51 protein-coding genes, 1 rRNA gene and 1 other RNA gene (1 of these 53 running past the window's edge) are annotated in these 57671 nt (G+C 57.0%); 40 read left to right on the forward strand and 13 right to left on the reverse strand.

Annotated features, from left to right (window positions below; genetic code table 11):
* Nucleotides 1-22 precede the first annotated feature (22 nt).
* Nucleotides 23-135: ribosomal RNA gene (gene rrf / locus VGE55_RS03925) — 5S ribosomal RNA — on the forward strand.
* Nucleotides 136-344: 209 nt separating this feature from the next.
* Nucleotides 345-1370 carry a transglutaminase domain-containing protein gene (locus VGE55_RS03930; protein ID WP_331130863.1) on the forward strand — a complete coding sequence of 342 codons (1026 nt, stop codon included), beginning with the start codon at nt 345-347 and terminating at the stop codon, nt 1368-1370.
* 29 nt (nt 1371-1399) lie between these two features.
* On the opposite strand, the gene VGE55_RS03935 is transcribed toward VGE55_RS03930, so the two are convergent.
* Nucleotides 1400-2590 carry a M20 aminoacylase family protein gene (locus tag VGE55_RS03935; RefSeq protein WP_331130415.1) on the reverse strand — a complete coding sequence of 397 codons (1191 nt, stop codon included), beginning with the start codon at nt 2588-2590 and terminating at the stop codon, nt 1400-1402.
* A 156-nt stretch (nt 2591-2746) separates the two neighbouring features.
* Here VGE55_RS03935 and VGE55_RS03940 point away from each other — a divergent pair, with 156 nt between their 5' ends.
* Nucleotides 2747-3814, forward strand: a complete 1068-nt coding sequence (locus VGE55_RS03940) for an aminopeptidase (protein ID WP_331130416.1) — start codon at nt 2747-2749, stop codon at nt 3812-3814.
* Here VGE55_RS03940 and VGE55_RS03945 read toward each other — a convergent pair.
* Nucleotides 3766-4569: a class II glutamine amidotransferase gene (locus VGE55_RS03945; protein ID WP_331130417.1), complete on the reverse strand. Its 804-nt coding sequence runs from the start codon at nt 4567-4569 to the stop codon at nt 3766-3768. The genes VGE55_RS03940 and VGE55_RS03945 overlap by 49 nt on opposite strands.
* A gap of 55 nt (nt 4570-4624) precedes the next feature.
* On the opposite strand from VGE55_RS03945, the gene VGE55_RS03950 reads away from it, so the two are divergent.
* The 21 genes from VGE55_RS03950 to lpxC all read left to right on the forward strand — a co-directional run bounded on the left by VGE55_RS03950 (nt 4625) and on the right by lpxC (nt 27250).
* Nucleotides 4625-5971, forward strand: coding sequence for a glycerate kinase (locus VGE55_RS03950; protein WP_331130418.1), 1347 nt, complete (start codon nt 4625-4627; stop codon nt 5969-5971).
* 68 nt (nt 5972-6039) lie between these two features.
* Nucleotides 6040-7176, forward strand: a complete 1137-nt coding sequence (gene pyrC, locus VGE55_RS03955) for a dihydroorotase (RefSeq protein ID WP_331130419.1) — start codon at nt 6040-6042, stop codon at nt 7174-7176.
* Nucleotides 7177-7186: 10 nt separating this feature from the next.
* A complete protein-coding gene (locus tag VGE55_RS03960; RefSeq protein ID WP_331130420.1) occupies nt 7187-7984 on the forward strand; it encodes a DUF3025 domain-containing protein in 798 nt (265 codons plus the stop codon).
* An RNA gene (gene rnpB, locus VGE55_RS03965) (RNase P RNA component class A) lies at nt 7984-8382 on the forward strand. The genes VGE55_RS03960 and rnpB overlap by 1 nt, the downstream gene beginning before the upstream one ends.
* Nucleotides 8383-8618: 236 nt before the next feature.
* Nucleotides 8619-9047 (forward strand): division/cell wall cluster transcriptional repressor MraZ, encoded by a 429-nt coding sequence (mraZ, locus tag VGE55_RS03970; RefSeq protein ID WP_256764867.1) that lies wholly within the window; start codon nt 8619-8621, stop codon nt 9045-9047.
* A gap of 2 nt (nt 9048-9049) precedes the next feature.
* Nucleotides 9050-9991, forward strand: a complete 942-nt coding sequence (rsmH, locus tag VGE55_RS03975; RefSeq protein WP_331130421.1) for a 16S rRNA (cytosine(1402)-N(4))-methyltransferase RsmH — start codon at nt 9050-9052, stop codon at nt 9989-9991.
* Complete coding sequence (gene ftsL / locus VGE55_RS03980) at nt 9984-10265, forward strand: cell division protein FtsL (protein WP_331130422.1); 282 nt, start codon at nt 9984-9986, stop codon at nt 10263-10265. The genes rsmH and ftsL overlap by 8 nt, the downstream gene beginning before the upstream one ends.
* Nucleotides 10258-12015: a penicillin-binding protein 2 gene (locus VGE55_RS03985; RefSeq protein ID WP_331130423.1), complete on the forward strand. Its 1758-nt coding sequence runs from the start codon at nt 10258-10260 to the stop codon at nt 12013-12015. Before ftsL ends, VGE55_RS03985 begins: the two co-directional genes overlap by 8 nt.
* Nucleotides 12012-13508, forward strand: coding sequence for a UDP-N-acetylmuramoyl-L-alanyl-D-glutamate--2,6-diaminopimelate ligase (locus VGE55_RS03990; RefSeq protein WP_331130424.1), 1497 nt, complete (start codon nt 12012-12014; stop codon nt 13506-13508). The genes VGE55_RS03985 and VGE55_RS03990 overlap by 4 nt, the downstream gene beginning before the upstream one ends.
* Entirely contained in the window at nt 13501-14895 is a 1395-nt protein-coding gene (locus tag VGE55_RS03995; protein WP_331130425.1) for a UDP-N-acetylmuramoyl-tripeptide--D-alanyl-D-alanine ligase, read from the forward strand. Before VGE55_RS03990 ends, VGE55_RS03995 begins: the two co-directional genes overlap by 8 nt.
* On the forward strand, nt 14885-16039 hold the full coding sequence (gene mraY / locus VGE55_RS04000) for a phospho-N-acetylmuramoyl-pentapeptide-transferase (RefSeq protein WP_331130426.1): 1155 nt from the start codon (nt 14885-14887) through the stop codon (nt 16037-16039). Before VGE55_RS03995 ends, mraY begins: the two co-directional genes overlap by 11 nt.
* Before the next feature lie 30 nt (nt 16040-16069).
* On the forward strand, nt 16070-17533 hold the full coding sequence (murD, locus tag VGE55_RS04005; protein WP_331130864.1) for a UDP-N-acetylmuramoyl-L-alanine--D-glutamate ligase: 1464 nt from the start codon (nt 16070-16072) through the stop codon (nt 17531-17533).
* Nucleotides 17527-18786 carry a putative lipid II flippase FtsW gene (gene ftsW, locus VGE55_RS04010; RefSeq protein ID WP_331130427.1) on the forward strand — a complete coding sequence of 420 codons (1260 nt, stop codon included), beginning with the start codon at nt 17527-17529 and terminating at the stop codon, nt 18784-18786. Before murD ends, ftsW begins: the two co-directional genes overlap by 7 nt.
* Complete coding sequence (gene murG, locus VGE55_RS04015; protein WP_331130428.1) at nt 18783-19853, forward strand: undecaprenyldiphospho-muramoylpentapeptide beta-N-acetylglucosaminyltransferase; 1071 nt, start codon at nt 18783-18785, stop codon at nt 19851-19853. The genes ftsW and murG overlap by 4 nt, the downstream gene beginning before the upstream one ends.
* Nucleotides 19850-21253, forward strand: a complete 1404-nt coding sequence (gene murC, locus VGE55_RS04020) for a UDP-N-acetylmuramate--L-alanine ligase (RefSeq protein ID WP_331130429.1) — start codon at nt 19850-19852, stop codon at nt 21251-21253. The genes murG and murC overlap by 4 nt, the downstream gene beginning before the upstream one ends.
* Nucleotides 21250-22221 carry a D-alanine--D-alanine ligase gene (locus tag VGE55_RS04025; RefSeq protein WP_331130430.1) on the forward strand — a complete coding sequence of 324 codons (972 nt, stop codon included), beginning with the start codon at nt 21250-21252 and terminating at the stop codon, nt 22219-22221. The genes murC and VGE55_RS04025 overlap by 4 nt, the downstream gene beginning before the upstream one ends.
* Entirely contained in the window at nt 22221-23000 is a 780-nt protein-coding gene (locus tag VGE55_RS04030) for a cell division protein FtsQ/DivIB (RefSeq protein WP_331130431.1), read from the forward strand. The genes VGE55_RS04025 and VGE55_RS04030 overlap by 1 nt, the downstream gene beginning before the upstream one ends.
* 24 nt (nt 23001-23024) lie before the next feature.
* The gene (gene ftsA / locus VGE55_RS04035) at nt 23025-24257 is read left to right on the forward strand and encodes a cell division protein FtsA (protein WP_331130432.1); all 1233 of its coding nucleotides are present in this window, start codon (nt 23025-23027) and stop codon (nt 24255-24257) included.
* 55 nt (nt 24258-24312) lie between these two features.
* Nucleotides 24313-25479 (forward strand): cell division protein FtsZ, encoded by a 1167-nt coding sequence (gene ftsZ / locus VGE55_RS04040; protein ID WP_331130433.1) that lies wholly within the window; start codon nt 24313-24315, stop codon nt 25477-25479.
* Between the two features lie 203 nt (nt 25480-25682).
* Nucleotides 25683-26186 (forward strand): peroxiredoxin, encoded by a 504-nt coding sequence (locus VGE55_RS04045; RefSeq protein ID WP_331130434.1) that lies wholly within the window; start codon nt 25683-25685, stop codon nt 26184-26186.
* A 143-nt stretch (nt 26187-26329) separates the two neighbouring features.
* Nucleotides 26330-27250, forward strand: coding sequence for a UDP-3-O-acyl-N-acetylglucosamine deacetylase (gene lpxC / locus VGE55_RS04050; protein ID WP_331130435.1), 921 nt, complete (start codon nt 26330-26332; stop codon nt 27248-27250).
* Between the two features lie 62 nt (nt 27251-27312).
* Here lpxC and VGE55_RS04055 read toward each other — a convergent pair whose 3' ends face one another.
* Nucleotides 27313-27762, reverse strand: a complete 450-nt coding sequence (locus tag VGE55_RS04055) for a hypothetical protein (RefSeq protein ID WP_331130436.1) — start codon at nt 27760-27762, stop codon at nt 27313-27315.
* Nucleotides 27763-27837: 75 nt separating this feature from the next.
* On the opposite strand from VGE55_RS04055, the gene VGE55_RS04060 reads away from it, so the two are divergent.
* The 5 genes from VGE55_RS04060 (at nt 27838) to VGE55_RS04080 (ending at nt 34809) form a co-directional block, all read left to right on the forward strand.
* The gene (locus VGE55_RS04060) at nt 27838-28815 is read left to right on the forward strand and encodes a M23 family metallopeptidase (RefSeq protein WP_331130437.1); all 978 of its coding nucleotides are present in this window, start codon (nt 27838-27840) and stop codon (nt 28813-28815) included.
* A gap of 110 nt (nt 28816-28925) precedes the next feature.
* Complete coding sequence (secA, locus tag VGE55_RS04065) at nt 28926-31676, forward strand: preprotein translocase subunit SecA (protein ID WP_331130438.1); 2751 nt, start codon at nt 28926-28928, stop codon at nt 31674-31676.
* A gap of 19 nt (nt 31677-31695) precedes the next feature.
* Nucleotides 31696-32925, forward strand: coding sequence for a bifunctional glutamate N-acetyltransferase/amino-acid acetyltransferase ArgJ (gene argJ / locus VGE55_RS04070; protein WP_331130439.1), 1230 nt, complete (start codon nt 31696-31698; stop codon nt 32923-32925).
* Between the two features lie 14 nt (nt 32926-32939).
* Nucleotides 32940-33803: an ATP-binding protein gene (locus tag VGE55_RS04075; protein WP_331130440.1), complete on the forward strand. Its 864-nt coding sequence runs from the start codon at nt 32940-32942 to the stop codon at nt 33801-33803.
* Nucleotides 33804-33810: 7 nt separating this feature from the next.
* Nucleotides 33811-34809 carry a Nudix family hydrolase gene (locus VGE55_RS04080; RefSeq protein WP_331130441.1) on the forward strand — a complete coding sequence of 333 codons (999 nt, stop codon included), beginning with the start codon at nt 33811-33813 and terminating at the stop codon, nt 34807-34809.
* On the opposite strand, the gene zapD is transcribed toward VGE55_RS04080, so the two are convergent.
* The 7 genes from zapD to VGE55_RS04115 form a co-directional block, all read right to left on the reverse strand.
* A complete protein-coding gene (gene zapD, locus VGE55_RS04085) occupies nt 34806-35567 on the reverse strand; it encodes a cell division protein ZapD (RefSeq protein WP_331130865.1) in 762 nt (253 codons plus the stop codon). The genes VGE55_RS04080 and zapD overlap by 4 nt on opposite strands.
* A gap of 123 nt (nt 35568-35690) precedes the next feature.
* Nucleotides 35691-36314, reverse strand: coding sequence for a dephospho-CoA kinase (gene coaE, locus VGE55_RS04090; RefSeq protein WP_331130442.1), 624 nt, complete (start codon nt 36312-36314; stop codon nt 35691-35693).
* An 11-nt stretch (nt 36315-36325) separates the two neighbouring features.
* A complete protein-coding gene (locus VGE55_RS04095) occupies nt 36326-37165 on the reverse strand; it encodes an A24 family peptidase (protein ID WP_331130443.1) in 840 nt (279 codons plus the stop codon).
* Complete coding sequence (locus tag VGE55_RS04100) at nt 37162-38403, reverse strand: type II secretion system F family protein (RefSeq protein ID WP_331130444.1); 1242 nt, start codon at nt 38401-38403, stop codon at nt 37162-37164. The genes VGE55_RS04095 and VGE55_RS04100 overlap by 4 nt, the downstream gene beginning before the upstream one ends.
* Before the next feature lie 29 nt (nt 38404-38432).
* Nucleotides 38433-40127 carry a type IV-A pilus assembly ATPase PilB gene (pilB, locus tag VGE55_RS04105; RefSeq protein ID WP_331130445.1) on the reverse strand — a complete coding sequence of 565 codons (1695 nt, stop codon included), beginning with the start codon at nt 40125-40127 and terminating at the stop codon, nt 38433-38435.
* Between the two features lie 95 nt (nt 40128-40222).
* Nucleotides 40223-41506, reverse strand: a complete 1284-nt coding sequence (locus VGE55_RS04110; protein WP_331130446.1) for an HlyC/CorC family transporter — start codon at nt 41504-41506, stop codon at nt 40223-40225.
* Nucleotides 41507-41589: 83 nt separating this feature from the next.
* Nucleotides 41590-42582, reverse strand: coding sequence for a polyprenyl synthetase family protein (locus VGE55_RS04115; protein ID WP_331130447.1), 993 nt, complete (start codon nt 42580-42582; stop codon nt 41590-41592).
* Between the two features lie 299 nt (nt 42583-42881).
* On the opposite strand from VGE55_RS04115, the gene rplU reads away from it, so the two are divergent.
* The 5 genes from rplU (at nt 42882) to VGE55_RS04140 (ending at nt 46792) form a co-directional block, all read left to right on the forward strand.
* On the forward strand, nt 42882-43193 hold the full coding sequence (rplU, locus tag VGE55_RS04120) for a 50S ribosomal protein L21 (RefSeq protein ID WP_256764839.1): 312 nt from the start codon (nt 42882-42884) through the stop codon (nt 43191-43193).
* An 18-nt stretch (nt 43194-43211) separates the two neighbouring features.
* Entirely contained in the window at nt 43212-43475 is a 264-nt protein-coding gene (rpmA, locus tag VGE55_RS04125; protein ID WP_256764838.1) for a 50S ribosomal protein L27, read from the forward strand.
* A 122-nt stretch (nt 43476-43597) separates the two neighbouring features.
* Nucleotides 43598-44719: an Obg family GTPase CgtA gene (cgtA, locus tag VGE55_RS04130; protein ID WP_331130448.1), complete on the forward strand. Its 1122-nt coding sequence runs from the start codon at nt 43598-43600 to the stop codon at nt 44717-44719.
* 7 nt (nt 44720-44726) lie between these two features.
* Complete coding sequence (proB, locus tag VGE55_RS04135) at nt 44727-45869, forward strand: glutamate 5-kinase (RefSeq protein ID WP_331130866.1); 1143 nt, start codon at nt 44727-44729, stop codon at nt 45867-45869.
* A gap of 53 nt (nt 45870-45922) precedes the next feature.
* Nucleotides 45923-46792, forward strand: coding sequence for an alpha/beta hydrolase (locus tag VGE55_RS04140; RefSeq protein ID WP_331130449.1), 870 nt, complete (start codon nt 45923-45925; stop codon nt 46790-46792).
* Between the two features lie 309 nt (nt 46793-47101).
* Here VGE55_RS04140 and VGE55_RS04145 read toward each other — a convergent pair whose 3' ends face one another.
* Both VGE55_RS04145 and VGE55_RS04150 read right to left on the reverse strand, forming a co-directional pair.
* Nucleotides 47102-48013: a metal-dependent hydrolase gene (locus VGE55_RS04145; protein ID WP_331130450.1), complete on the reverse strand. Its 912-nt coding sequence runs from the start codon at nt 48011-48013 to the stop codon at nt 47102-47104.
* Between the two features lie 194 nt (nt 48014-48207).
* Nucleotides 48208-48777, reverse strand: coding sequence for an RNA pyrophosphohydrolase (locus tag VGE55_RS04150; protein WP_414674953.1), 570 nt, complete (start codon nt 48775-48777; stop codon nt 48208-48210).
* A gap of 132 nt (nt 48778-48909) precedes the next feature.
* On the opposite strand from VGE55_RS04150, the gene VGE55_RS04155 reads away from it, so the two are divergent.
* Together VGE55_RS04155 and VGE55_RS04160 are read left to right on the forward strand one after the other, a co-directional pair.
* A complete protein-coding gene (locus VGE55_RS04155; protein ID WP_331130451.1) occupies nt 48910-50652 on the forward strand; it encodes a proline--tRNA ligase in 1743 nt (580 codons plus the stop codon).
* Nucleotides 50633-51289, forward strand: a complete 657-nt coding sequence (locus VGE55_RS04160; protein ID WP_331130452.1) for a lytic transglycosylase domain-containing protein — start codon at nt 50633-50635, stop codon at nt 51287-51289. The genes VGE55_RS04155 and VGE55_RS04160 overlap by 20 nt, the downstream gene beginning before the upstream one ends.
* Before the next feature lie 298 nt (nt 51290-51587).
* Here the strand turns inward: VGE55_RS04160 and ffh are convergent, their stop codons facing one another.
* Complete coding sequence (gene ffh, locus VGE55_RS04165; RefSeq protein WP_331130453.1) at nt 51588-52979, reverse strand: signal recognition particle protein; 1392 nt, start codon at nt 52977-52979, stop codon at nt 51588-51590.
* 34 nt (nt 52980-53013) lie between these two features.
* Here ffh and VGE55_RS04170 point away from each other — a divergent pair, with 34 nt between their 5' ends.
* The 4 genes from VGE55_RS04170 to VGE55_RS04185 form a co-directional block, all read left to right on the forward strand.
* On the forward strand, nt 53014-53853 hold the full coding sequence (locus VGE55_RS04170) for a cytochrome C assembly family protein (RefSeq protein ID WP_331130454.1): 840 nt from the start codon (nt 53014-53016) through the stop codon (nt 53851-53853).
* The gene (locus VGE55_RS04175) at nt 53853-54110 is read left to right on the forward strand and encodes a PP0621 family protein (protein ID WP_331130455.1); all 258 of its coding nucleotides are present in this window, start codon (nt 53853-53855) and stop codon (nt 54108-54110) included. The genes VGE55_RS04170 and VGE55_RS04175 overlap by 1 nt, the downstream gene beginning before the upstream one ends.
* 22 nt (nt 54111-54132) lie before the next feature.
* Nucleotides 54133-54690 (forward strand): 1,6-anhydro-N-acetylmuramyl-L-alanine amidase AmpD, encoded by a 558-nt coding sequence (gene ampD / locus VGE55_RS04180; RefSeq protein ID WP_331130456.1) that lies wholly within the window; start codon nt 54133-54135, stop codon nt 54688-54690.
* A 342-nt stretch (nt 54691-55032) separates the two neighbouring features.
* Nucleotides 55033-57671, forward strand: partial view of a ribonucleoside-diphosphate reductase subunit alpha gene (locus VGE55_RS04185; RefSeq protein ID WP_331130867.1) — the 5' portion only. Its footprint extends 244 nt past the window's final position; the window shows 2639 of its 2883 coding nt (coding positions 1-2639); its start codon is at nt 55033-55035; its stop codon lies beyond the right edge, outside the window.

Here is a 57671-nt window from a genome sequence, read left to right on the forward strand (position 1 = left end):
CTCTTGCAGCCAACCCTCTTTGCCTGACGACCATAGCAAGGTGGAACCACCCCTTCCCATCCCGAACAGGACCGTGAAACGCCTTAGCGCCGATGATAGTGTGCATTCGCATGTGAAAGTAGGACATCGTCAGGCTCTCCATTCCAAAAAACCCCCACATCCACTCGGTGTGGGGGTTTTTTACTTCTCGGTTCAAACACCACAACGGAAGTCCTTGTATAGGGAAAGTCACCTTGCATGGCTATGCGTCCGTTATTCTTCGGCGCCTTATAAAATCCCTGTGTTCAATCCCTCTCTTTTTTGCTGTCGCTGTGCCTCATTTTCAGAAACGATTTTTCGCCTTGATGTTGGTTTTGATCATGGTCCATGCGCCTTCGTACGCAGGGGGCGATCTATCGGCAACGCTGTCAGCGTCTCCAATGGGGCGTTTAGCGTCCATGTCGGATGTGGGCAACACAGGGATACAACAGCCTGACCGCGCTCTGCAACTTGTTACAGCGCTGGTGCGTGGGGCCAACACGGACAGCGAAAAGGCGTACCGGATATATCGATGGATTACCCAACACATGCGGCACGATGAACGCGCTGCAGCGCGTATTGGTGACCCATCGACCAAAGCACTGTCCGATCTGTTGGCCAACGGACGAGGCAGTTGTGCCGTGTTTGCGGATGTCACATTGCGGATGATGGCCTTGGCTGGTTTGAAGGTGCGGACGGTGGAAGGGGTTGCGCGCGCAGGGGATGTGCGCCGACAGCAAGCCAATCACCGGTGGAATGAGGTGTGGCTCAATGGTGAATGGCGTATTGTCGACACCACTTGGGGTGCCGGATATGTCGATGGTGGACGTTTCGTTCGAGAAGATACTGATCTTTTTTTCGCAATGCCCCAGGCTCTGGCAAGGCTGAGTCATTTCTCTCTTCGGCGCTGGGAAAGTTATCCGAGTGGGCTTCAGTCGGCCACGGATGAGTCGTTCCACAATTCAACGACATTTCAAACATTTTCAAAGCTGTCAGAGCAGGCCGTGTTCATGGCTGCTGCCGGGTTTCCTCCAGACGACTTGCTACAGGTCGCAGAGCGCGGCGCTGCACAGCCGGATTGGTATGAGCCAACGAATTCCCCGGTCAAGGTGCTTCGAGCGCCCTCGTCAAAATTGATTTCGCCCGACCGCCTCGCTCGGTTTGTATTTGAAAGTGGCGTGTACGAGGAGATGGCTGTTGTACAGGGGCGGAAATGGCAGCGTCAAACCAAACAGGGCCGCGTGTTTGACATAGCACTGAACCCTGTCCCCGGCGAATTGTTGGTCATGGGGCGCCGAAAAGGACAGGACGAATTTGAGGCTGTTTTGGGTTACCAAGTGAGCCGTCGTTGAGCGCAGTTGTCCAGCGCAATTCCGAAAGGCTAGCGTGCAGGGCTTAAGAAGCGTTCAACAATCGCGACCCATGCGCGCACGCCCAGGGGCAAAATACTGTCATTGAAATCGTAGCTCGGGTTATGCAAGGTGCAGGGGCCCAGGCCGTGCCCCGCTGTTCGGTGGTCGCCCGTCCCGTTGCCAATCCACAAATAAGCCCCCGGTTTTTGCATCAACATGAATGCAAAGTCTTCTGCACCCATGGTGGGTGGGAGCTGTGTATGAACCTTTGAAACACCATCCAGTTCGACCAAGGTGCTGCGCGCCAAATCGGCCATGTCAGGGTCATTGATGGTGGCAGGGTAGTTTCGGTTAAATTCAACTTCTGCCCGCGCACCCATGGCGCTGCACAAGTCATGGCTGATTTTTCTCAGTTGTGATTCGATCAGGTCGAGCACATCGTGACTGAAAGTGCGAACTGTGCCTTTCAGCACGGCGCGATCGGGAATCACATTGATGGCTTCACCAGCGTTGACCTGGGTGACAGACACCACGGCAGGGTCCACTGGCCGGCAGGTGCGGCTGACGATGGTCTGCAGTGCCAATATGAGTTGAGCTGCAATCACCACTGGATCCACGCCGAGGTCGGGCATGGCGGCATGGGCGCCTTTGGCGTGAATGGTGATGGAAAACTCGTTGCTGGATGCCATGACAGGGCCAGGGTGCGCGGCAAATTCGCCGGCTGCCAAGCCCGGCCAGTTGTGCATCGCAAACACAGCATCGCAGGGGTAACGCTCGAAAAGCCCGTCTTCAATCATGCGCTGGGCACCTGCACCGCCCTCTTCGGCAGGTTGAAAAATCAATGCGACCTTGCCTGCAAATTGTCGATTCTCTGACAACTCTTGGGCAGCACCCAGCAACATGGCCACGTGGCCGTCGTGGCCGCATGCATGCATTTTTCCGGGGTACAGCGATGCATGTCCAAATGAGTTGCGTTCCTGAATGGGTAGCGCGTCCATGTCGGCGCGCAAGCCTATCATGCGTGGCGAGTCATGCTGTATGCGCCCTTCAATCACGCCAACTACGCCAGTGGTTCCGATGCCGGTCTCCACGGTGTAGCCCAACTCTTCCAGGCGTTTTGCAATCAGTTGCGCGGTTCGATTCTCTTCAAACCGCAGTTCGGGATGGGCATGGATGTCACGCCGGGTTTGTATCCAGGCGTCGATCTTGGTTGGGTTCACAGCACAGTTCATGGGAATTCGAGTTAACCTCAAGAATCGCAGGTTTTGCAGGTGCTGGCAACCGCAGAGGCCAGTGCGTGGGTTGTTTAAGGAGTGAGCTGGGTGATGGCGTGTGTGGGTTTGAATGGGTCAACAGCAATGGGTCGAGCCAGAACCATGGGCCGATTGACTGCGATGCTGCTGGTTTGTGTGGGCTTGCTGGGTGGGTGTTCTACCACGCAATACCTGTGGCAGGCCACGACAGGGCACATCAAGGTACTGGTGGCATCGCGCGATGTAGCCGATGTGTTGAAGGACCCACACACGCCGGAACAGGTTCGGCGGCAGCTGATCTACGCGCAGGAGATTCGGCAGTATTCAGTGGATGTGCTGCATTTGCCGGACAACCGGAGTTACCGGCGGTATGCAGACATTGGTCGCCCCTATGTGGTCTGGAATGTGGTGATTGCCCCAGCCGATTCGCTGGAGTTGAAGAAGTCTTGTTTCCCGGTGACAGGTTGCATTTCATACCGTGGCTTTTATGCGGAAGCCGATGCACAGGCTTACGCAAAACCATTCAGGGCAGAGGGCATGGATGTGGCTGTCATTGGTGTGCCAGCCTATTCCACACTGGGTTACACGCCCGACCCGCTCTTGAACACGTTCATTCGATTCCCCGCAGGCGAGTTGGCGCGCATGGTGTTTCACGAGTTGGCCCACCAGGTGTTGTATGTGGCCGATGACACGGTGTTCAACGAGAGCTTTGCAAGCGCTGTGGAGGAATTGGGTGTGAATGCATGGCTCGCCGACCCGGCGCGGCAACCTTTAAAAGAGCGGTATGCGGGTTTTGACCGCAAACGGGTTGCATTTCGGCAGTTGATGGCGAATGCCCGGGCAGATTTGAAAGCGGTGTATGACGATGATGGGTTGTCAGCCGAGGAGAAGGCGCGGCGCAAGACAGTCCGGTTTGCGAAGCTTCGTGAGGACTATGCGCTCTTGAAGCAGAGCTGGGGCGGTTGGCCTGGGTTTGACCCCTACATGTCGGTCGATTTGAACAATGCGAAATTGGCAGTGGCTGGTTTGTATGACGACGATGTGCCGGGTTTCAAGCGACTTTTTGAGGTGTGTGGCCGAGACTTTTCGCGGCTGTATTCAGCTGCGCAGTGGCTGGGAAAACAGGATGCAAATGTTCGCCGTCAGTGGGGCACGGGTGACCCATCCTTGATCACAGCCTGTCCATCCTGAAAAACCAGAAGTGACCCCGCGTCAAAGGAGGTCCACACTTCGTCATCAGTGAGTGCGGTGGTCGCAATCACCGCCACCCGGTCCTGGGGGGTGGTCACTTGGCCAAAGTCCACTTTCAGGTCGCAGTCGATGAGGTGGGCTTGTTTGAAAGGGTATTCACGGACGATGTATTGCAGTTTGGTGGAGCAGTGTGCAAAAAGGGCCTGCCCGTTGGACAGCAGCATGTTGAAGGTGCCGTGCTGTGCAATTCGAGTACATGTCTCACGCACCACCCGTTCGACGTCGGCCAGTGCAGGGCGGTTTTGTGGAGTGCGCTTGCCAAAGGCCTGCTTTAAAGCCTGCAGAATTTCACAAAAGGCTTGTTCGCTGTCGGTGTCGCCGATGGGGAGGAAGTCGCCGTGCAATGAGGGGCTGTAGTTTTTCAGGTCGCCATTGTGTGCAAACACCCAGGCCTGGCCCCACAGTTCCCGAATGAAGGGGTGACAGTTGGCCAGTTTGACTTCGCCCACCGTGGCTTTGCGAATGTGTGATATGACGTGCGTGGATCGAATGGGGTATGCGCGGATAAGTTCTGCAACCGGGGAACTGGCCGCCGGTTTGTGGTCGATAAAACACCGGGCTGCATTGCCTTCAAAAAATGCAATGCCCCACCCGTCACCGTGCTCGTCGGTGAGGCCGCCGCGTTTGGCAAACCCCTCGAACGAAAACTGGATGTCCGTTGGGGTGTTGCAATTCATGCCCAGAAGTTGACACATAACCGTTGGATGAGAACACTCGTGTTGTCCATTATTTCATTTTCAGGAAGCTCGCATGTCTGCCGCCAATGCATTTTTTGAGTCTGTGTTGCGTGAATCGTTCAACGTCGCGGTGGCATCTGCTCAACCCGTTCTGGAAATGCCAGGTGTATGGGCTGAAAAAATTGCGCCTTGGCTGGCCAGCATGGCTCCTGAACGCCAGCGCATCTGGGTTGTTGGGGCAGGCAAAGCCGCCGCATCCATGGTTCAGGCTGTTGAGGCTTGTGCAGGAAAGGATGAGGTGCTCAGTGGCATGGTGATTACTCGCCGTGGGCACGGCGGGCCAACGCAGCATGTGGAGGTGCTGGAAGCGGCGCACCCTGTGCCGGACGAGGAAGGGCAGCGTGCTTCGCGGCGCTTGCTGCAGTTGTTGCAATCCATTGAGCCCACCGACCCGGTGATTGCGCTGATTTCGGGCGGCGGTTCGAGTTTGCTGAGTGTGCCTGTGAAGGACATTCCGTTTGTGGACCTTCAACAGCTCAACCGTGCATTGCTGACCTGTGGTGCGCCGATTGATGAAATGAACACCGTGCGAAAGCATGTGACCCAAACCCTTGGCGGGCAATTGGCGCAGGCTTGTCGCGCACCGGTGTTTCAGTTGATCGTGTCGGACGTGCCGGGTGATGATCCTGCGGTGGTCGCATCCGGGCCATTTTGTCCCGACGACACCACCTATCAGGATGCGCTCAATGTCATTCGACGGTGGAATGTGCAGGCGCCCCATTCTGTGATGAGGCACCTGGAGAAGGGCTGCAAAGGTCAGGTTCAGGAGACGCCCAAATCCAGTTCACTGGTGTTCCGGAAAATTCGCTCGCACATCATGGCCAGCAACGGAAAGATGTTGGACGCGGTGGGACTGTATTTGCAGCAGAAGGGCTACCAGGTGCTGAGTTTTGGTGACACAGTGGAGGGCGAGTCCAGCCATGTGGCCAAGGTGCATGCGGCACTGGTGAAGCAGGTGATGCTCAAGCAGGGCGGTTGGCCTGCAACGCCGTTGGCCGTATTGAGCGGCGGTGAATGCTCGGTCACATTGAGCGACACGCAAATGAAGCAGGCCAAGGGTGGTCGAAATTCAGAGTTTTTGCTGTCTTTGGTGCATGAGTTGAGGGCGCAGCCGGAAGTGTTTCCGTTGGCGGCATTGGCGGCAGACACAGACGGCATTGATGGTGTGGGTGGCCATGCCGGTGCGCTGCTGTTGCCAGGCGATTTGAAGGCCATTCAGCAACAGCGTTTGTCGGCCCGCTTTCACTTGGAACAGCACACCAGTTATGACTTTTTCGATGGGTTGGGCCGATTGCTGATCACCGGCCCGACGCAAACCAATGTGAATGATTTGCGGTTGATTTTGATTGGGCAGCCCTGATCGCCTTGTGAGCAGCCAGTGCCCGGTGGCAGGTTAAAATACGGGGCTTGAACATCACAGGATTTGTCATGGCTTTGTCGACTGAACTCACCACTTTGACCATTGCACCGCCCGATGACTGGCACTTGCACCTTCGAGACGGTGAGGCCTTGGAATATGTGGTGGCCGCCACAGCGCTGAATTTTCGGCGTGCCATTGTTATGCCAAATTTAAAGCCACCGGTGACCACCACCGAGCAGGCCATGGCGTACCGTGAGCGTATTTTGGCGGCGGTGCAAAAGGCGTGCGATAGCGGCCAGTACTCTGCAGCCGATTGCGCGCAAATGCAGCAGTTTCAACCGCTGATGGTGTTGTACCTGACAGGGGCCACCCCTGCCGATGAAATAGACCGTGCCATGGCCAGTGGCGTGGTTCATGCGGTGAAGCTTTACCCGGCGGGCGCGACCACCAATTCGGATGCGGGGGTGTCTGACCTCTTGGGGCAATGTTCGGCTGTGTTGGAGCGGATGCAGGCCTTGGGCATGCCACTGCTGGTGCATGGTGAAGTGACCGATGCCCATGTGGATGTGTTCGACCGGGAGGCAGCATTCATTGAGTCGGTCATGAAGCCATTGCGGGCAGGGTTTCCCAAATTGCGCGTGGTGTTTGAGCACATCACCACACGACAGGCTGCAGAGTATGTGACTGAGCAGGCCACGCGCGATGAGCATGGCCGTTTGCTATTGGCTGCAACCATTACCCCACAGCATTTGCTGTACAACCGCAACGCCATCTTCAAGGGCGGCTTGCAACCTCACTGGTATTGCCTGCCGATTTTGAAGCGTGAAGAGCACCGCTTGGCTTTGTTGAAAGCAGCCACCTCGGGTTTGCCACAGTTTTTCTTGGGGACCGACAGTGCACCCCATGCCCGGCATTTGAAAGAGGCCAGTTGCGGTTGTGCTGGTTGTTATTCAGCGCCCTATGCCTTGGGCCTGTATGCCGAGGCTTTTGAGTCCGCTGGTGCGTTGCAGTCTGTGGAAAAGTTTGAAGCATTCACCAGCCGCAATGGCCCCGCCTTTTACGGTTTGCCCGTGAATGCGGGCAAGTTCACGCTGCAGCGCACGCCCGAAACGGTGCCCGAGACCTTGCCTTTTGTAACCGACAGCGGGATTGTGCCGTTGCGGGCTGGCGAGACATTGCCCTGGTCGGTCACTGCACGGGCTTGATGTAAAACCCATGGCCGTGAAACCCTGGTTGCAACCCTATGGTGGCCCAACAGCTGCATGGGTCGGCGACGAAGCGGGCTCCGTTGCAGCGCGTTTGAATCGCCGGGCTCAAGCAATGAGCCTGGAGGGCGATGTTCAATTTGAATCTTCCAACCAGAGTCTCGGTGCGTTGGCCTATGAGGCCCAATGCCAACAGGGCCGTATACCCACCCGGGACTTGGCCCATGACTGGTACAACGGTGTGGTGTGGCAGACCTTCCCAAGGTTCAAGCGGGCTTTGAACCAGGCCCATGTACAGGAGGCCATTCGTCAGGACCTGCCCTTGCCGGGCAATGGCCGTAACACCAAGCGCGATGCCCTGACACTGCTGGATGAGAGCGGGGGTGTTTTGTTGTGTCGTGACCCAGCCGTGGTTCAAGCCCTTGTCCAGCATGATTGGTCAACCCTGTTTGGTCGACAGCGCATGGCCTGGGGGACTGATATTCAGTTGCTGGTGTTTGGTCATGGTTTGCTCGATGCGCTGGACCATGCGCACAAGGGTTTGTGTGCCAAGGTGCTGCCGGTGGTGATGGAATGTGGTGAACTCCCCTCGATAGACCATTTGTTGACTGAGGTCTTACGCCGGGTCAGTGCGCCTGCACAGTTGAGCCCTTTGCCCGTGCTGGGCGTGCCCGGTTGGTGGGCTGAAAACCAGGATCCGGGCTTTTACGCCGACCCGCGGGTTTTTCGCCCAAAGCCAACACTTTCCGCCAATAAACCCGATCAAAGATTGGCATTGCGCTGGGATGGCTCTACACTTTCAAGTTGAGAGTGCGCCGGGCAGTCGCTGCTTCGCAAGAAGGAGAGGAAAGTCCGGACTCCAGTGAGCAAGGTGCTGGTTAACGGCCAGGCGCCGCTGCTGCGGGCAACCGCAACCGTGGTGACGGACAGTGCAACAGAAAACACACCGCCGATGGGAGGGCAACCTTCACAGGCAAGGGCGAACCGGAGGTGTAAGAGACCCCCGCGATTCTGGTGACAGAATCGGCTAGGTAAACCCCACTTGGAGCAACACCAAATAGGCGCGCACAGGCCTCACGGTCTGGACGGTGCTCCCCGAGCGCGCGGGTAGGTGGCTTGAGCCTGCAAGCAATTGCAGGCCTAGAGGAATGATTGTCGGGCCTGGCGACAGGTCAACAGAATCCGGCTTACAGGCGCACTTTCTCACCCATCTTTGTTATCCCCCCAGTTTTCTGACAAATATTTTCATTTGAGACATTACTTTCAGTTGTCTCGATAGGGCTTTATTTTTTCTCGGTATTTTCCCTAAAAAAATTCAAGATAACCCATCTAAGTCATTGGTTGTAAAGGCGTTTTTGCCTTGGGCGCCTTTACAACGCTCATGGGAATGCGTAAAGTGGTGATTCGTGGGTTTTTGTGTATTTTTGTGGGGTTTTTAACGCGTGTTTCAAGGCAGCTCTTCCCTGTCGATGGATGCCAAAGGGCGCATGAATGTGCCTCAAAAGCATCGCGACGCACTGATGGATCAGTGCGCGGGGGCCTTGACGCTCACCAAACACCCCAACGGCTGTCTGTTGATGTTTCCTCGGCCGGTCTGGGAGCAGCATCGCGAAAAGATCGCTGCCTGGCCCATGTCCGCTCGGCCTTGGCAGCGTATTTTCCTGGGCTTTGCGACCGACGTGGAGATTGATTCCGCGGGGCGTATTCTCGTTTCGCCCGAACTGCGCGACGCGGCATCGCTGTCGAAAGACGTGATGCTCCTGGGCATGGGCAGCCATTTTGAAATCTGGGATTCCACGCTGCTCAAGGTGGAAGAAGACAAGGCCATTGCCGCTGGCATGCCTGATTCACTGAACGACTTTAGCTTCTGAAGGTGAGTACCCATGACCACATACCCGTGCTACTTGGGCCCACGGTGGATGCCCTGTTGCACAACCCCGATGGTGTTTACCTGGATTGCACCTTTGGTCGGGGAGGCCACTCTCGGGCCATTCTGGCGCGTTTGTCGCCGCGCGGGCGCTTGCTGGCGCTGGATCGCGATCCCCAGGCGGTGCAAGCCATGAGCGACATTCTGGATACCCGTTTTCAAGGGCACCGGAGTGCCTTTGCTGATTTGGAGCAGGCCTTGGATACCCTGGGTGTGCCACAGGTCGACGGCGTGTTGATGGACATTGGGGTGTCGTCGCCACAAATTGACCAGGCCGAACGGGGTTTCAGTTTCAGAAAAGACGGTCCTTTGGACATGCGCATGGATCCGCAGGCGGGAGAGTCCGCGGCCGATTTTCTTGCTCGGGCCACGGCTCGGGACATCAGTGAGGTAATAAAACATTATGGGGAAGAACGGTTTGCTGTTCAGATTGCAGCAGCGATTGTTGCTCGCCGCGAAGAGCGGGCGATCACTACAACCCTCGACCTTGCCCAGATCGTGGCAGGGGCAGTACGCACGCGCGAGCCGGGGCAGGACCCTGCCACGCGCACCTTTCAAGCTCTACGGATTCACGTCAACCAGGAGCTTGCGCAGCTCGAACAGGGCCTAACTGCCGCATTCAAACGGTTGAAGGTGGGGGGACGCCTGGCGGTCATCAGCTTTCACTCGCTGGAAGACCGCATCACCAAGCAATTCATTGAAAAGCTGGCCAATCCGAAATCTCAACAGGACGCACGCCTGAGAAAACTGCCGCTGCCCGACCCCAAGCCACTGATGAAAAAATTGGCGCGCATCAAGCCCGATGCCGAGGAGTGCACACGCAATCCGCGCGCACGCAGTTCTGTGTTGCGGGTGGCTGAAAAGCTGGCGGAGGTGGTCCATGGGTAGGCTGAACATTCTTTTGCTGGCTTTGGTGATTTATTGCGCCATGCAAGTGGTGGACTTTCAGCACGAGGCCCGAACCTTGTTTGTGACCTTGGGTTCTGAGCAAGAGGCCGAGCGGCAACTGGATGTGGCTTTTACCCGTTTGCAGTTGCAGCAGGTGGCCTTGGCCAAAGGTGAGCGCGTGGATGAGGTTGCGCGGCGCGAATTGAAGATGGCACCGCCGCAGCCGGGTTCCATTGTGTTCATGCCCTTCGACACGGGAGGGTCGCATGAGTAAAGCGGTTCGCTTTGGGGGTTCAGAAGTGCTTGAAACGAGATTGCCAGCGTGGCGGTCTCGTCTGGTTTTGCTGGGCCTGTTTTTGGCGTTTGGGGGTTTGATTGCCCGGGCAGCCTATCTGCAAATCGTATCGAATGACTTTCTGCAGGAGCAGGGCGCCAAGCGGATGGAGCGTACCCTGCCGCTGCCGGCCTCTCGTGGCACGCTCATGGACCGCAACAATGTGGTGTTGGCCCAGAGTGTACCGGCGCAAACCATTTGGTACGACGGTCGTCGGATCAGCCAGGTGCCCGATGCAAAGCTGCGTGAACTGGCTTCCGTTTTGGGCATTAAGCAGCCCGACCGGATGATTCGCCAGATTCGGGCTGATGCCAAAAAAGCGTTTGTTTATCTGGACCGTCAGGTTGATCCTGATCTGGCCAACAAGGCACGGGCGTTGAAGGTGCCCGGTTTGGGCTTCATTGTGGAGAGCAAGCGCTACTACCCACAAGGCGAAACCATGGCCCACCTGGTGGGCTTCACCAGCATTGAAGACCGCGGGCAAGAGGGTGTAGAACTGGCCTTTGACCAAGCCTTGACCGGTGAGAATGGTGAGCGCAGTGTGCTGCGGGACCGACTGGGCAACATCATTGAGGAAACCCGCGAACTGCGACCGCCGGTGAATGGTCAGGACATGGTGCTGTCGGTGGATGCCGATGTGCAGTACATCGTGCTGTCCGAGTTGAAGAAAGCGGTGGAGCAACACAAAGCCAAAGCCGCTGCGGCTGTGGTGTTGGATGCCAAGTCGGGCGAACTGCTCGCCATGGCCAACATCCCCACCTACGACCCCAACAACCGCAGCGATCTGCATGGTGGAAAACTGCGCAATCGCGTATTCACCGACATGTTCGAGCCGGGCTCCACGCTCAAGCCGTTCACGGTGTCCCTGGCCATGAACGAGGGCAAGATCAAGCCGACGTCCAAGATTGATACCGGCAACGGGCACCTCAGCATTGGCCCAGCCACCATCCACGACACCAAGGCCCATGGGCTGATCACTGTGGATGAGGTGATTCAGTTCTCGAGCAATATTGGCACCACAAAAATCGCCTTGGACCTGGATAGAAAAGACATGTGGGACTTCTTCCACATGGTGGGGTTTGGGCAAGCGCCAGCCATTTCGTTCCCGGGTTCTGTTGCAGGGCGAATTCGCCCCTGGAAAACCTGGCGACCCATTGAACAAGCCACCATGTCGTATGGGCATGGCATTTCGGTCTCACTCATTCAGTTGGCGCAGGCCTACACCATTTTTGCCAACAAGGGCCGGTTTGTGCCGGTGTCCTTGATCAAGCATGAAGACCACAACATGCCGCAGGGCCAGCAAGTGATTAGCCCCGATGTGGCCGCCAGCATGTTGCACATGTTGGAGCTCGCTTCCGGACCTGGCGGCACGGCGCCCCGTGCACAGGTGCAGGGCTATCGCGTGGCTGGTAAAACCGGTACGGCACACAAGCAGGAAGGTGGGCGGTACATCAACAAATACGTGTCGTCGTATGTGGGGTTGGCGCCGGTGTCGGACCCCCGCGTGATTGTGGCGGTGATGGTGGATGAGCCTTCCACCGGTGTGTATTACGGCGGCCTGGTGGCTGCACCGGTGTTTTCAACCATCGTGAAAAGCGTGTTGACCCGTCTGAATGTACAGCCCGATGCGGTGGGCAACGGTGATCAGTTGCGCAAGATGGTACAAGCCCCTGCGCCGGAGGCCATGTGAAAAGCGCCTACCTGCACTCCGTGGACGAGGTGTTGAGCGAGTTGCATGAACTCGGCTTTTTCTCCGATTGCTCTGCGCTGGTAACTGACCACCGTCGCCTGGGTGGACCACGCGATGTGTTGTTGGCGGTGCCCGGTCAGTCCTTTGATCCGCGTAACCTGGCCGATGACTTGCTGCGCGATCAGCGCTGCGGACTGGTGTTGGTGGACTACGAAGACAGCCGGGTGTATCAAAGCGCCGCAGTGCTGCCGGTGTTGAATTTGCGAAGCCTGTTGGCCGAGATTGCGCAGCGCTATTACGACACGGCACGCTTGGGGTTGACGGTGTATGCCGTGACGGGCACCAACGGAAAAACCACCGTGACGCGCTGGTTGGCGCAAACCTTGAGCGCGTTGGGTAAGCCTGCTGCGGTCATTGGTACGCTGGGCTACGGTGCGCCCGATGCACTCAAGCCCCATTCAGGCCTTACAACGCCCGACGTGGTGGGCATGCACCACCTGTTGCATGAGTTGAGCACAGACGGCTTTCAGGCTGTGTGCGTGGAAGCATCCTCCATTGGCCTGCATCAAGGTCGATTGGCTGGCGTTCCAATCTCGACCGCGCTGTTCACCAATTTGACCCAAGACCACCTGGATTACCACGGCACCATGCAAGCCTATGGCGATGCCAAGCTGCAACTGGCCACATGGCCTGGTTTGACACACGCGGTGGTGAATGTGGACGACGCTTTCGGTGAGCATTTTCGGGCGGTGGCCGATAACCAGGGTGTTGCTGTCACGGCTGTGGGCCGGGGTGAGCGTGCCGATGTGCGCATGGTTTCGATTGCGCACCAGCCCAACGGTTTGCAGGTTGTTTTGCAGACCAGTGATGACACGCAGACGATTGAAGCCCGTGTGGTGGGCGATTTCAATGCCGAAAATCTGTCATTGGTGTATGCCGCATTGAATGACGGTTCGTTTGAACCTGCGCTGTTGGCTCAGGCGTTGGCGAATGTGTCGCCAGCACCAGGGCGCATGCAGTGGGTGTCTGACAAACCCTGTGTGATTGTGGATTACGCGCACACGCCCGATGCCTTGCAACGCGTGCTGGATACCTTGCGAGCGGTGTGCACAGCCCGTGATGGGCGGTTGCTCACATTGTTTGGCTGCGGTGGGGACCGCGACAAAACAAAGCGCCCACAGATGGGCAATGTGGCTTCGCAATTGTCGGATGCTGTGTGGGTGACATCGGACAATCCCCGAACAGAGGACCCGCAAACCATTCTGGATGAGATCGTGGCGGGTGTGGGTCTTGCCCATGTTCACAAACTGCATGTTGAAGTGGACCGTGTGAAAGCCATTCAAGACATCATCCTGCATGCACAGGCTGTGGATGTGGTGCTGTTGGCTGGCAAGGGACACGAGCAAACCCAAACGGTGGGTCGAGACGTTCGCCCGCATTCCGATGTTGATGTGGCCCGTGCCGCATTGGCTGAGCGAGGTCTCCATGTCTGAGCTCCACATGCAGCGCGCACTCATTCTCAAAGGCTTAACAAGCCATCTGGTTCAACCTGCGCCTGCGAATTTGCCGGACGTGGTTCGCCAGGTGCAAACGGACAGTCGCCAGGTTCAGCCAGGCGATCTGTTTGTGTGCTTGAAGGGTGAGCGGTTTGATGCGCATGACTTTGCACCGGATGTGGTGGCTCAAGGCGCTGCGGTGTTGGTGGTTGATCGACCACTGGATGTGACCACACCTCAACTGGTGGTCAAGGACACTCGCTTGGCCTTGGGAGCCTTGGCTTGGGCATGGCGCAGTCAATTCAATCCAATGGTGTTTGGCGTGGTGGGTAGCAACGGCAAAACCACCAGCAAGGAAATGTTGGCCAGCATTTGCAAGCAGCACTTTGGTGACGAGGCAACTTTGGTCACCCAGGGGAATTTGAACAACGATGTGGGCGTACCGCAAACCTTGTTCCGTTTGCGTGCGCACCACACTGCTGCCGTGATTGAAATGGGCATGAATCACCCCGGGGAAATCAACCATTTGGCCGCTTTGGTACAGCCCCATGCGGTGCTGCTGACCAATGCCCAGCGTGAACACCAGGAATTCATGAAGTCGGTGGCTGCGGTGGCTGAAGAAAATGGATCGGCATTTTTGCATCTGCAAACAGGTGGCGCAGCCGTGTTTCCGGCGGGTACGCCGCACGACGCCATCTGGGTTCGTCAGGCTGGCCAGCAACGTTGCATTCGATTTGGCCACGGTGGTGATTTTCAGCCGATGTTGTCAGGCTCATCGGCTGAGCTCGACATTCAAACCCCTCGGGGTGTTATTCGGTTAAAACCTGCATTTTTGGGCTTGCACAACGCCATGAATGCGGCTGGTGCAGCGGCTGTGGCCTCGGCAGGTGGTTGCACCGACAAAGCCGTAAAAGCGGGCCTGGAAATGTTTCAGCCTGTCAGCGGCCGCTTGCAGGTGGCTTTGAGAACCCCCCGCTTGCTGCTGATCAATGACAGCTACAACGCCAATCCCGATTCCGTGAATGCTGCCAGTGCGGTGCTTGCTGAACAGGGGGGCAACACCCTGCTGGTGTTGGGCGATATGGGTGAGGTGGGCGATGCATCGGATGCCTATCACCAAGAAGTGGGTAACGTGGCCAAGCAGTTGGGCATCAAGCATCTGTATGCCTTGGGTGAGGCCACACAACATTCAGTGGGCAGCTTCGGTGAAGGTGCCCGACATTTTGAAAGTTTGGATCAATTGATTAACGACACCATTCAATGTTTGCAGCACGGTCAGTGGACTGTGCTGGTCAAGGGTTCCCGGTTCATGAAAATGGAACGGGTTGTGCACGCGCTCAAGCAGCACTTTGAGCCAGGACAAGGGGATCAGCATGTTGCTTGAACTGGCCAAATGGCTGGCCACTGACATTCGCGCCTTTGGCGTGTTCAATTACCTGACCCTGCGCGCGGTGCTGGCTTGCGGAACCGCCTTGCTGGTGGGTTTGGTGGCTGGGCCGATGGTGATCCGCAAATTGACCCAGTACAAAATCGGTCAGGCTGTGCGGGACGATGGCCCCCAAACCCACTTGGCCAAAGCCGGTACCCCCACCATGGGCGGCGCTTTGGTGCTGATTGGCATCGGGATGTCCACTTTGCTGTGGGCGGACTTGTCCAACCGGTTTGTGTGGGTGGTCATGATTGTGACGTTTGGTTTTGGTTGGGTCGGCTGGGTGGACGACTACCGCAAGGTGGTGTACCGCAATCCCAAAGGCTTGCCCGCCAAATGGAAGTATTTCTGGCAAAGCGTGATTGGTTTGATTTCCGCCTTCTACCTGGCGTTTGCGGTGTCAGCCCAAGGTGGTCAAGGCGTGCCTGAAATTTTCATGGCATGGGTGGACAGCGGTTTTTCCATGCACTTGCCCAACAATGCCGATTTGATTGTTCCGTTCTTCAAATCCATCAGCTATCCCTTGGGCGTGTGGGGCTTTATTGCCCTGTCGTATTTCGTGATTGTGGGCACCAGCAATGCGGTCAACCTCACCGACGGTCTGGATGGCCTGGCCATCATGCCCACCGTGCTGGTGGCCTCGGCCCTGGCCATTTTTGCTTACGTGGCTGGCAATGCCGTGTACTCGAAATATTTGCTTCTGCCCTACATTCCCGGTGCCGGTGAGTTGGCAGTGTTCCTGGCGGCCATTGCGGGTGCAGGCTTGGCATTTTTGTGGTTCAACGCCTACCCGGCACAAGTGTTCATGGGCGACGTGGGTGCCCTGGCCTTGGGCGGTGCGCTGGGAACAGTCGCCGTGATTGTTCGTCAAGAAGTGGTGTTGTTCATCATGGGTGGTGTGTTTGTGGCCGAAACCCTGTCCGTCATGATCCAGGTGCTGTACTTCAAATACAGCGGTGGCAAGCGCGTGTTCCGCATGGCCCCGCTGCACCACCACTATGAATTGAGTGGTTGGAAGGAAACCCAGGTCGTGGTTCGCTTCTGGATTATCACCATGATGTTGGTGCTGGCTGGTTTGTCCACCCTGAAATTGCGCTGATGCAAAGGAATTTGGAACGTGCTTGAGTTGATGGTTCATCAATCGGTGTTGCTGGTCGGGCTCGGTGAGTCTGGGCTGGCTTGCGCGCGTTGGGTGATCGCCCAAGGTGGGCAACTCACGGTGGTGGACACGCGTGAGCAGCCACCGGGTTTGGCGCAATTGCGTGAATTGGGCGTCGATATTCCGCTGCACACCAGCACGGAAGGGTTGGATTGGACATTTGGCCGTGTGGTGGTGTCGCCCGGTTTACCTCCGTCGCACCCCTTGATGCAGGCTGTATTGGCGGCTGCACAGGCCCACGGAACGCCCGTGGAGTCGGAACTGGATTTGATGGCCGATGCATTGGTGAGCCTCAAAGAGAGCCGGGGTTATGCACCCCAGGTGGTGGGCATCACGGGCACCAACGGAAAAACCACCACCACGAAAATGGTGGAGTGCCTGGCCGCCTATGCTGGAAAGAAGGCCCTGGCCGCCGGAAACATCAGCCCAGCAGCGCTAGACGCCTTGCGTGAGTGTTTGCTCAATGATGATTTGCCGGACATCTGGGTGCTGGAGTTGTCCAGTTTCCAGTTGCACTGGACGCAACGCCTGCGCTGCGATGCATCGGTGGTGTTGAACATCACCCAGGACCACTTGGACTGGCATGCCGACATGGACGAATATGCGCGGGACAAATTCCGCATTTATTCAGAACAATCGGTGGCGGTGGTGAATCGGGACGATGCTTGCGTCAACGCCGCAGTATTACCAGCCGGGGCTCACCGAGTGAGCTTTGGATTGAATGCACCCTCGCAGCCGGGCGATTTCGGCCTGTTGCGCGAAGGTGGCATGCTGTGGTTGACGCAAGCTTACGCGTTGCAGGAAGCCCTGACATCTCGGCGTGCGCGGCAAGAACCGGTCGAGGTGGGCCACAACATGTTGATGCCCACCGATGCACTGCAGGTGGTGGGTTTGCACAATGCGGCCAATGCATTGGCTGCGCTGGCGTTGTGTCAAGGTTTGGGTTTACCCATGGCCAAACTGCTGCACGGCTTGCGCAGTTACAAGGGTGAGCCGCACCGGGTCGAGTTCGTCTTGGCTTTAAATGGCGTGGACTACTTTGACGACAGCAAGGGCACCAATGTGGGTGCCACTGTGGCAGCCCTCAATGGTTTGGCCCGCCCGGTGGTGTTGATTGCCGGTGGGGATGGCAAAGGGCAGGACTTCGCGCCGTTGACCACGCCCGTGGCCCAGTATGCCAAGGCAGTGGTGTTGATTGGAAAAGATGCCCGCCAGATTGAATCTGCTTTGGCCACAACCGGTGTGCCGTGTGTGCACACCGCCACATTGGAAGACGCCGTGAAGCAGGCCCATGGTTTGGCCGTGGCCGGTGATTGTGTGTTGCTGAGCCCAGCCTGTGCAAGCCTGGACATGTTCAAGAACTATGCACACCGTGCTGCCGTGTTTGTGGATGCCGTGCGCCAATTGGCCATGGATGGAGGTCAACCATGCTGAGCAAATGGTTCAAGCGTGAGCGCCCCAGCATGCCAGCCCACAGTTTGATCCCGGCTGGTGTGGCCGGTGCAGGCTCCGCGTATGGGTTGAGCCGAAGCGGTGCCAGTGGTGTGGGGCAACAACAAAGCCTGGACCAAAGCCTGGTGTGGGCAGTGTTGGCGCTGTTGTTTTTGGGTCTGGTCATGGTGTATTCCGCGACGGTCGCCTTGCCCGACTCCAACAAGTATGCCAACTACTCGACCACCCATTTTCTGGTACGGCACGCCTTCTCGTTTGTGGTGGCTTTTGCCGCCGCATTCTTTGCCTTCCAGATTCCCATGAAGAGTTGGCAGCAATTGGCGCCATTGCTGTTTTTGTCGTGTTTAGGCTTGCTGCTGTTGGTATTGATTCCTGGGGTTGGGAAGGACGTCAACGGTGCAAGGCGCTGGTTGTCCCTGTACGTACTGAACATTCAGCCCTCTGAGCTGATGAAGGTGTGCGCCATCATTTACGCTGCGGACTACACCGTGCGCAAGCAGGCCTACATGCAGCGAATCGGCAAGGTGTTGCTGCCCATGATTGTGGCCATGTTTTTGGTGGGCATGCTCTTGTTGCTTGAGCCCGACATGGGCGCCTTCATCGTGATCGTGACGGTGGTGTTTGCCATTCTGTTTTTGGGTGGCATCAACGCCAAGGTGTTTTTGGGCAGCATCGGCATGCTGTCAGCAGCATTCGCTTTGTTGATTGCGTTCAGTGATTACCGCCGTGCCCGTCTGCTGGCCTACCTCGACCCATGGAGTGGGGACAACGCCCAGAACAAGGCCTATCAGTTGTCGCATTCATTGATTGCGTTTGGCCGCGGAGAAATTTTTGGTGTGGGTTTGGGCGGCAGTGTCGAGAAACTGCATTACCTGCCGGAAGCGCACACCGACTTCATCCTGGCCGTGATTGGCGAGGAATTGGGCTTTGTCGGCGTCACCGTGGTGATTTTGCTGTTTGCCTTCATCGTGCGGCGGTGCTTTGCCATCGGTAGCCAGGCCATTGCCCTGGAGCGGACTTTCAATGGCTTGTTTGCAAAAGGTGTGGGCACGTGGATTGGCGTGCAGACGTTCATCAACATGGGCGTGAATTTGGGCTTGTTGCCCACCAAGGGTTTGACCCTGCCACTGATGAGTTACGGTGGGTCTGCCATCATGATGAATTGCGTTGCGTTGGCGCTGGTTTTGCGCGTCGACTATGAAAACAGAACCATGATGCGTGGGGGTGCTGCATGAACCAGCGAACCGCACTCATTGTGGCCGGCGGAACTGGAGGGCATATTTTTCCGGGCATCAGCGTGGCGCAAGAATTGATGCGCCGGGGTTGGGCCGTGCAATGGGCGGGCAACCCAAGCGCCATGGAGGGCCGTTTGGTACCCCAGCATGGCATTGCCCTGAATGCCTTGGTGTTTGCCGGTTTTCGTGGAAAGGGCCTGTTGAGCCAGTTGTTGATGCCCCTGAAGTTGTTGCGCGCATTCTGGGCATCACTGCGCATTTTGTCCGCCTGCAAGCCCCAGGTGGTGTTGGGCATGGGCGGTTATGTGGCCTTCCCCATGGGCATGATGGCCAGCCTGCGCAATATTCCGTTGGTGATTCACGAACAAAACTCAGTGGCCGGGCTCACCAACAAAGTGTTGTCCAAGTTGGCGGACCGCAATTTGGTGGCTTTCCCCAAGGCATTGACCCCCGCGCAGTGGGTGGGCAACCCCGTGCGTGTAGAGGCCACCACGCAGGCCGAACCTGCACAGCGTTTTGAAGGCCGCACAGGGCGCCTGCGCCTGTTGGTGTTGGGCGGCAGCCTGGGTGCTCAGGCGCTCAACAGTGTGGTGCCAAAAGCCTTGGCCATGCTGCCGGAAGCCGAGCGTCCGGAGGTTACGCACCAAGCGGGCGAAAAACACCTCAACGAATTGGAATCCAATTACCGCACCGCCGGTGTGTCCGCCAAAACCGTTGCCTTCATTGACGACATGGCCACTGAAATGGCCCTGGCCGATGTGGTGATTTGCCGCGCTGGCGCCATGACGGTGGCAGAAGTAGCTGCCATCGGTGTAGCGGCCTTGTTTGTCCCTTTTCCCCACGCGGTGGACGATCACCAAACCAGCAATGCCCAGTTTTTGGTCGACCAGCAGGCAGCATGGTTGCGTCAGCAACATGCACTGAGCGCCGACACGCTTTCAGGCTGGCTGGGTTCTCTAACCCGCACCGAATGTATGCGCGTGGCGGCAAAAGCCCGCGCGCTTGCGAAACCCCAGGCCACCAGCGATGTGGCAGATGTTCTTGAACAGGTGGCCTCAACACGATGAAACACAAAGTCAAACACGTTCATTTTGTGGGCATTGGCGGATCTGGCATGAGCGGAATCGCCGAGGTATTGATCAACCTGGGTTACAAAGTCAGTGGGTCGGATTTGTCCGACTCTGCCGTCACCCAGCGTTTGGCCAAACTGGGTGCCGTTGTTCAGCTTGGGCATGCGGCTGAACACATTGAAGGCGCTGATGCGGTGGTCACCTCCACCGCGGTTGGGGGCAGCAACCCCGAAGTATTGGCTGCCCGTTCAAAGCGCATTCCCGTGGTGCCCCGTGCCGTGATGCTGGCCGAACTCATGCGCTTGAAGCAAGGCATCGCCGTGGCGGGTACACATGGCAAAACCACCACCACCAGCCTGGTCGCCAGCATTTTGGCGGAGGGCAAGCTGGATCCCACTTTTGTGATTGGCGGTCGCCTCAATTCTGCAGGGGCCAATGCGAAATTGGGCACGGGCGAATTCATGGTGGTGGAAGCCGATGAGTCGGATGCCTCATTCCTGAACCTCATGCCAGTGATTGCCATCATCACCAATATTGATGCCGACCACATGGAAACCTATGGCCATGACTTTGCGCGCTTGAAGCAGGCCTTTGTGGAGTTCACCCAGCGCCTGCCGTTTTATGGCATTGCAGCGGTGTGTGTGGACGACCCCTGTGTTCGCGAAATCATGCCCTTTGTGTCCAAACCCTTGGTGACCTATGGACTGTCTGAGCAGGCGCAGATTCGTGCGGTGAATGTACAGGCCTGCGCCGGGCAAATGAAATTCACCGTGATCCGAGAAGATGAGCCTGCATTGGATATCACGCTGAACTTGCCGGGCGAGCACAACGTGCGCAACGCATTGGCCGCCATTGCAGTGTCGACCGAGGTGGGCGTGCCCGATGACGCAATTGTGGCCGCGCTTGAGAAATTCAACGGGGTTGGACGACGTTTCCAGCACTACGGCCAGGTGCCTGCCAAAGAGGGAGGGTACTTCATGGTCATCGATGATTATGGGCATCACCCGGTGGAAATGGCCGCTACACTGGCGGCCGCTCGCGGTGCCTATCCAGACAAACGTTTGGTGCTGGCGTTTCAGCCGCACCGCTATACCCGTACCCGGGACTGTTTTGAAGATTTCGTCAAGGTGTTGGGTACGCCGGACTTGGTGATCCTGTCGGAAGTGTATGCCGCAGGGGAGTCGCCGATTGTGGCGGCCGATGGACGATCACTGGCCCGCGCTGTTCGTGTGGCCGGGCGCGTGGAACCGATTTTTGTTGAAGACATGAAGGACATGGAAAGCACGATTTTGAATGTCGCACGGGATGGCGATCTCGTGATCACGATGGGCGCAGGTTCCATTGGCGCATTGCCTGCACGCCTTGTTGCACACCAGGCGGATGGAGGTCAGGCATGACTGGCCGCATAGACCCCAAGTCACTGGGCAAGGTGGTGGTGCTCTACGGTGGCAAATCAGCGGAGAGAGAGGTATCGCTCAAGTCCGGCAGCATGGTGCTGGCCGCGCTCAAACGCCAGGGTGTGGATGCGCACGGTTTTGATCCCGCAGAGCACAGCATGGTTGAACTGTTGGAAGGTCACTTTGACCGCGCAGTGATTTCCCTGCATGGTCGTTTTGGTGAGGACGGCACCATTCAAGGTGCACTGGAAAGCTTCGGAATTCCCTACACAGGCAGCGGTGTCACCGCATCCGCCTTGGCCATGGACAAAATTTTGACCAAAGCGGTGTGGCTGAGTGAGGGGCTGAGCACGCCCGACTATGTGCGCCTGCAGCCTGGTTTTGATGCCAAGGCGGTGGTGCAGCGCTTGGGCTTGCCCTTGATTGTGAAGCCTGCGCAGGAAGGCTCCACCTTGGGTTTGACCAAGGTGAAGTGTGAGGAGGATTTGCAAGCCGCCTTTGACATGGCCTATCGCTATGACCCCAACGTGCTGGCTGAAAAATTCATCAGTGGCATGGAGTTGACGGTGCCCGTGATGGGCGAGGGGCAAGGCGCCTATGCATTGCCAGTGATTCGCATACAGGCACCCGATGGCAACTATGACTATCACAACAAATACATTGGCAACGAAACGCAGTATTTCTGCCCCAGCGGCCTGGATGATGCGCTTGAAAGCCGCGTGAAAGATTTGTGCGTGAAGGCCTACCAGGTGTTGGGTTGTGCGGGCTGGGGCCGGGCCGACGTGTTGGTGGATGCGCAGGGCACGCCCTGGTTGCTGGAGCTGAACACCTCACCCGGCATGACAGACCATTCGCTGGTGCCCATGAGTGCACGCGCCAGTGGTGTGGACTATGACCAACTCGTGTTGAAGATTGCGGCGAGCGCACGGCTCAAAGCCTCTGGACAAAACCTGGAGGACAAGCGCTGATGTTGGGAGCCATCTGGAACGACGACAAACTCATGAGCATCATTGCCGGCTTCTTTTTTGCCCTGGCCATGGTGTTGCTGGGGTATGCCTGCGTTCAATGGGTCATCAACCGGCCGGTGTTTGAACTGCGCCGCATCGAACTGCGAGGCGATGTCGATCGCGTCAATCTGATTGGTTTTCAGTCGCAGGTGTTGCCGCAGGTTCGTGGCAGTTTTTTCTCAACCAACCTGCAGAACATTCGCAAGCTTGTTGAAGCGCAGCCCTGGGTGAGGAAGGCTTCCATCCAACGCGCATGGCCCAATGGCTTGCGCATCCAGATTGAGGAGCACACGCCGCTGGCCACCTGGGGTGAATCCCGCCTGGTCAACACCTTTGGCGAAGTGTTCTCGGCCAACCTGGCCGAGGCAGGTGACGAGCGCAACCTCGCCGAACTGAACGGCCCAGCGGGCAGTGAAGCGATGGTGGCCAAGATGTACGTCAAAGCGTCTGAGCGCCTTAAAACACTGGGCATGTGGCCAGAAAAAATTGAGTTGTCCGATAGATATGGCTGGTCGATGGACACCGACACAGGTTTGCACATTGAACTGGGTCGTGAGCAGGAGAATTTTTCCATCGACCAGAAGATGGAGCGACTGCTGAAGTTGTATCCAAGAATAGAACAAGAGGTGATGCCCAAGATCGTCAGCATTGATCTGCGGTATCCCCGGGGTGTGGCAATAAAGGGCGATCGCATGGCGGCACTGAAAGTACAAAACGCCGCCAGCGTGAAATTGAATTGAAAGAGATAAACGAGTTTGCACGCCATGAATAAAGAGCCAAAAGATTTGATAGTGGGGTTGGACATTGGTACGTCCAAAGTCGTGGCCATGGTGGCCGAGTTGCAGTCCGACGGTCGCTTTGAAGTGATCGGTGTTGCACAGCACGAATCGCGCGGGTTGAAGAAAGGGGTGGTGGTCAACATTGAGGCCACTGTTCAGTCCATTCAGGCTGCGCTGGAAGAAGCCGAGCTGATGGCAGACTGCAAGATCAAAACCGTGTTGACCGGGATTGCAGGCAGTCACATCCGCAGCTTCAACTCCTCGGGCATGGTGGCCATCAAGGAACGTGAAGTCACCCAGGCCGATGTGGCGCGTGTGATTGAAACAGCCAAGGCGGTGAATATTCCAACAGACCAGCAAATTTTGCATGTGTTGCCGCAGGAGTTCATTGTGGACGGGCAGGAGGATGTGCGCGAGCCCTTGGGCATGAGCGGCGTTCGCCTGGAAACCCGTGTCCACATTGTCACCGGTGCTGTATCGGCCGCTCAAAACATTGTGAAGTGCGTGCGTCGCTGTGGTCTGGAAGTGCAGGACCTGATGCTGCAGCCCTTGGCCTCCAGCATGGCCGTGTTGACCGAAGACGAAAAAGAGCTGGGCGTGGTGTTGATCGACATTGGCGGTGGCACCACCGACATTGCGGTCTTCACGGGTGGCGCCATTCGGCACACCGCGGTCATTCCCATCGCTGGCGATCAAATCACCAACGACATTGCCATGGCCCTGCGAACACCCACACCCGATGCCGAGGAAATCAAATTGCGCAATGGTGTGGCCAAACAGGTGCTGGCCGACCCACACGCCAAGATTGATGTGCCGGGCATTGGTGAGCGCGACACACGGACTTTGTCCAAACAGGCGCTTGCCGCTGTCATCGAACCACGGGTTGAGGAGTTGTTCCTCATGGTGCAGCAAGTGCTGCGTGAAAGTGGCTACGAAGAACTGCTGTCCTCCGGTGTGGTGTTGACCGGCGGTACCAGCCTGATGCCTGGCATTGCCGAATTGGGCGAAGACATTTTCATGAAGCCGGTGCGCATTGGTGTGCCTGAGTACGACGGTGGTTTGGCCGACATGGTGCGAACCCCCCGCTTTGCAACCGCCATGGGCTTGCTGCAGGAGGCCCGTGCGCAGCACTTGCGTGGGCGCCGTGTTGCGTCGCAAGGCGGTGGCTTGAAGCAGACCGTGCAAAAAATGAAAGAGTGGTTTTTGGGTAATTTTTGAGTGTTCTTTTTTAACTGTTTTTTCGGCGAAGTAGCTTTGATAGGAGGCAATAACCATGTCGTTTGAAATTCTCGAGACAGAAACCAAAGGGACTGTCATCAAAGTGGTGGGCGTTGGCGGGGCAGGTGGCAACGCAGTCGCGCACATGATCAACCAGGGTGTCAGCGGCGTTGAATTCATTTGCGCCAACACCGATGCACAGGCTCTGGCCAAAACCGGCGCGCACGTGCTCATCCAGCTGGGCCGCACCGGTTTGGGTGCAGGCGCCAAGCCCGAGGCTGGCCGTATGGCTGCCGAAGAAGACCGCGATCGCATTCGCGATGCATTGCGTGGTGCACACATGGTGTTCATCACCGCTGGCATGGGTGGTGGTACCGGTACTGGTGCTGCCCCCGTGGTGGCCGAGGTGGCCCAGGAGTTGGGCATTCTCACTGTGGCCGTGGTCACCAAGCCTTTCGAGTTTGAAGGCACCAAGCGTTGCAAGGTGGCCGATGAAGGTTTGGAACAACTGTCCAGCAAGGTTAACAGCCTGATTATTGTGTTGAACGAAAAACTGCTGGAAGTGGTTGGCGACGACGCAACCCAGGAAGACTGCTTCATTGCCGCTGACGATGTGCTTCACAATGCCTGCGCCGGCATCGCTGAAATCATCAACGTGGAAGGCAACGTGAACGTCGACTTCGAGGACGTGAAGACCATCATGTCGGAAGTGGGCAAGGCCATGATGGGCACCGCAACGGCCAGCGGCGCTGACCGTGCACGTGAAGCAGCTGAGCAGGCCATTGCCTCTCCATTACTGGAAGGTGTGGATCTGTCCGGTGCCCGTGGCGTGTTGGTGAACATCACCGCCAGCCGAAGCCTGAAGTTGAAGGAAACCAAAGAGGTCATGAACATCATCCGTGCTTATGCGGCCGAAGATGCCACCGTGATTTTTGGTACCGCCTACGACGAGTCCATGGGCGACGAGCTGCGCGTAACGGTGGTTGCAACCGGCCTTGGTCGCAAGGCAGCAAAGCCCAAACTGGTCAGCAACGAACAGTACGTGCCGGTTGCCCGCACTGGGACCTACGATGCGGTGGGTACACAGTCTGAGCAAGACTTGTCGATTCCAGCCGTGTTCCGAAACCCACGTGAAAGCGCGGCCACCCGCGTGGAGGCTTTGCAAAACAGTGGCATGGACCGTTTCGACATCCCCGCATTTTTGCGCCGTCAAGCGGACTAATGATGGGTCGCTGAAATTTGATTTAGACTAAAAGCCGGGCGTTTGCGCATGCTGTAGGTTCCCTGGAACCGCAGCCGTGTCCTATCCGCGCCGCAGAGGGTTAACAGGCGGTTTTCGCAGTTTTGCCGAAGACTGCGAGCCTGCGTCCCTCTGCGATATGTGCAACGCACCGGTTTTTCTATGGATTTTTCAGGAGTTGTTTCATGGCCATTCAAGCGGGCGACAAGTTACCCAGTTCCACCGTATACGAATTTTTCCACGAAGAAACAGGCGGCTGCTCCTTAGGCCCCAATGCCTTCGATGTACAAAAGGAAGCGGCCGGCAAAACCGTGGCCATTCTGGCCCTGCCAGGTGCTTACACCCCAACCTGCTCAGCCAAGCACCTGCCCGGTTTTGTCCAGCAGGCAGCGGCTTTCCGCAGCAAAGGCGTGGACGAAATCTGGTGTGTGTCTGTGAACGATGCCTTCGTGATGGGCGCTTGGGGCAAAGAGCAGGGCGCCAATGGAAAAGTGCGCATGCTGGCCGATGGTGCTGCTGAATTCACCCGGAAAATCGGCATGGAGCTCGACCTGACGGCCCGTGGCATGGGGGTGCGCTCACAGCGTTATTCCATGTTGGTCAAAAATGGGGTGGTTCAAGTGGTCAACCTGGATCCTCCCGGTACGTTTGAGAACAGCACAGCAGAAAAACTACTGTCGCAGCTGTAATTTGGCGAAAAAGCCGAAACTTAGGCTATTTTTCGCCGAAGTTGTGCGGTGGCAGGTGGAAATTCGAAAGAAGACTCCATGAAAGTGTTTGGGTTTGCATTCCCCTGCCATTAAACTTCGCCGGACAACCACAGGACACACACGTGAAACAACGAACGCTCAAACAGGTTCTCAGTGCAACAGGCATTGGTCTGCATTCCGGAAAGCGGGTCACCATGACCCTGCGCCCGGCGCCGGCCAATACCGGCATTGTGTTTCGCCGCGTGGATTTGCCCGTGCCCGTTGATTTTCCAGTCAATGCCATGGCCGTGGGCGACACCCGCATGGCGTCGACCCTGGAGCGCGAAGGTGCCAAGGTCTCGACCATTGAGCACTTGATGTCGGCTTTGTGCGGTCTGGGCGTTGACAACGCTTACATCGACCTGGATGCGGTGGAAGTGCCCATCATGGACGGCAGTGCCATTTCATTTGTGTTTTTAATACAACAGGCTGGTCTGGAAGAACAGTCTGCCCTCAAGAAGTTCATTCGGGTCAAAAAGGCGATTGAGGTTCGCGAAGGGGAAGGTGCCAACCTGAAGTACGCCAGTCTCAAGCCATACGATGGCTTCAAGCTGACCTTTGAGATTGACTTTGGGCACCCCGCCATCGACCAGACGGGTCAAATGTTGGAAATTGATTTTTCCAGCACCTCGTTCATCAAAGACATTGCGCGTGCGCGCACCTTTGGTTTCACGCAGGACGTTGAGATGCTTCGCAACGTGGGCTTGGCGCTGGGCGGTAATCTGGACAACGCCATCGTGATGGATGAATACCGCATTTTGAATGCCGACGGCTTGCGTTACGACGATGAGTTTGTCAAACACAAGGTGCTCGATGCGATTGGTGACCTGTACGTGATCGGGCATCCCATCATTGGAGAATACCAGGCGTTCCGATCCGGCCACGGGCTCAACAATCAGTTGATTCGTGCTTTGGTCAAGGACCCTTCCGCTTTTGAAGTGGTCAGTTTCGAAAGCATCCGGGAAACGCCAACCGTGTTTCGAAGTGACTGGGCTGTTGCATAAGCCACGTTTGTCCAATAAGATGAGGCCGCATGGGTCAAGGTTTACGGCCAACTCTTCATTTTTTACTTGAACTTGTGATGCCGGTTCAAGGCCGAAGTCGCGGTTTTAACGGGTGAGTCGGGCAGTTTGTTTTCTAAATCAAGCCAGGCCTTGCGGGCCGCGTCGGTGAACACCGCGCGCTTGGGTTTGCGGTTCAATTGTTTAGAGACCAAAGGATTTGTTTGTATTTGCAGTTGGATATGATTAACATTCAATCCCGACTGTTGAAGATGTGTGATCAGACTGGGCAGGGATTGTCTCAAGCGGGTCAGGGCCGCCGGAGTACCCACAAACAGTTTCAGCTGGTCATTTTTTAGTGGTCCCACACTGAAGGCAACACCCCGCAAGGCGGGCCAGCCTTTGATCGTTTTTTCGAGCCGACTGGATTGCGCAGCGCGCGCAATCAGAGAACCTGTTTCGCTGTTCTGAAGCAGGCTGGTCAGTGGAGAAAAATGAGAATGCTTGGGCTTCACCGAGGGTTCTCTTTGCAGTCCGTGACGTCCACCCGGGAGTTTCAGGGGTGAATGCGCGAATTGAGGAGGTTAAACATGCAGTTGATTCTCATGCGGGGTCCTTTTTCCCGCATCAGCACCATCAGTATAAGTGCTACGCAGCTGGCCTTGGTGGTCGGCGGGTTGGTTTTGTCCGCCTTGGCCTTCACCACAGCCGGTTTGTTTTTGGCGGCTTACTACGGTGAAGACATTCCGGTGGTTCAGGAGGTGGTTTACGCCCGCCAACTGGAAAGGCACAACGCCGTGGCTGACACCAGCACGCCGCTGGATGCCATGGCCATTCGAATTGCCGAAATGCGCGCGCAATTGGCTCGGTTGGACGCCATCAGCACCCGATTGATGAAGACCAATGGCATGGACAGCAAGGTACTCAAGACCGCTCAAATCGGTCAGGGTGGTTTGCAGCAGGACAATGAGAAGTCGCTCAACTTTCGCGAGGTGAAAGCAGCCTTGAAGGAAGTGGCCCAGCAAATTGAAAAACAGGCCGATGTGTACAGCATCATTGACGCCGATTTGCAAACCGCGCGGGTTCGTATTCAGAGCATTCCCAATGAGTCGCCGTTGATCGACACCATCGCAGTCAGTAATTTTGGCACCCGTATTGATCCAATCACCGGGCGTCGTTCCCTGCATGAAGGCATCGACTTCATTGCACCCGTTGGAACGCCCATTCTGGCTGCAGCGTCCGGCGTGGTGGTCACTGCATCGTTTCACCCCGGTTATGGCAACATGATCGAAATCGAGCACGACTCCAAGACCACAACCCGGTATGCGCACGCTTCCAAACTGCTGGTCAAGCAGGGTGACATCGTGCGCTTGGGCCAGAAAATTGCCTTGGTCGGCAACACAGGTCGATCCACCGGCCCACACCTCCATTTCGAAGTGCGTGTGGCAGGCGTTGCTAAAAACCCACAGGAATTTCTCGCCAAAAACGGTCTGCCCCGCCCTGGCCCAAGCACTGTAACCGCGCTGAACGGCATCCTCTCGGATAACACCATCAAGCCGCTTGAATAATCTTCGCGTGCTAAACTTCTAGGCTGATTTTTTGGAATTGGTGCGGGTTTGCCCGCGTCGATTGGTTTTCTGCTTCACCGCCCTCCACGGGCGAATCGGCCATCACCATCATGATTGAAACCCTGAAGAAGATTTTCGGCAGCCGCAATGACCGTCTGCTGAAAACCTATCGCAAAGCTGTCGCCCAAATCAATGCGCTGGAGCCCGCGCTGTCCGCTTTGACAGACGACCAGTTGCGGGGCAAAACCCAGGAGTTTAAAGACCGCTTGGCCCAAGGGGCGACGTTGGACAGCTTGCTGCCAGAGGCTTTTGCCGTGGTGCGCGAGGCTGGGAAACGTGTATACGGGATGCGCCATTTTGATGTGCAATTGATTGGCGGTCTTGCCCTTCACGAAGGCAAAATCTCTGAAATGCGCACGGGTGAAGGCAAAACACTGGTGGCCACACTGCCTGCCTATCTGAATGCGCTCGAAGGCAAGGGTGTTCACGTGGTCACCGTGAACGATTACCTGGCCTCACGCGATGCCGCCTGGATGGGCAAGCTGTACGGCTTTTTGGGCCTGACGGTGGGCTGTAATCTCTCCCGCATGCCCCACGATGAAAAGCAGGCCGCCTATGCAGCCGACATCACGTATGGGACGAACAACGAATTCGGGTTTGATTACCTGCGCGACAACATGGTGTATGGCACCGCTGAGCGTGTTCAGCGCGGCTTGCATTACGCCATTGTTGACGAGGTGGACTCCATCCTGATCGATGAAGCGCGGACCCCGCTGATCATCTCTGGTCAGGCCGATGACCACACCGACCTTTATCTCAAGCTCAATGCAGTGCCTGGCATGCTCACCCGCATGAAGGAAGAGCCCAAGCCCACTGAACCTGAGCCTGAAGGCGATTACTGGGTGGACGAGAAAGGCCACCAGATTCACCTCTCGGAAGCCGGGCATGAAAAGTCCGAGCAAATCCTGGGGCAGATGGGTTTGCTGGCCGAAGGTGCAAGTCTGTACGATGCGGCCAATATTTCGCTGATGCATCACCTGATGGCGGCCTTGCGGGCGCACAACCTGTTCTTCAAAGACCAGCATTATGTGGTCCAGCAGGGCGAAGTCATCATTGTGGATGAGTTCACCGGGCGCCTCATGCCAGGTCGCCGCTGGTCCGATGGCTTGCACCAGGCCGTGGAAGCCAAGGAAGGGGTGCGCATTCAGCCCGAAAACCAGACGCTGGCGTCCATCACGTTCCAGAATTACTTCAGGATGTACAAAAAGCTGTCTGGCATGACCGGCACGGCTGACACCGAAGCGTTTGAATTCCAGTCCATTTATGGGCTGGAAACGGTGATCATTCCCACACACCGCCCAGTCCAGCGCAAGGACGCGCAGGACAAAATCTACAAAAGCGCCCGTGAGAAATACAACGCGATTTTGTTGGACATCAAGGACTGCTATGAGCGCGGTCAACCGGTGTTGGTGGGCACCACATCGATTGAAAATTCCGAGCTGATTTCCAGTTTTCTGGAGAAAGAAAAGCTGCCGCACAATGTGCTGAACGCCAAGCAGCACGAGCGGGAAGCAGAAATTGTGGCGCAAGCGGGACGCCCCAAGGCCATCACGATTGCCACCAACATGGCTGGCCGCGGTACTGACATTGTGCTGGGCGGCAATCTGGAACGGGAAATCACCGCCGTTGAAAACAACACCGAGCTGGACGAGCAGACCAAGCAGGCCACCATCGACAAGCTGCGCGCTGAATGGAAGGCGCGCAATGAGCAGGTGCTTGCCTCGGGTGGTTTGCACATCATCGGTTGTGAGCGCCATGAAAGCCGACGCATCGACAACCAGTTGCGCGGTCGTTCCGGCCGCCAGGGCGACCCTGGCTCATCCCGGTTCTATTTGTCGATGGAAGACAACCTGCTGCGCATTTTTGCCGGTGACCGTGTTCGCGCCATCATGGAACGGTTGAAGCTGCCCGAGGGCGAGGCCATTGAGGCGGGCATTGTGTCCCGCTCCATTGAATCGGCCCAGCGCAAGGTGGAAGGCCGCAACTTCGACATCCGCAAGCAACTGCTGGAATACGATGACGTGTCCAACGAGCAGCGCAAAATCATCTATGCGCAGCGCAATGAGATTCTCGAGTCCAGCGAAATCACCGAGACCATGACCAACCTGCGCCATGGTGCCTTGGAAGGCCTGTTCCGCATGCATGTGCCGGAAGAGTCGGTGGAAGAGCAGTGGGATCTGGAAGGGCTTGAGCAGGACCTGCTGGCCGATTACCAGATTGAAGCGCCTGTGCGCCAGTGGCTGGAAGCCGATGCAAAGTCATCCGATGAAGACTTCCTGAAGCGCATCATTCAAATGGCCGATGAAATCTATGCGGCCAAAGTTGCCATGGTGGGGCAGGAGGGCTTTGCCCGTTTTGAGAAGTCTTTGCTGTTGCAAAGCATCGACACGCACTGGCGCGAACACCTGGCCGCACTGGATTATTTGCGTCAAGGTATTCACCTGCGTGGCTACGCCCAGAAAAACCCCAAGCAAGAATACAAGCGGGAAGCTTTTGAATTGTTTGGCGCTTTGCTGAACAGGGTTCGGGATGAGGTTGCAAAAACCCTGCTCACGGTTCGTGTGCAATCGGCCGAGCAGGTTGAAGCTGCCGAACAGGCGCTCGAAGAACAGGCCGCCCACATCGACAACTTGCAGTTTCAGCACCCGTCAGCCACCGGTGAGGACGAAACACCCGAACCTGCCGCAGCGGCTGCGCCTGCCAATGCGCCTCGGCGCGTGAGCGATAAGGTGGGGCGGAACGACCCCTGTCCTTGTGGTTCAGGCAAAAAATTCAAGCAGTGCCACGGCAAACTCTACTGATCAGGAAGGACGCTGAACCATGCCCGTCAATTTGACCGTTCCCGCAGCTGAGCAACTGTTTCCGGTGGCTGGGCTGGACATTGGTTATGCCATGGCCCACATCCGCAAGCCCAACCGCAAGGATGTGTTGGTGATGCGTGTGGCCGAGGATGCCAGTGTGGCTGGCGTGTTTACAAAAAACCGGTTTTGCGCGGCGCCTGTGCAGGTGTGCCAAGCGCACCTCAAGGCCAGCAAGGGAATTCGGGCGTTGGTGGTCAACACGGGTTGTGCCAACGCGGGCACGGGTGAACGCGGCTTGGCCGACGCCAAAGCCACTGCCGCCAAGGTGGCCAGTTTGCTGAACATTCAGCCCGAGCAGGTGCTGGTGTTTTCAACTGGCGTGATTCTTGAAAACCTGCCCATGGACCGGTTGTTGTCCGGTGTGGACCAGGCAGTGGCCGGTTTGGGCCAGGCCAATTGGCTGGACGCAGCCACGGCCATCATGACCACCGACACCTTGCCCAAGGCCAGCAGCACCCGCTTGGCGGTGGGTACGGGCAACATCACCATCACCGGCGTGTCCAAAGGTGCAGGCATGATCCGCCCCAACATGGCCACCATGCTGGGCTACCTGGCCACCGATGCACGCATTTCGCAGGCGGTGCTGTCCCGCTGGACCACCGAGATTGCCGATGCCTCGTTCAACCGCATCACGATTGATGGCGACACTTCGACCAACGACAGCTTTATCATTCTGGCCACGGGCGCATCGTCGGCTGTGGATATTCAGACGGGCGATGAACCAGAGGCCAAAGCGGTGTTTGAGGCCCTGAAAGCCCAGGCCATTGTGCTGGCACAGGCGATTGTGCGTGACGGTGAGGGCGCGACCAAATTCATCACGGTGACCGTGGAGCAGGCCGGCAATCTGGACGAAGCCTCGAAAGTGGCCTATGCGATTGCCCATTCGCCCTTGGTAAAAACCGCCTTTTTCGCATCCGACCCCAATCTGGGCCGTATCCTGGCTGCCGTGGGTTATGCCGGCATTGATGACCTCGACCAAACCAAAATCCAGCTGTACCTGGGCAACGTGCATGTGGCCATCAACGGCGGTCGCCACCCGGACTATCGGGAAGAGCAGGGCCAAGCTGTCATGAACGAAGCCGAAATCACGGTGCGCGTTCAGCTGGGTCGGGGCCACGCTGCCACCACCGTGTGGACGACCGATTTTTCACACGATTATGTGTCCATCAACGCGGACTATCGCAGCTAACAGGCCGTTGAACCATGCAGCAAACTGAACTGTCAGCCCTGGTCGAGCAATTGAGCCGAATCGCCCAAGCGCTGGAGCAGGGCGTGATGCGAGCCCCCAGCGACTGGAATGCATCGGTGGCTTACCGTTTGCACCACCGTGCCGGCCAGTTGCGTCTGGAGCCGGTGACCACCGTCAGCCCGCTGGATGCCAGCGTTTTGAAAAATGTGGATGTTCAATTGGCCAAGGTGGACACCAACACCCGCCAGTTTGTTCAGGGTTTGCCCGCCAACAATGTGTTGCTGACAGGCGCGAGGGGCACTGGGAAGTCGTCGCTGGTGCGCGCCATGTTGACCCGCTATGCGCCACAGGGCCTGCGCCTGATCGAGGTCGACAAATCTGATTTGCTGTTTTTGCAAGACGTGGTGGACCTGGTCAGTGGGCGTCCGGAAAAATTCATCGTGTTCTGCGATGACCTGTCGTTTGAGGAAGGCGAGCCTGGCTACAAGGCACTGAAAAGTGTGCTGGATGGTTCGATTGCCGGGACCTCCAACAATGTGCTGATTTACGCCACATCCAACCGCCGCCATTTGTTGCCGCAAATGATGAAAGACAACCTGGCCACCCAGCATGACAATGGCGAGGTGCGTCCCGGTGAAGGCATCGAAGAGAAGGTGTCCTTGTCAGACCGTTTTGGTGTTTGGGTGTCTTTCCACCCGTTTAACCAGGATGAGTATCTGGCTGCAGTGGCCGTGTGGCTCCAACACTTCGGTCTGCGCATGGACGATGAAGCCCGCTTGATTGCCCTGCGTTGGACGATTGATCGCGGTGGCCGCAGTGGCCGTTTGGCCTACCAGTTTGCCAAGCACTGGGTGGGCAGCAAACAGCTCAAGGGCTGAGCCTGGCATGGCCACACCCCAAGGCGAGAAAAAGCGCATCGATGTTGCCGTGGCGGTGGTGTTCAACCACCGGGGGCAGGTGCTGTGGGGCTGTCGACCGGAAGGCAAACCTTATGCGGGTTACTGGGAGTTTCCGGGAGGCAAGGTGGAGCCCGGTGAAACCGTTTGGCAGGCCTTGGTGCGTGAGCTGCGCGAGGAACTGGACATTGAGTGCCTGGCTGGTGGTCGCTGGTTTATCGTCGAACATGACTACGAGCATGCCCATGTGCGGCTGCACTTGTACCGGGTTTGGACGTACCGTGGCGAGCCCAAATCATTGGAAGGCCAGCAGTTTGCCTGGGCCAGTCTGAACGATTCCGATTTTTCACCGATATTGCCTGCCACAGCCCCTTTGTTGCCCGTGTTGGCCCAGCCACGCCTGATGGTGCTCACTGACTTTCATGCCAATTTCGAGGCCTGTGCCCAGCGCTTACGGAAAGGCTTGTCTGAGGTGAATGAGCCGGTGTTCCTGCAGTTTCGGGAGCCAGGTTTGTGCGGTGGTGCTTTGGTCAAGGCTTTCGAACAGGTTCAGTCCTTGGCGCAACAATTCCCGCACTGTTCATTGCTCATTCATTCCGCCACCCGACAGGCCTTGATGGTCGCCGTGGCGGATGGTCTGCTGGATGCGGCCACTGTCGCTGCGCACCCGGTCCACCTCACGGAGGAGCACCTGCATTCATTGGACACAAATCAATCGGCCAGCTTCACAGCGTGGGGCGCTTCGGTCCATTCGGAAGAGTCGCTGGACAAAGCCCATGCCCTGGGTTTGCGGTACGCCGTGTTGGGAGCCGTCAAGGAAACCCCTTCGCACCCCGGCCAAGACGGCCTGGGCTGGGATGGTTTTGATGCCATGACCGAACAAGCCCGCTTGCCGGTGTTTGCGATTGGTGGATTGGCGATGGAAGACATGCACGAGGCCTGCGCCCATGGGGCACACGGCATTGCCATGATGCGGAAGTTTGCTTAAAGCGAACAGAGCCGGATTCGGAATTCAACCGGATCCAGGTAAGGGTTGTTTTTGCTGACGCCGTTGGCATTGGGCACGTTGAACCGAACCCACAGCATGTATTTGTTGGCACTGAACTCTGGCACCACCTCTAGTTCGGCGGGCAAGTCGATGGTGAGCAGCTGGTATGTTTTTCCGCTCATTTGTTGGGTGAAACTGCCCTGTTCGGCCACAGCCAGTGTCATTTCCCCGCTGTTGCGCAAAATTTTCAACACCAGTTCGACCGCTTTGGCCAAAGGGCGCATGGGGTCAAACCAGGCCTGAATATCGTTGCGCCGTGCCGAGGCTGGGCGTGATTGCCAGCGGTGGTAGCCCGGCAGGTCGAATTCGCACACCCCACCGGGAATGCTGCATCGGCTGCGGATGATCATCAGAAATTCGTTGTCGCGCAGGTGGTAGCCCAGTCGTCCATTGAATTGGTTCAACTCACCCACGGCCCAGTCAATGCCGCCCAGTGTTTCCTCCAGCGCATCGCGATCCACATTGGGGTGGTTTCTGAATTGAGACAGGGTGGTCCGTTGCCGATCCAGCTCTTGAAGCAGGTCACTTTTCAGGTCTGCGCGCGAGCCCACCTCAATGATTTCGAACAGGGTGAGCAGGGCCGTGTGGTGGTCCAGGCGATGGTCTTGAGAAACGAAAAAATTAAATTTGCTGAACAAATCCTCGAGGCGCAGCAGCGTACGAATGCGCTCATTGAGCGGAAACTCGTATCGGGTCATTTGACTGACTGGCGCTGTGGTGTGGGGTCCGTCTAGTACTTGGGTCACCGACTTGTCGCAATTAAAAGGTGAATCTTCAACCGTGATTGTGGACCACCTGTGGTTTTCTTGCAAATGCTGTGGTCATTTTGCTTGAATTTTTATGAGTTTTTTATGCAGTTCATCCACTTGGGCAATCAAATCAGCCTCGTCGCCGTGGTTTTCGATCACAAAATCGGCACCTGCCAAACGGGTCGCCCGTGACGCCTGTGCTTCAATCACTGCATGAATTTGCGAATCGGGCCATCCGTTGCGCTTTTTTACCCGTGCAAACTGAACGTCCACCGGACAATCAACCACCACCACAGCATCCATGAATTCGTGCCATCCGCCTTTCTCAAACAGCAAGGGGATGACCAGCACACAATAGGGGGCCGTGACATCCTGCAATTCTTCTTGAATGGTGTGGCGGATGATCGGGTGAAGAATCTGCTCGAGGTGACTGCGCACGGCAGGCTGATCAAAGGCCAGTTTGCGGATGTAATCCCGGTCCATGGCGCCGTCGGGTCGCAAGGCTGCCGGGCCAAAGGCTTCCTCAATGGCTGACATGGCAGCACCACCGGCTGCCGTTATTCTGTGAGCCACTTCATCGGCATCCACCACTTTGGCGCCCAGTTGAGCCAAGCGGTTGGACACCGTGGTTTTGCCCGAACCAATGCCACCGGTCAAACCAATGGCGAGAACATCACGAGGTTTTTGAATGTGCATGGAGGAGGGGCTCAAAACCAGTCGAGCAGGTTAAGCCCAGCCATCCAGGCCAGCGCGCCAGCGACCAAGCAGGGGCCAAAGGGAAATGCCTCATGGTTGCGTTTGCCGCGCAGTTTCTGGATGGCCAACCCAAACACAATGCCGAACACCGATGCAAACAACAGCACCGTGAACACCGACATGGCGCCCAACCAGGCGCCCACAGCGGCGAGCAGTTTGAAATCGCCGTAGCCCATGCCCTCTTTCCCTGTGGCCAGTTTGAAGCCGTGGTAGACCACCCACAACAAGCCGTATCCCAGCATGGCACCCATCACAGCCTGGTTCAAGGGCAGCACACCGCCGATCAGGTTAAACAGCAAGCCCGCCCACAACAAGGGCAGGGTGAGGTCGTCGGGTAGCAAATAGGTGTCCAGGTCGATCAAGGCCAGCACCAGCAAGGTGGCGGCAAAGCCCATCAAAGCCAATGCAGTCCAACCGGCGGGGTGCAAGGCGGCAAGACCGACAAACAGGGCTGCGCAGCCCAGCTCCACCACGGGGTAACGCCAGCCAATTCGGGCGTCACAGTGACCGCAGCGGGCCTTTAGAAACACGAAGGACAGCACGGGAATGTTGTGCCACGGTTTGAGCGCCTTTTTACAGGCTGTGCAATGGGAGGGGGGCCACAGAAGATTCAGGCGCGGGTGGTTCTCGGGTTCACGACCTTGAATTTCAGCCATTTCGCGGTCCCAGGCGCGCTCCATCATGATGGGCAGGCGGTAGGCCACCACATTGAGGAATGAGCCCACGCACAGCCCCAACAGTCCGCTGAGCGTCCACCATTGAATGGGGCTCAGCGCCGACCAATCGATCAAACCACACCTCCAATCTTGAATATGGGCAGGTACATGCCGACGATGAGCACACCGACCAGACCACCGATCACGCACATGATCATGGGTTCCATGATGGTCGACAGTGTATCAACTTGGTCATCCAGTTTCACCTCGAACTGGTTGGCCAAGCGTTCCAGCATATTGTCCAGTCGCCCTGACTCTTCACCGATGCGGATCATTTGAACCGTGTCCGGCGGGAATATGTCGGACTCCGCCATGCCCTCGGAGACCCTGGCGCCTGCGGCGACGCCCTGCCGGATGTTCATGGTGGCTTCCTCAAAAATGCGGATGCGAGCCACTTGGGCAACCGATTCCAATGCGGTGGTGATGGGCACGCCGGACGCGCTGAGCGTCGAAAAGGTGCGCATCCAGCGCGCATGCACAGCGGTGCGTATCAGCTCGCCGAACACGGGCAGCTTCAGCAACAACTTGTCACAGGCATCCTTAAACCGTGGGCTTTTCCGATACGCCTTAAACAAGGTCACCAGTGCCACAACAACCGAACCAAACACCAATGGGCCGTGGTCGATCAACAGGTCGGAGGCGGCCAGCAAACCGTTGGTCAATGCGGGCAGTTCGGCGTTGAATTGCGAATACACCGCTTTAAAGGATGGCAGCACAAAGGTCAGCATGCCCACAGACACGGCAATGGCCACCAGAATAACAATGCCCGGGTAGACCATGGCCTTGCGCAATTTTTGGCGAATGCGCAGGCTTTTTTCCATGTGGCTGGCCAGCCGCTCCAGCGTGGTGTCCAACTCGCCGGCATGTTCGCCCGCGGCCAGGGTGTTGCAAAACAGGGTGTCAAAACAGCGGGGGTGTTTGCGCATGGCATCGCTTAGGCGTTGACCACTTTCGACATCGGTTCGAATCGCCCGCACCACCTCCAACATGCCGCGTTTTGCCCGGGTGTTCATGCCGCCGGCGATCAGGCTCAAGGCTTGAGCCAATGGAACAGCCGATTGAATCATCACGGCCAGTTGACGAACGAATGCACACACCACCACAGGGGATACTCGCCCTGCCCGGGCCACCTTTTGGCGACTCAATCGAACTTGTCGAATGCCTTGCTTGCTGAGTTGGAACAGGGCATGTTGTTCCGATTTGGCTCGAATTTCCCCGCTGCGACACTTCCCCGATTTGCCAGTTGGTTTTGTCTCTGTCCACATGAACACGAGGTCTCTGGATGCATGGGCTGTTTTGGGTTGTGCGCTCATCGTTCAGACCTCGCAGTGGAGTGGGGTGGCTATTCCTCTTTGGTGGCGCTCAGGATTTCTTCAATGGTGGTAATGCCCTGTCGGATTTTGTCCAATCCCGACTCCCGCATGCTCTTCACACCCTCTGCCCTGGCCTGTTTTTCAAGGGCCAGTGCAGAGGCCCCCTGGATAATCAAATCCTGCAGGGCTTCGGTGATGGGCATCACTTCATGAATTCCTGTTCGACCGGCATATCCTGTGCCATTGCAGGCCTCGCAGCCAACCGCACAAAAGGGTGTCCAATCCCCCTGGGGGGCTTCTTGCAACAGGCCGCTGGTCACCAGGCTGCGCAATCCATCGGGATGGGGTGCTTTGCAGGCACAAAGTTTGCGGACCAGTCGTTGCGCAATCACCAGGTTCAACGACGAGGCGATGTTGTAGGTTTCCACACCCATGTTCTTGAGGCGAACGATGGTGGATGCCGCGTCGTTGGTGTGAAGGGTTGACAGCACCTTGTGCCCTGTTTGTGACGCCTTGATCGAGATGTCCGCGGTTTCGAGGTCCCGGATTTCGCCCACCATGATGACGTCAGGGTCTTGGCGGAGCATGGCGCGCAGGGCTTTCGCGAAGGTCAATCCAATTCGCTCATTGATGTTGACCTGGTTGATGCCTGCCAGATTGATCTCTGCAGGGTCCTCCACGGTGCTGATATTGACCGTGTCGTTGTTGAGCAGGTTCAAAAACGTGTACAGCGACACGGTTTTACCGCTGCCGGTTGGGCCTGTGACCAAAATCATGCCGTGGGGTTTGGCCAGTGCGGCTTCCACCGCTTGCTGTTGTTGAAGGTCCAGGCCAAGTTGATCCATTCGCACCACCGACTTGGTGGAGTCCAGCAGACGCATCACGATTTTTTCGCCAAACAGGGTCGGCAGGGTGCTCACGCGGAAATCAATTTTGCGTTCGTCGCTGCCCAGCGTGAGGCGGATTCGACCGTCTTGAGGCACCCGCGTTTCCGTGGTGTTTAGCCGGCTCATGATTTTGATGCGCGCTGCAATTTTGGCCCGCGCAGCCAGCGGTGGCTGTGAGGCTTCCTGCAAAACACCGTCAATCCGGAAGCGCACGCGATAGGATTTTTCGTACGGTTCGAAGTGGATGTCGGAGGCGCCTTTCTTCAGTGCATCGGTGAGCACGCGTTGAACAAACCGCACAATCGGTGCATCGTCCACGTCAGGGTCGGCCGATTCAGACTGGCCGGTGTCATCCAGGTCACCATCGGCCAGAAGGCCTTCGTCCACAGGGTTGCCCACCTGCTGGCCAATCACCTGAATGAGCTTGTCATATTCCACCACCACAGGTTCCACTTGAAGCTGCGTGCGAAATTTCAATTGCTGGATGGTAGAGAGCTCGGTGGGGTCTGCCATTGCAACGCTGATGGAGTCGTTGCGCTTGGCCAAAACCAAGGCTTCCAGTCCCCGGTTGGCTTGGTTCAGTTCGGGCTCCATGGACAGGGCAAAGGCCGGGTCAAACTGGTTCAAGTCCATCCAGGGATAACCAAAATGGCGGGCCACTGACTTGGCCAATAGCTCTGGCGTACACACACCTTGGGACACTATCCACTCGGCCACGGATTTGCCGCTGGCCTCCTGCGCCGTCAGTTCATCCAGCTTGCTGCTGTCCAGATGGCCTTGGGCCACCAGGGCCCTCACCAGTCCCGAACTTTTGACCATTGCACTGCTGATGCTCATGCGTATCCCTGTTGTCTAACAATGTTTGCGCAGTTTTTGCGCTGTGGTTGCGCTCATTGCCTGCGTACTGTGGGCCAAAATGGCCCAATATTCCATCACCTGCCCGGTTGTTTTTTCCGGGGAATAAACACCTTGGCTGTTTTAACACTGCGGTCGGCCACCTGCACAATTTCAATCACCGTGTTGTGCAATTTCACGCCCAAGCCCGATTCAGGAATGTCTTGCAGGTGCTCCAGCAACAGGCCATTGAGCGTCCGAGGCCCGTCCGTGGGCAAGTTCAGGTGATATTTTCGGTTCAGTTCCCGAATGTCGATCGCTCCATCCACTGTTACTGCACGCTCGTCCTCGTCGGTTTCAGCGCGATGCTGGTTCACCGGGGCATGGCTGGTGAATTCGCCGATCAATTCTTCCAGAATGTCTTCAGGCGTTACCATCCCGAGTACTTCGCCATACTCATCCACCACCAGGCCCATGCGTTCCTTGTTTTCCTGAAATGCCTGCAATTGAATGTTGACTGGCGTACCACTCGGAATGAAGTACGCCGGTTGAATCAATTTCTGCAGGTTTTCTTTGGAAAACTCACCATTTTGAAACAGGCCCAACATTCGGCGCATGTGCAAAATGCCCAGCACGGTGGCCCAGTCTTCCTCAATGAGTGGCACCTTGTTGTGGTGGGCTGTGGCAATTTCAAGCGCGAGTGTTTCCTCGTCTTTGGCGAAGTCCAGCACTTCCATTCGCGTGCGCGGCGTCATCACGTCATCCACCGTCAGCGATTCCAGCTCAAACAGGTTCATCAGGATGGACCGTTGCTTGTGGGGCAGGTAATGGCCGCTTTCAAGCACCAATGAACGCAACTCGTCCACGTTGAGGCTGGTTTCGCCACTTTGGCGGGAGGACAGCCCAAACCGCGACAACATGCCCTCCACAAACTGGTTGATCAGCCAAACAAAGGGGTAGAACAGTCGCATGAAGAACGCGATGGGGTAGCTGGCCGGCAGTGCCACCTGGTTTGGGTAGGCTGCGCCAATCACCTTGGGTGTGATTTCTGCGAACACAATAATGGCAAAGGCCACCAAGCCCGTTGCAATCGACAAAGCCCATTCATTGTTGCCGTACCAGGAAATGGTCAGCGAGGTGACCACCGCGGTGGTGGCCGTGTTCAGCAGGTTGTTGCTCAGCAGCAGGGTGGACAGCAGACGGTCTGTCCGTGCCAGGAGCTTTTGGGTGAGCAGCGCGCTTCGCACACCCTGCTCAGCCAAGGCCTTTAGGCGATACTTGTTGATCGCCATCATGCTGGTTTCAGCGATCGAGAAAAAACCGGAGCCCAGCAGCAGGCCCACCAGCAGCGCAGTTTGCGCCCAAAGGGGAAGTTCGCTCAAAGCGGATCAGGATTTGGCCGGAAAACGTCAGTGTAAAACAAACTGGCGCGTGGCACACCCGCCCACGGCACGCCTGCACTTGCTTAGCTGGTGCGGGCAACCGCCACGTCGCACAAGTCCACCAGGGACTGTCGGAAGTTGGATTCCGGCAAGCGGCTTGCGCGTTGTTTGGCCTGGTTGGCCAGTTCAAGGGCCTTGTTGCGCGTGTAGTCCAGCGAGCCCGAGCTTTCAATGGCCGCCAGAATGTCCGTCACGTTTTGAGTGCCACCCTGTTCGATGGCCTGCCGAATTTGCGCCTGTACGGCGGGCGTTGCGTGCTGCATGGCATGAATGAGGGGCAGGGTCGGTTTGCCTTCACGCAGGTCGTCTCCCACGTTTTTGCCCAGTTCGCTGCTGTCGCCCGCATAGTCCAGCACATCATCAATCAACTGGAAGGCACTGCCCACCTCGGCACCATATCGGCCCAATTCCGCAATGGTTTCTGCAGTTTGGCCAGTCACTATGCCAGCCAGCCGGCAGGCCGCTTCAAACAGCTTGGCTGTTTTGAAGTCGATCACCTGCATGTATCGGGCTTCGGTCACGTCGGGGTCTTTGCAGTTCAGCAACTGCAGCACCTCGCCCTCGGCAATCGTGTTGGTGGCTTCGGACAGCACATCCATGACTTCCATCAGGCCGATTTGAACCATCATCTGGAACGAGCGGGAATACAGAAAGTCACCCACCAGAACGGCGGCGGCATTGCCGTATTCCGCGTTGGCTGTCAGCCGCCCGCGCCGCATGTCGGACTCATCCACCACATCGTCGTGCAGCAACGTGGCCGTGTGGATGAATTCCACAATGGCCGCCAGCTCGGTGGCGTGGCGCATTTGCGTGGTGTTGGCATTCAGGGCGCGCGCCATCAGCAGAAGCAGGGCAGGTCGCAAACGCTTGCCGCCCGCACCAATGATGTAATCACTGATCTGGTTAATCAGGCTGACTTCGGAGTGCAGACTGGTGCGGATCACCTGGTCAAGCGCCTTCATGTCGCCAGCGATGGGCAACAGCACGCTTTTTACACTCAATGTTTCTGAAGTCATGGTCCTGGATGCAAACGGAGGGTTGTCTGGCCGCCGGGGCTTCAGGCCCGGGCAGGTCGATTCGGCAAGCGCCTATTGTACTTGAGGGTTTTTGCAAAATTGCACACGGGGTGTCCGCTTTGTTTCCGGGGCTTTCCCGGGGTTCTTACAATTTGGAGTGTCCAAGCCTTTGACATTGCTCATTTTTTGGGCGATAATATGCGGCTCTCCATGTTGAAAGCGTTGCTTGGGCTTGTTCCGGGCAGGTTTTTACCCGCTGTCGGCATGAAGCAATTGAAAATTCCCATTTGAGGTCAACTATGTACGCGGTCATAAAAACCGGCGGCAAGCAATACAAAGTTGCTGCTGGCGAAAAATTGAAAGTAGAACAGATACCTGCAGACATTGGCCAAGAAATCTCTCTGGACGAAGTGTTGGCCGTCGGTAGCGGCGACACCGTAAAAGTGGGTACACCACTGGTTCAAGGGGCTTCGGTCAAGGCTGTTGTATTGGCACACGGTCGTCACGACAAAGTGAAGATCTTCAAGATGCGTCGTCGCAAGCACTATCAAAAGCGTCAGGGCCATCGCCAGAACTACACCCAAATCCAGATCCAGGCCATCAACGCCTGAACGCAGGAGAATTGAACCATGGCAAGTAAGAAAGGCGGCGGCTCTACGCGCAACGGACGTGATTCGGAAGCCAAACGACTGGGCGTGAAAGTGTTCGGTGGTCAGGCAATCAACGCTGGTGGCATCATCATTCGCCAGCGCGGTACACGTTTCCATGCTGGCGACAACGTTGGCATGGGCAAAGACCACACATTGTTTGCCCTGACCGATGGTCAGGTGCAGTTCTCGGTGAAGGGCGCACTGCGCCGCAAAACCGTGAGCGTGGTTGCCAGCGAGGGTTAATATCCTCCGCAATGCCCGGCGCACACAAGAGGGCCCCAGTTCAGTCTCACAGGGGCCTTGCGCTGTGCTAAATTTCGATAGCCCTGCCTTGCAGGGCTATTTTCATTCCAAAGCAGAACAGCATGAAATTTATTGACGAAGCAACCATTGAAGTGTTTGCAGGCAAAGGCGGCAACGGCTCTGGTAGCTTTCGTCGTGAGAAATTCATTCCCAAAGGTGGGCCTGATGGTGGTGACGGGGGCAAGGGCGGCAGCATTTTTGCCGAGGCCGACCGCAATCTGAACACCCTCATCGACTACCGCTACTCCAAACAGTACCGCGCCAAAAATGGCGAAAACGGCCGGGGCGCCGATTGTTATGGCGCGGCCGCTGACGACATCATTTTGAAAATGCCGGTGGGCACCACCGTGATCAACGCCGACACCGGCTTGGTGGTGGCCGACCTGACTGAGCATGGACAGCGTGTGTTGCTGGCCAAAGGCGGCGATGGCGGCCTGGGCAACATCCACTTCAAAAGCAGCACCAACCGGGCCCCCCGCCAATTCACCAAAGGCAAAGACGGAGAATTGTGCCGCCTGCAACTGGAATTGAAAGTGTTGGCCGACGTCGGCTTGCTGGGCATGCCCAACGCGGGAAAGTCCACGCTGATTGCCGCCGTGTCCAACGCACGCCCCAAAATTGCCGACTACCCGTTCACCACTTTGCACCCAAACCTGGGCGTGGTCCGCATTGGCCATGCGCAAAGCTTTGTGATTGCCGATGTGCCTGGCTTGATTGAAGGTGCAGCTGAAGGCGCTGGTTTGGGCCACCAGTTTTTGAAGCACCTCTCTCGCACCCGCGTGCTGTTGCATTTGGTGGATTTGGCTCCGTTTGACGAGGCCGTAGACCCCGTGCGCGAGGCGGTGGCCATTGTGGAAGAGCTGCGCAAATACGACCCTGCCTTGCACGCCAAGCCCCGTTGGCTGGTGCTGAACAAAATCGACATGATTGCCGAAGACGAGCGCCAGGCCAAAATCGACGATTTTGTGAAGCGATACAAAAAGGCCACTGGCTGGACAGGGGCTGTGCACGCCATTTCCAGTCTGACTGGCGAAAATACACAAAACCTGATGCGCGCCGTGTACGAACAGCTGGTTCATCAAATGAACATTGAGCACCCACCCGAAGTGGATGTTCGCTTCCGCGAGGGCACCGTCAACAACGGTTTGCCCACGCACCTTCAAGACCCTGATGCCGAGGATTGATGCATCCATGACCGAGCAGGTTGGCCAACACAACAACAAGGCATTGAACGGAAAACGCCTGGTGATCAAAGTGGGAAGCTCACTGGTGACCAATGGCGGGCAGGGCGTTCACATGGAGTCCATTCAGGCATGGGCTGCCCAAATTGCAACCCTCACAGCCCAGGGCTGTGAAGTGGTGCTGGTGTCCTCGGGTGCCATTGCCGAGGGGCTCAAGCGTTTGGGTTGGTCCAAGCGCCCCAAAGAAATCAACGAATTGCAAGCGGCTGCTGCTGTGGGTCAAATGGGTTTGGTCCACGCCTATGAAATGGGTTTTGCAGCCCACGGCATGACCTGTGCGCAGGTGCTGCTCACCCATGCAGACCTGGCAGACCGTGAACGCTACCTCAATGCCCGAAGCACATTGACCACGTTGATGCACCACAAGGTGGTGCCCATCATCAACGAGAACGACACGGTCGTGACCGATGAAATCCGCTTCGGAGACAACGACACACTGGGCGCTTTGGTCACCAACCTGGTCGAAGCCGATGCTTTGGTTATTCTCACCGACCAAGTGGGCCTGTTCGACTCAGACCCCCGGAAAAATCCGAATGCCCGATTCATTCACGAAGACACCGCTGGTAACCCCGAGCTGGAAAAAATGGCCGGTGGCGCGGGTAGCAGTGTAGGAACTGGTGGCATGATCACCAAAATTCTGGCGGCCAAACGCGCAGCGCGCAGCGGCGCTGCCACGGTCATCGCCAGCGGTCGCGAAGCCAATGTGCTGGTGCGGTTGATGCAAGGCGAAAGCGTGGGCACCTTTCTGAAAGCCCCCATGGGTCGCTTGGCTGCGCGCAAACAGTGGATGGCCGATCATTTGAAAATGAAGGGCGCCTTGCTGCTGGATGCCGGGGCCGCCGTAGCCTTGCGTGCCAAAAAAGGCAGCCTGTTGCCCATCGGCGTGACCGGGGCGCAAGGGCAGTTTCAGCGGGGTGATGTGGTGGCGTGCTTAAGCCCCGAAGGTGAGGAAGTGGCGCGCGGTCTGGTCAATTACTCAGCCGCCGAGGTCAACAAAATTGCCAAGCAACCCACCAGCGCGATAGAGTCCATCTTGGGCTATCTGGATGAGCCCGAGCTGATTCACCGCGACAACATGGTGGTTCTCAGCTAGGCGTTTCAACATACCCCTTTTGTATTCACATTTCCCCGACGGAGACTCTGCGCATGACTTTACAAGACTGGCGATCCTCGGGGAAAACGCTTTCTTGGCGCGAGTTTTCTATTTTTTATCAGGACTCGGCCACCGGCGACACTGCCGCCTTGAGCAAACCTGTGTTGCTCATGGTTCACGGCTTTCCAACCTCCAGCTTCGACTTTGAACCGGTGTGGTCGGCCTTGGCAGAACGTTACCGTTTGCTGGCGTTTGACATGCTGGGCTACGGTTGCTCAGACAAGCCGGTGGACTGGCAGTACAGCATTTTTCAGCAAGCCGACATTGCCGAGGCCCTCATGGCCAGCCACGGTCTGCGCCAGGCCACATTGCTCACCCACGATGTGGGCGACACCGTGGGGCAAGAGTTGCTGGCGCGGCACAATGAAGGGCGTTTGAGCTTCGAGATTCAGCAGTTGGTGCTGCTCAATGGTGGTTTGTTTCCAGAAACCCATCGCCCCTTGTTGATACAGCGCTTGTTGCTCAGCCCTTTGGGCCCACTGTTGTCGCGTTTCACCAGCAAAGCGAAATTTCGCGAGAGTTTGCGCAATGTGTGTTCGGCCGAGTTGAAAGAGCAGGACATTGACGATGCCTGGGCGCAGATGACCTTCAACAACGGCAACCGCCGCTTTCACCAGTTGATTCGCTACATGCAAGAGCGTCGAGACAACCGCAGCCGTTGGGTGGGCGCGTTGCAACAATCCAAATGCCCATTGGCGGTGGTCGATGGGGTGGAAGACCCGATTTCAGGCGGTCACATGGTGGACCGGTTTGAAGAGCTGGTGCCCGGGCACCCCACGGTGCGCTTGGTTGGCTTGGGGCATTATCCGCATTTGGAAAACCCGAAGCGGTTTTTGGATGCGGTGTTGAGTGTGCTGCGTTAATTGCATTGATTGGGTTTTTTGCGGCTCTGCGCGGTTACCTCGCCCTTGGCGACGGCCAATCTGTGGCTCAAAACCTGAGCCTCGCGATCGCTGAGGTCGACCCTCCAAAAGAGACGGTCGGGAATCGACCTCTGGGCCAGCTCGCTGAGCTTGGCCCACCGCGCCTGCTTGTCACGGTTTTGCAGATTGTCCTGACTGTCGCTGCAGGGGAGGTGAACCCGCGCAGGCCGCCTGCACCGCCCCCCAGCAATGCCGGTATGCCCGGCGCCGAACAGTCAGCCCCCCCGGTGTTGCTGCGGGGCGATGTGCTTACGCTGCCGTTGCCGCCACGTTCTTGGCCATTCGCGCCCGCACCGCTTTCTTCACCTCATCGTTGGGGTTGCGCATGGCTTTGTTCACTTGCGCAACAAACGCGTCGATGTCATCCAGGAATGCGCTGTTGTCGTGCATCCAGGGGTGGAAGTCAGCGCGGAAATAGTCAAAGAAATCGCCAATCGCATTGCGGAAAATACCGCCTTTGCCCAATAAAATTTTGGCCACTGCTTTGTAGCCTTCAACATGCCTGCCTTTGGTGTTGGGGTCGGCAAACACCAGGCGGGCATGGAAGTACATCACGACGGGCCAGAAAATAACGCTGGCCAGCACCATGCCAAAGCGGCGAATGAAGCGGTTGTAAACGTTGTCGGGCATCACTTCGTTCCACACGTCATAGGCCACAGCCTTGTGCTCGGTCTCTTCGTACGCGTGCCACTGCCACACCTGGCGGAAGCCTTCGTCCGAGTTTTTGCCGGTCACGTTGGGATCGGACAGCACCGCATTGGCCATGATCGCCGTGTAGTGTTCCAGCGCAATCGTTCCAGCCAGTGCCATTTTCTTGCCCAATGCACCTTGCAAGCCGCCCAGCAGTTTCCACAACATGCGGTCCAGCTTCAACGCTGGAACGCCACTGCGGTCCATCATCTCGTTGTATTCCTCGTGTTCCCTGCTGTGCAGCGCTTCCTGGCCAATAAAGGCGGTAATGGCTTTCTTCAGGTCAGGGTCTTGGACCTGGTCTTTGAATGCACGCACCGAGTCCATGAACAAACGCTCGCCTGCGGGGAACAGCACCGACAAAGCATTGAAAAAGTGGGTCACATGGGGGCCGGCTTCGTGCCAGTTGTTCACGCGGGACTCGTCCAGGTTGATTTTGACGTCGCGGCGAACTGGAATGATCTTCTTCATCAGGTGCTCCTCGGTGGTGTTTGTCTACAGCTGTTTTTGATATTTACATCGGTGAATGTATCAATCAATTTTGCGATTAACAACTGTAAACACCCGAGAGCCTGTTCTAATTTCAAACGATCGTTTGTTTTTTGATACAGGGTAAACCCTTGAAAAAAAACGCGAGGGGCTCGGCCACTCGCGTTTTCGGTTGTTTAACCGGAGGTCTGTTGTTCGGGTTTTTGTCCCGATTCTTCTGGTTTTTTCACAACCTCCCAAAGTTCACCCTTGGGTTGTCGCCGGGGGTCATTTCTGGAAAACAGCAGTTTTGCCAACTCCCCCAATGCCTGTCTGTACACATCCCGCTTGAATTCAATCACGTTTTCAAGGGGAACCCAATACTCGTTCCAACGCCAGGCATCAAACTCGGGGTGGTCTGTGGCCCGAAGGCTCACATCGCAGTCCCGTCCAACCAACTTCAGTAGAAACCAAATCTGTTTCTGGCCTTTGTAGCTTCCTCGCCATTCCCGTCGGATCCAGTGGTCGGGCACGGTGTACCGCAGCCAATTCCTGGTTCGTCCAATGATTTCTACATGTTCGGGCAACAAGCCCACTTCTTCATGCAACTCCCTGAACATGGCTTGCTCTGGCGATTCACCATGCTTGATGCCCCCTTGCGGGAACTGCCAGGAATGTTCACGAATCCGCTTTCCCCAAAAAACCTGTTTTTTGGAGTTGGTCAAAATAATGCCTACGTTGGGACGGTAGCCTTCTTTGTCCAGCATACGCGCCCCGCAATGTCTTACATTTCTCAACCATTATAAGCACGCGTCCGCGTTTGTACATGCCCGCCCCAGCCTGTGCACCGGTTAAACGTAAAATAGGGGCCTCAATTCACACCGCTCCACGAGTTTTCCATGCGCGCCACCCAGTTTTTCTTGAACACATTGAAAGAAGCCCCCGCCGATGCCGAAATTGTGAGCCACCAGCTCATGATGCGGGCAGGCATGATCAAGCGACTGGCCGGCGGTGTGTACACCTACATGCCGATTGGCTTGCGCAGCATTCGCAAAGTGGAAAACATCATCCGCGAGGAAATGAACCGGGCCGGCGCGATCGAACTGCTGATGCCCGCCGTGCAGCCAGCCGAGTTATGGCAGGAAAGCGGTCGCTGGGAAAAGTACGGTCCTGAACTGCTCCGCTTGAAAGACCGCCATGACCGCGACTTTGTGATTGGCCCCACGCACGAGGAAGTGATCACCGACGTGGTGCGCAAAGAGGTGAAGAGCTATCGCCAGTTGCCGCTCAACCTGTACCAAATCCAGAGCAAATTCCGCGACGAAATTCGCCCCCGTTTTGGTGTGATGCGCGGGCGCGAGTTCGTGATGAAAGACGCCTACTCCTTTGATCGCGACCAGGCCAGCGCCCTCAAAACCTACGATGTGATGTATGGCGCGTACCAACGCATTTTCACCCGCTTGGGCCTGAATTTCCGCGCCGTGGCGGCCGACACGGGTTCGATTGGTGGCAACCGCAGCCATGAATTTCACGTGATTGCCGACACCGGCGAAGACGCCATCGCCTATTGCCCAAGCTCGGACTATGCAGCCAACGTCGAGCTGGCCGAGGCCGTGTGCAATGAGCAGCGCCCCGCAGCCACTGTGCCCATGGCCGCAGTCCACACGCCCGGCAATTCAACCTGCGAGGCTGTTGCCAAGCAGTTGGGCTTGGCTTTGTCCCGCACGGTGAAGTCGGTTGTGTTTGCCAATGAAATGGTGGTGGACAAGAAAAAAACCGTACAAATCATTTTGGCCCTGGTGCGTGGTGACCATGAAGTCAACGACATCAAGTTGGGCAAGTTGCCCGGTGTGCAGGAATTGCGTTTGGCCACCGAGGCCGAAATTGTCGAGTCCTTCGGAACCAAGCCTGGTTTCCTCGGCCCAGTGGGCGTGAGCAATGTGCGTGTGGTGGCCGACCGCAGCGTGGCCGCCATGGCCGACTTTGTGTGCGGTGCCAACGAGGCCGACCACCATTTGTACGGTGTGAACTGGGGCCGCGACCTGCCCGAGCCTGAAGTGGCCGACATTCGCAATGTGGTCGAAGGTGATGCGTCACCGGATGGCAAGGGTGTGCTGGCCATGTGCCGCGGCATCGAAGTGGGGCATGTGTTTTATTTGGGCAAAAAGTATTCCGAAGCCCTCAAAGCCACGTTTCTGGATGTAGACGGCAAGCCCGCCGTGATGGAAATGGGCTGTTACGGCATTGGCGTGACCCGCATTCTGGGTGCCGCCATTGAACAGAACTTTGATGACCGCGGCATTATTTGGCCGCTGAGCATTGCTCCGTTTGAAGTGGTGTTGTGCCCCATTGGTTACAAAAAAAGCGAACAGGTCAAACTGGAAGCAGACAAATTGTATGAGGCGCTGAAGGCGGCCGGCGTGGATGTAATGCTGGATGACCGTGATGAGCGGCCCGGTGTCATGTTTGCCGACTGGGAGCTGATTGGGGTACCCCTGCGCGTCACATTGGGTGACCGAGGTTTGCAGAATGGTCTGGTTGAGTTCCAATCTCGCGACGGAAAGATTGAGAAGCGAGATGTGGCGTTGGCAGATATTTTGGGCGTGGTTCAGCAGGCTTTGGTTGAGCGCCGCATTGATTGAGGGGTGGTCATTCCGGCAGGCCGGGCTCATGTTGCGAGCCTGCCTGTTGTGGTTGTTGCTGACACTGGGCAACATGCCGGTTGCGCAAGCGGCTCAGCAGCAGTATGAGCCCATGGCCGACAGCGTACGCTTGGCCTTGCGCAATGTGATTGACGACACGCGTCCCATCAACCCAATTTTTCAGAACACCGACCAGCGCTTGGACTGGCTGGCCCAAATGAGCAAGCGTTTGGCCAAACGCATCCCCAGTTTCGGTGAACGCATCCAGTTGATTAAAACCATACGCTACGAAGCCCAACGCGCGGGGCTCGATCCGCAGTTGGTGTTTGCGCTGATCGAAGTGGAGAGCAATTTTCGGTCAGACGCCATCAGCAGTGCCGGGGCGCGCGGGTTGATGCAGGTCATGCCATTCTGGACCGATCTGTTGTCCAACGGGGATGCGCGCCAGTTGTTTGAGCCCCGCGTGAACATTCGCTATGGCTGCCTGATTTTGCGGCATTACCTGGACAAGGAAAACGGCAATTTAGACCGCGCGCTGGCGCGTTACAACGGCAGCTTGGGCAGCATGACGTATCCGAATTTGGTGTACGACCGCTTGGACAGAAATTGGCGGTATCGATATGTGCCGAGGCATTGAGGTTTTTCCGTAGCCCGTGCTTGTTGATTGCCCCCAGCAACACCGGCAGCCCGTGTCTGTAGATTGCCCCACAAGCAATACCGGTAGCCCGTGCCGAACGCCCCCCGAAGGCAAAGGTTGCCCCGCGCATGTCGAACCGTCCCGATAACTCGCCACTGCGTGGCTCAAACATCTCGGTCCGTGTGTTCAAATGCTGTGCGGGTCAAACCGATCGGGGGGCTGACTGTTCGGCGCCGGGCATACCGGTATTGCTGAGGGCTCGGTGCATGCGGCCTGCGCGGTTCACCTCCCCTCGAGCTTACATCCCTGGAAAACCACCACCTGGCGGCATTCCCCCCGGTGGAAATCCTTTCCCGCCACCCATCTTGCGCATCATCTTGGCCAGTCCGCCTTTCTGCATGCTTTTCATCATGCCGCGCATTTGTTCAAACTGGGCCAGCAGGCGGTTCACTTCTTGCACCTGTACACCTGCACCCGCAGCAATGCGGCGCTTGCGTGTGGCCTTCAGCAAATCGGGCTTGCTGCGCTCCAGCGGGGTCATGGAGAGAATAATCGCCTCGGTCCGCTTGATCTGTTTTTCAGCGGCATTCGCATCCACCTGGCCTGCGCCTTTCATCAATTGGCTGGGCAGTTTGTCGATCAGGCCTTGCAGGCCACCCAGTTTGCGCATTTGGGTAATTTGCGCCAAGAAGTCGTTCAGGTCGAAAGCCTTGCCGCTTTTCAGCTTTTTGGCCAGTTTCTCGGCTTCGGCCTGGTCGATGCCTTTTTTGGCCTCCTCCACCAGCGAGACAATGTCGCCCATGCCGAGAATTCGGCCGGCCACCCGTTCCGGGTGGAAGCGTTCAAAGCCGCTCAGCTTTTCGCCCACACCCATGAATTTGATGGGCTTGCCCGTGATCTGCCGCACCGACAGCGCCGCACCACCGCGCGAGTCACCGTCCATTTTGGTCAGCACCACACCGGTCAGCGGCAGGGCATCATTGAACGCCTTGGCCGTGTTGGCTGCGTCCTGGCCCAACATGGCGTCAATCACAAACAGTGTTTCAGTCGGGTTTACCGCTGCGTGCAGGGCCTTGATCTCGTTCATCATGGCTTCGTCAATACCCAGGCGGCCTGCGGTGTCGACAATCAGCACATCAAAAAACTGGCGCTTGGCGTGGTTCAACGCAGCCAGTGCAATGTCCACTGGCTTTTGGTCCACGGTGGACGGGAAAAATTCTGCCCCCGCTTGTCCGCTCACTGTCTTCAACTGTTCAATCGCAGCAGGGCGGTACACGTCGGCTGACACGGTCATCACTTTCTTCTTGAGCGTGTCTTTCAGGTACTTCGCCAGCTTGCCGGTGGTGGTGGTTTTACCCGCACCTTGCAAACCCGCCATCAGGATCACCACCGGGGGCTGCGCCGCTAGGTTGATGTCCTCGGTTTTTTCGCCCATCAACTTGGTGAGCTGCTCGTTCACAATGCCGACCAGCGCCTGGCCCGGGGTCAGGCTGTTCAGCACTTCCTCGCCGAGCGCGCGTTCCTTCACCTGGTTGATGAAGTCTTTCACCACCGGCAGGGCCACGTCGGCTTCCAGCAGGGCAAGGCGCACCTCGCGCAGCATCTCCTGGGTGTTGGCCTCGGTGATGCGGGCTTCGCCGGTGATGGTCTTGACGACACGCGTCAGGCGATCAGAAAGGTTTTCAAACATGAATGCGGACCCGTGAATCGAGTAAACTGAAACGATGAACAACGCATTATTGTACGCGCTCGCAGTGCCCTTGCTCTCAGCCTCCGGTGGTTTGGCCGCTGCAGGGGTGTTGGGCAAACAGGCTGTGCCGGTGGCCTTGGGCCGCTGGGTGGCCGCATTGGCTTTGCTGGCCTCGGGCTACCTGCTGTGTCGGGTGCTGTTTCAGCCCGACGGCATGCACTTCGGCTTCGTCATCGGGCTGATGTGTGTCACCTGGCTCACGGCGCTGGTGGCCTTTGTCGAAAACTTTTTCAACCACGTGCCCATTCTGGACATGCTGGTGTTCCCCTTGTGTGCCTTGGCCTTTGTGCTGCCCCTGGTACTGGGCGAGGATGTGGCAATCCGCATGGCGGGCGACACGCTGTTTCAAATCCACCTGCTGATCGCTTTGGCGGCCTACAGTTTGTTGGGTATTGCTGCGGGGCATGCCTTGGTCATGGCCTATCAGGAAAAGGCGCTGCACCACCTCACCGCCCGGTCTTCCGAGCAGCGGGCCCTGCGGGAAAAGTTGCTGGACCAATTGCCCCCCCTCATGAACATGGAGTCCATCCTGTTTCGCCAGTTGTGGGCCGGGTTTGTGCTGCTGTCGCTGACCTTGCTCACTGGCTTTGTGTTTTCCGAAACCTGGATGGGGTCGGTCGGCAAGCTCAACCACAAAACCATTTTCTCGGTGTTGTCATGGCTCAGCTTTGCAGTGCTGCTGGGTGGGCGAATGTTCCTGGGCTGGCGCGGCAAAGTGGCTTTGCGCTGGTGCCTGGGCAGTTATGCCGTGTTGTTCCTGGCGTATTTCGGTACCCAGTTTGTGCTCGAATTCATTTTGAAAAGGGTGGGCTGATGGGCCGCATTCTGTTTTTGGTGGTGCTGGCCCTGCTGGGCTGGGTGTTTTTCAAAAGCTGGCAACGCAAGCAACTGGGTGATAAACCCACCGGCAACCCTCAACAAAAGCAGGGTCTTGGCCGTAATCCTGTAGACAACATCCTGCCTTGCAAGCACTGTGGTGCCTACAGCCCCATGCACGAAGGCGTGATGATGCAGGGTCGTTTTTATTGCAGCTTTGACCATGCGAAGGCTGCTGGCGAGAAAATTCACTGAGTGCAACACTGAGGACAGGGCTATGTGGTTTGACGACGATGGCTGGTTGCGGGCCGATTGGGTCACGCGCATGCCAAGCCCCAATTACGACACCCGCCCCCTGGGTACCCGCATCGACACCGTGGTGGTGCATTGCATCAGCCTGCCCGAGCGGGGGCGCAGCAAACAATACATTGAAGACCTATTCCTGAACCGGCTTGACACCAGCCTGCACGACAGCTTTGGCGAATTGCACGGCTTGCATGTCTCGTCCCATTTCCTGATTGACCGCGATGGTTCGGTGACGCAGTTTGTCAGCGCCGACAACCGGGCCTGGCATGCGGGTATTTCATGCGCCATGGACCGACAAAATTTCAACCACTTTTCCATCGGCATTGAATTGCTGGGCGACGTGTATACCCCATTTGAGCCAGCCCAAATGGATCGCCTGAAGTTGCTCATCGTGGAGTTGAAAAAAACTTATCCACTGAAATACATCTTGGCGCACAGCGAAATTGCACCGGGAAGAAAGACCGACCCTGGGCCGTTTTTTGAGTGGAAAGGCCTGCGGAAATCAATCACTTATGAGTTGGCTTTGTAAGCCCCAAAACAACCGCCCCGAGGGGCGGTTTTTTGTTGCAGTGCAGTTATCCACACCCTCTCCCAAGGTTGTCCACTGTGCATAAGTCTGTGGGTAAGTTGGGGATAAAAAAGGTTTGCCAAAAGCCGAATCAACCACTAGAATTAGTTTGAGATCACAACACAAACACAATATATAGTGGTCGGGCAAAAACGGCACTTCACCCAATCCAAGCTGTAGCCCACCTGCATTGTCCGTTGTACATCCATAAAAACCAAAACCAATTCCTCAACGCTTGTTCCAGGAGAAAAGTGCATGCAGACCAGCCATGAAACCTCTGATTTGGCGATGAACGCGCCCCTTATGTCGACCGCGTCCGAAACCGCGACGCCCCAGGCCGACAACAGCGCGTATGCAAATTACAAAATCATTCGCCGAAACGGAGCTGTGGTTGGTTTTGAGCCCAGCAAAATTGCTGTGGCCATGACCAAAGCCTTCCTGGCCGTTAATGGTGGCCAGGGTGCCGCATCGGCCCGTATTCGCGAACTGGTTGAACAGCTCACCCACGGCGTGGTCAACGCACTGGTGCGTCGCCAACCTTCCGGCGGCATTTTCCACATTGAAGACATTCAAGACCAGGTTGAACTGGCCCTGATGCGTTCTGGCGAAGCCGAAGTGGCCCGCGCCTATGTGCTGTACCGCGAGCGCCGTGCCCAAGAGCGTGCCGCCAAGCAGGTGGAGCAAGCCACGCAGCACCAACTGAACGTGGTCGATGGCGACATCAAAAAGCCTTTGGATGTGGCTCAACTGAAGAGCCTGATCGACAGCGCTGCGGTCAGCCTCGAGAACATCGACACCGAGCACCTGCTGAAAGAAACCCTGAAAAACCTCTACGACGGCGTGAAGGTCGACGAGGTTTACAAGTCCGCTATTCTGGCCGCCCGCGCCATGATCGAGACCGACCCCAGCTACACACTGGTGACGTCTCGCCTGCTGCTGCACACCATCCGCAAAGAAATCATCGGCCGCGAAATTGCGCAGGACGAAATGGCCGAGGTGTACCCCGAGTATTTCCCCCAGTTCATTCGCAAAGGCGTGGACGCAGGCCTGCTGGACAACAAGCTGCTGCAGTACGACATGAAAAAACTGGGCGCCGCCCTGAATTACAAGCGCGACCTGCAATTTGATTACCTTGGCCTGCAAACCCTGTACGACCGCTACTTCCTGCACGTGGAAGGCACCCGCATTGAAATGCCCCAGGCCTTCTACATGCGTGTGGCCATGGGCCTGGCACTGAACGAAATCGACCGCGAAACCCGCGCCATCGAGTTCTATGAAATCCTGTCCACCTTCGATTTCATGAGCTCCACACCCACACTGTTCAACAGCGGCACCATCCGTTCGCAGTTGTCCTCCTGCTACCTCACCACCATTGGTGACGACCTGGACGACATCTACGAAGGCATCAAGGAAAACGCATTGTTGAGCAAGTTTGCCGGTGGTTTGGGCAACGACTGGACCCCCGTGCGCGCACTGGGCAGCCACATCAAGGGCACCAACGGCAAGTCACAAGGCGTGGTGCCATTCCTGAAAGTGGTCAACGACACCGCCGTGGCTGTTAACCAGGGTGGCAAGCGCAAAGGCGCTGTGTGTGCTTACCTGGAAACCTGGCACCTGGACATTGAAGAATTCCTGGAGCTGCGCAAAAACACCGGTGATGACCGCCGCCGCACGCACGACATGAACACCGCGAACTGGATTCCCGACCTGTTCATGAAGCGCGTCATGGAAAATGGCGAATGGACCCTGTTCAGCCCTTCTGACACGCCCGACCTGCACGACCTGTACGGCAAGGCCTTCGAGAAAGCCTACGTGGGCTACGAGGAAAAGGCCGCCCGTGGCGACCTGAAGCTGTTCAAGAAAGTGGAAGCCGCCAAGCTCTGGAGAAAAATCCTCTCCATGCTGTTTGAAACCGGCCACCCCTGGATTACGTTCAAAGACCCCTGCAACATTCGCAGCCCGCAGCAACACGTGGGTGTGGTGCACTCGTCCAACCTGTGTACCGAAATCACGCTGAACACCAGCCCCACCGAAATCGCGGTGTGTAACCTGGGTTCCGTGAACCTGGTGGCCCACCTGAAAAAGGCCGACGATGGCAGCATGGTCATCGACCACGACAAACTGCGCAACACGGTTCGCACCGCCATGCGCATGTTGGACAACGTGATCGACATCAACTACTACGCCGTGGGCAAAGCGCGCAATTCCAACCTGCGCCACCGCCCCGTGGGCCTGGGCATGATGGGCTTCCAGGATGCGCTGCATGTTATGCGCAAGCCCTACGCAAGCCGCGACGCGGTTGAGTTTGCCGACGAAAGCATGGAAGCCATCTGCTACTACGCTTACGAAGCATCCTCTGACCTGGCCGCTGAGCGTGGCGTGTACAGCAGCTACAAAGGTTCGCTGTGGGACAAAGGCATTCTGCCGCTGGACAGCATCAAGCTGCTGGAAGAAGAGCGCGGTGGTTACGTGGAAGTGGACACTTCAGCCCGCATGGACTGGGACAGCCTGCGCGCCAAAATCCAGAAACACGGCATGCGCAACTCCAACTGTGTGGCCATTGCGCCCACGGCCACCATTTCCAACATCATTGGTGTGGCAGCGTCCATCGAACCCACGTTCCAGAACCTGTATGTCAAGAGCAACCTCAGCGGCGAATTCACCATCGTGAACGAGCACCTGGTGCGCGACCTGAAGCGCCTGGGCATTTGGGACGAAGTGATGATTGCCGACCTCAAGTACTTCGACGGCTCGGTCATGAAAATTGACCGCATTCCCGAAGACCTGAAGCGCCTGTATGCCACTGCGTTTGAAATGGACCCACGCTGGTTGGTGGAAGCGGCAGCCCGTCGCCAAAAGTGGATTGACCAAGCCCAAAGCCTGAACATCTACATGGCTGGTGTTAGCGGCAAGCGCCTGGACGACACGTACAAACTGGCCTG

Origin of the sequence: Limnobacter sp. (assembly GCF_036405155.1) — a bacterium.
In the GTDB taxonomy this organism is placed as follows: Bacteria; Pseudomonadota; Gammaproteobacteria; order Burkholderiales; family Burkholderiaceae_B; genus Limnobacter.

Bases quoted from the DNA above. Each gene is read 5' to 3' on its own strand.
- proB (WP_331130866.1), top strand. From the start codon at position 44,727: ATGACCGAGCAGGTTGGCCAACACAACAACAAGGCATTGAACGGAAAA.
- ftsZ (WP_331130433.1), top strand. From the start codon at position 24,313: ATGTCGTTTGAAATTCTCGAGACAGAAACCAAAGGGACTGTCATCAAA.
- VGE55_RS04145 (WP_331130450.1), bottom strand. From the start codon at position 48,013: ATGAAGAAGATCATTCCAGTTCGCCGCGACGTCAAAATCAACCTGGAC.
- murC (WP_331130429.1), top strand. From the start codon at position 19,850: ATGAAACACAAAGTCAAACACGTTCATTTTGTGGGCATTGGCGGATCT.
- rplU (WP_256764839.1), top strand. From the start codon at position 42,882: ATGTACGCGGTCATAAAAACCGGCGGCAAGCAATACAAAGTTGCTGCT.
- VGE55_RS03945 (WP_331130417.1), bottom strand. From the start codon at position 4,569: ATGTGTCAACTTCTGGGCATGAATTGCAACACCCCAACGGACATCCAG.
- rpmA (WP_256764838.1), top strand. From the start codon at position 43,212: ATGGCAAGTAAGAAAGGCGGCGGCTCTACGCGCAACGGACGTGATTCG.
- VGE55_RS03985 (WP_331130423.1), top strand. From the start codon at position 10,258: ATGAGTAAAGCGGTTCGCTTTGGGGGTTCAGAAGTGCTTGAAACGAGA.
- ftsA (WP_331130432.1), top strand. From the start codon at position 23,025: ATGAATAAAGAGCCAAAAGATTTGATAGTGGGGTTGGACATTGGTACG.
- VGE55_RS04045 (WP_331130434.1), top strand. From the start codon at position 25,683: ATGGCCATTCAAGCGGGCGACAAGTTACCCAGTTCCACCGTATACGAA.
- VGE55_RS04080 (WP_331130441.1), top strand. From the start codon at position 33,811: ATGGCCACACCCCAAGGCGAGAAAAAGCGCATCGATGTTGCCGTGGCG.
- VGE55_RS03940 (WP_331130416.1), top strand. From the start codon at position 2,747: ATGGGCCGATTGACTGCGATGCTGCTGGTTTGTGTGGGCTTGCTGGGT.
- VGE55_RS04025 (WP_331130430.1), top strand. From the start codon at position 21,250: ATGACTGGCCGCATAGACCCCAAGTCACTGGGCAAGGTGGTGGTGCTC.
- mraY (WP_331130426.1), top strand. From the start codon at position 14,885: ATGTTGCTTGAACTGGCCAAATGGCTGGCCACTGACATTCGCGCCTTT.
- cgtA (WP_331130448.1), top strand. From the start codon at position 43,598: ATGAAATTTATTGACGAAGCAACCATTGAAGTGTTTGCAGGCAAAGGC.
- VGE55_RS04170 (WP_331130454.1), top strand. From the start codon at position 53,014: ATGAACAACGCATTATTGTACGCGCTCGCAGTGCCCTTGCTCTCAGCC.
- ampD (WP_331130456.1), top strand. From the start codon at position 54,133: ATGTGGTTTGACGACGATGGCTGGTTGCGGGCCGATTGGGTCACGCGC.
- VGE55_RS04140 (WP_331130449.1), top strand. From the start codon at position 45,923: ATGACTTTACAAGACTGGCGATCCTCGGGGAAAACGCTTTCTTGGCGC.
- zapD (WP_331130865.1), bottom strand. From the start codon at position 35,567: ATGACCCGATACGAGTTTCCGCTCAATGAGCGCATTCGTACGCTGCTG.
- coaE (WP_331130442.1), bottom strand. From the start codon at position 36,314: ATGCACATTCAAAAACCTCGTGATGTTCTCGCCATTGGTTTGACCGGT.
- pilB (WP_331130445.1), bottom strand. From the start codon at position 40,127: ATGAGCATCAGCAGTGCAATGGTCAAAAGTTCGGGACTGGTGAGGGCC.
- VGE55_RS04115 (WP_331130447.1), bottom strand. From the start codon at position 42,582: ATGACTTCAGAAACATTGAGTGTAAAAAGCGTGCTGTTGCCCATCGCT.
- VGE55_RS03930 (WP_331130863.1), top strand. From the start codon at position 345: ATGTTGGTTTTGATCATGGTCCATGCGCCTTCGTACGCAGGGGGCGAT.
- murG (WP_331130428.1), top strand. From the start codon at position 18,783: ATGAACCAGCGAACCGCACTCATTGTGGCCGGCGGAACTGGAGGGCAT.
- argJ (WP_331130439.1), top strand. From the start codon at position 31,696: ATGCCCGTCAATTTGACCGTTCCCGCAGCTGAGCAACTGTTTCCGGTG.
- VGE55_RS03960 (WP_331130420.1), top strand. From the start codon at position 7,187: ATGGCCGTGAAACCCTGGTTGCAACCCTATGGTGGCCCAACAGCTGCA.
- VGE55_RS04030 (WP_331130431.1), top strand. From the start codon at position 22,221: ATGTTGGGAGCCATCTGGAACGACGACAAACTCATGAGCATCATTGCC.
- ffh (WP_331130453.1), bottom strand. From the start codon at position 52,979: ATGTTTGAAAACCTTTCTGATCGCCTGACGCGTGTCGTCAAGACCATC.
- VGE55_RS04150 (WP_414674953.1), bottom strand. From the start codon at position 48,777: ATGCTGGACAAAGAAGGCTACCGTCCCAACGTAGGCATTATTTTGACC.
- VGE55_RS03995 (WP_331130425.1), top strand. From the start codon at position 13,501: ATGTCTGAGCTCCACATGCAGCGCGCACTCATTCTCAAAGGCTTAACA.
- VGE55_RS04060 (WP_331130437.1), top strand. From the start codon at position 27,838: ATGCAGTTGATTCTCATGCGGGGTCCTTTTTCCCGCATCAGCACCATC.
- VGE55_RS04175 (WP_331130455.1), top strand. From the start codon at position 53,853: ATGGGCCGCATTCTGTTTTTGGTGGTGCTGGCCCTGCTGGGCTGGGTG.
- VGE55_RS04075 (WP_331130440.1), top strand. From the start codon at position 32,940: ATGCAGCAAACTGAACTGTCAGCCCTGGTCGAGCAATTGAGCCGAATC.
- pyrC (WP_331130419.1), top strand. From the start codon at position 6,040: ATGGCTTTGTCGACTGAACTCACCACTTTGACCATTGCACCGCCCGAT.
- ftsW (WP_331130427.1), top strand. From the start codon at position 17,527: ATGCTGAGCAAATGGTTCAAGCGTGAGCGCCCCAGCATGCCAGCCCAC.
- secA (WP_331130438.1), top strand. From the start codon at position 28,926: ATGATTGAAACCCTGAAGAAGATTTTCGGCAGCCGCAATGACCGTCTG.
- murD (WP_331130864.1), top strand. From the start codon at position 16,070: ATGGTTCATCAATCGGTGTTGCTGGTCGGGCTCGGTGAGTCTGGGCTG.
- ftsL (WP_331130422.1), top strand. From the start codon at position 9,984: ATGGGTAGGCTGAACATTCTTTTGCTGGCTTTGGTGATTTATTGCGCC.
- VGE55_RS04100 (WP_331130444.1), bottom strand. From the start codon at position 38,403: ATGAGCGCACAACCCAAAACAGCCCATGCATCCAGAGACCTCGTGTTC.
- VGE55_RS04155 (WP_331130451.1), top strand. From the start codon at position 48,910: ATGCGCGCCACCCAGTTTTTCTTGAACACATTGAAAGAAGCCCCCGCC.
- VGE55_RS03950 (WP_331130418.1), top strand. From the start codon at position 4,625: ATGTCTGCCGCCAATGCATTTTTTGAGTCTGTGTTGCGTGAATCGTTC.